The organism is Streptacidiphilus sp. MAP12-20 (assembly GCF_041262525.1).
Taxonomy (GTDB): domain Bacteria; phylum Actinomycetota; class Actinomycetes; order Streptomycetales; family Streptomycetaceae; genus Streptacidiphilus.
Map to the genome: position 1 here is coordinate 1 of NZ_JBGCCK010000018.1, position 55952 is coordinate 55952.

The 55952-nt window shown below is 71.7% G+C and carries 54 protein-coding genes and 1 riboswitch (1 of these 55 running past the window's edge); of the genes, 12 read left to right on the top strand and 42 right to left on the bottom strand.

The window, feature by feature from the left end; translation table 11 throughout:
* Nucleotides 1-117: 117 nt before the first annotated feature.
* Nucleotides 118-414 carry a hypothetical protein gene (locus ABIA32_RS23290; protein WP_370098730.1) on the bottom strand — a complete coding sequence of 99 codons (297 nt, stop codon included), beginning with the start codon at nt 412-414 and terminating at the stop codon, nt 118-120.
* A gap of 98 nt (nt 415-512) precedes the next feature.
* On the bottom strand, nt 513-2060 hold the full coding sequence (locus tag ABIA32_RS23295; protein ID WP_370098733.1) for an HD domain-containing phosphohydrolase: 1548 nt from the start codon (nt 2058-2060) through the stop codon (nt 513-515).
* Nucleotides 2061-2124: 64 nt separating this feature from the next.
* Between ABIA32_RS23295 and ABIA32_RS23300 the strand changes: the two genes are divergently transcribed.
* On the top strand, nt 2125-2553 hold the full coding sequence (locus tag ABIA32_RS23300; protein ID WP_370098736.1) for a CBS domain-containing protein: 429 nt from the start codon (nt 2125-2127) through the stop codon (nt 2551-2553).
* 19 nt (nt 2554-2572) lie between these two features.
* Here the strand turns inward: ABIA32_RS23300 and ABIA32_RS23305 are convergent, their stop codons facing one another.
* The 16 genes from ABIA32_RS23305 to pyrR all read right to left on the bottom strand — a co-directional run bounded on the left by ABIA32_RS23305 (nt 2573) and on the right by pyrR (nt 19681).
* Nucleotides 2573-2971, bottom strand: a complete 399-nt coding sequence (locus ABIA32_RS23305; protein ID WP_370098739.1) for a transglycosylase SLT domain-containing protein — start codon at nt 2969-2971, stop codon at nt 2573-2575.
* A 457-nt stretch (nt 2972-3428) separates the two neighbouring features.
* A complete protein-coding gene (gene metK / locus ABIA32_RS23310) occupies nt 3429-4637 on the bottom strand; it encodes a methionine adenosyltransferase (protein ID WP_370098742.1) in 1209 nt (402 codons plus the stop codon).
* A 202-nt stretch (nt 4638-4839) separates the two neighbouring features.
* On the bottom strand, nt 4840-6048 hold the full coding sequence (coaBC, locus tag ABIA32_RS23315; protein WP_370098745.1) for a bifunctional phosphopantothenoylcysteine decarboxylase/phosphopantothenate--cysteine ligase CoaBC: 1209 nt from the start codon (nt 6046-6048) through the stop codon (nt 4840-4842).
* Between the two features lie 128 nt (nt 6049-6176).
* Nucleotides 6177-6443 (bottom strand): DNA-directed RNA polymerase subunit omega, encoded by a 267-nt coding sequence (gene rpoZ, locus ABIA32_RS23320; RefSeq protein WP_037606426.1) that lies wholly within the window; start codon nt 6441-6443, stop codon nt 6177-6179.
* 45 nt (nt 6444-6488) lie between these two features.
* Entirely contained in the window at nt 6489-7046 is a 558-nt protein-coding gene (gene gmk / locus ABIA32_RS23325) for a guanylate kinase (protein ID WP_370098749.1), read from the bottom strand.
* Nucleotides 7047-7151: 105 nt separating this feature from the next.
* A complete protein-coding gene (mihF, locus tag ABIA32_RS23330; RefSeq protein ID WP_370098752.1) occupies nt 7152-7475 on the bottom strand; it encodes an integration host factor, actinobacterial type in 324 nt (107 codons plus the stop codon).
* Between the two features lie 288 nt (nt 7476-7763).
* Nucleotides 7764-8648, bottom strand: coding sequence for an orotidine-5'-phosphate decarboxylase (pyrF, locus tag ABIA32_RS23335; RefSeq protein ID WP_370098755.1), 885 nt, complete (start codon nt 8646-8648; stop codon nt 7764-7766).
* 14 nt (nt 8649-8662) lie between these two features.
* Nucleotides 8663-9631, bottom strand: coding sequence for a dihydroorotate dehydrogenase (locus ABIA32_RS23340; protein WP_370098758.1), 969 nt, complete (start codon nt 9629-9631; stop codon nt 8663-8665).
* Between the two features lies 1 nt (nt 9632).
* The gene (locus ABIA32_RS23345; RefSeq protein ID WP_370098760.1) at nt 9633-10484 is read right to left on the bottom strand and encodes a dihydroorotate dehydrogenase electron transfer subunit; all 852 of its coding nucleotides are present in this window, start codon (nt 10482-10484) and stop codon (nt 9633-9635) included.
* A 50-nt stretch (nt 10485-10534) separates the two neighbouring features.
* Nucleotides 10535-11629: a quinone-dependent dihydroorotate dehydrogenase gene (locus tag ABIA32_RS23350; protein WP_370098763.1), complete on the bottom strand. Its 1095-nt coding sequence runs from the start codon at nt 11627-11629 to the stop codon at nt 10535-10537.
* A gap of 156 nt (nt 11630-11785) precedes the next feature.
* Complete coding sequence (gene carB, locus ABIA32_RS23355; protein ID WP_370098766.1) at nt 11786-15091, bottom strand: carbamoyl-phosphate synthase large subunit; 3306 nt, start codon at nt 15089-15091, stop codon at nt 11786-11788.
* Complete coding sequence (gene carA / locus ABIA32_RS23360) at nt 15084-16241, bottom strand: glutamine-hydrolyzing carbamoyl-phosphate synthase small subunit (RefSeq protein WP_370099090.1); 1158 nt, start codon at nt 16239-16241, stop codon at nt 15084-15086. Before carA ends, carB begins: the two co-directional genes overlap by 8 nt.
* Complete coding sequence (locus tag ABIA32_RS23365; protein ID WP_370098769.1) at nt 16241-16861, bottom strand: hypothetical protein; 621 nt, start codon at nt 16859-16861, stop codon at nt 16241-16243. The genes carA and ABIA32_RS23365 overlap by 1 nt, the downstream gene beginning before the upstream one ends.
* A complete protein-coding gene (locus tag ABIA32_RS23370) occupies nt 16858-18147 on the bottom strand; it encodes a dihydroorotase (protein WP_370098772.1) in 1290 nt (429 codons plus the stop codon). The genes ABIA32_RS23365 and ABIA32_RS23370 overlap by 4 nt, the downstream gene beginning before the upstream one ends.
* On the bottom strand, nt 18144-19124 hold the full coding sequence (locus tag ABIA32_RS23375; RefSeq protein ID WP_370098775.1) for an aspartate carbamoyltransferase catalytic subunit: 981 nt from the start codon (nt 19122-19124) through the stop codon (nt 18144-18146). Before ABIA32_RS23375 ends, ABIA32_RS23370 begins: the two co-directional genes overlap by 4 nt.
* Nucleotides 19121-19681, bottom strand: coding sequence for a bifunctional pyr operon transcriptional regulator/uracil phosphoribosyltransferase PyrR (gene pyrR / locus ABIA32_RS23380; RefSeq protein ID WP_370098778.1), 561 nt, complete (start codon nt 19679-19681; stop codon nt 19121-19123). The genes ABIA32_RS23375 and pyrR overlap by 4 nt, the downstream gene beginning before the upstream one ends.
* A gap of 395 nt (nt 19682-20076) precedes the next feature.
* On the opposite strand from pyrR, the gene ABIA32_RS23385 reads away from it, so the two are divergent.
* Entirely contained in the window at nt 20077-20580 is a 504-nt protein-coding gene (locus ABIA32_RS23385) for a transcriptional regulator (RefSeq protein ID WP_111503609.1), read from the top strand.
* 81 nt (nt 20581-20661) lie between these two features.
* Here ABIA32_RS23385 and ABIA32_RS23390 read toward each other — a convergent pair whose 3' ends face one another.
* From ABIA32_RS23390 to ABIA32_RS23405, 4 genes are all read right to left on the bottom strand, one after another.
* Nucleotides 20662-21366 carry a hypothetical protein gene (locus ABIA32_RS23390; protein WP_370098781.1) on the bottom strand — a complete coding sequence of 235 codons (705 nt, stop codon included), beginning with the start codon at nt 21364-21366 and terminating at the stop codon, nt 20662-20664.
* Nucleotides 21367-21440: 74 nt separating this feature from the next.
* Nucleotides 21441-22214, bottom strand: coding sequence for an SDR family NAD(P)-dependent oxidoreductase (locus ABIA32_RS23395; protein WP_370098783.1), 774 nt, complete (start codon nt 22212-22214; stop codon nt 21441-21443).
* 10 nt (nt 22215-22224) lie between these two features.
* Nucleotides 22225-22896 (bottom strand): dihydrofolate reductase family protein, encoded by a 672-nt coding sequence (locus ABIA32_RS23400; protein ID WP_370098786.1) that lies wholly within the window; start codon nt 22894-22896, stop codon nt 22225-22227.
* A gap of 62 nt (nt 22897-22958) precedes the next feature.
* Nucleotides 22959-23387, bottom strand: a complete 429-nt coding sequence (locus tag ABIA32_RS23405; RefSeq protein ID WP_370098789.1) for an SRPBCC family protein — start codon at nt 23385-23387, stop codon at nt 22959-22961.
* A 175-nt stretch (nt 23388-23562) separates the two neighbouring features.
* On the opposite strand from ABIA32_RS23405, the gene ABIA32_RS23410 reads away from it, so the two are divergent.
* A complete protein-coding gene (locus ABIA32_RS23410) occupies nt 23563-24846 on the top strand; it encodes an MFS transporter (RefSeq protein ID WP_370098792.1) in 1284 nt (427 codons plus the stop codon).
* A 70-nt stretch (nt 24847-24916) separates the two neighbouring features.
* On the opposite strand, the gene ABIA32_RS23415 is transcribed toward ABIA32_RS23410, so the two are convergent.
* A complete protein-coding gene (locus ABIA32_RS23415; RefSeq protein WP_370098795.1) occupies nt 24917-25477 on the bottom strand; it encodes an ABATE domain-containing protein in 561 nt (186 codons plus the stop codon).
* 85 nt (nt 25478-25562) lie between these two features.
* Here ABIA32_RS23415 and ABIA32_RS23420 point away from each other — a divergent pair, with 85 nt between their 5' ends.
* Nucleotides 25563-27041 (top strand): alpha/beta fold hydrolase, encoded by a 1479-nt coding sequence (locus ABIA32_RS23420; protein ID WP_370098798.1) that lies wholly within the window; start codon nt 25563-25565, stop codon nt 27039-27041.
* On the opposite strand, the gene ABIA32_RS23425 is transcribed toward ABIA32_RS23420, so the two are convergent.
* Together ABIA32_RS23425 and ABIA32_RS23430 are read right to left on the bottom strand one after the other, a co-directional pair.
* On the bottom strand, nt 27035-27409 hold the full coding sequence (locus tag ABIA32_RS23425; protein ID WP_370098801.1) for an ArsR/SmtB family transcription factor: 375 nt from the start codon (nt 27407-27409) through the stop codon (nt 27035-27037). The two genes, ABIA32_RS23420 and ABIA32_RS23425, sit on opposite strands and share 7 nt — an antisense overlap.
* Nucleotides 27410-27845: 436 nt before the next feature.
* Complete coding sequence (locus ABIA32_RS23430) at nt 27846-28559, bottom strand: hypothetical protein (RefSeq protein WP_370098803.1); 714 nt, start codon at nt 28557-28559, stop codon at nt 27846-27848.
* Nucleotides 28560-28746: 187 nt separating this feature from the next.
* Between ABIA32_RS23430 and ABIA32_RS23435 the strand changes: the two genes are divergently transcribed.
* Nucleotides 28747-29967, top strand: coding sequence for an LLM class flavin-dependent oxidoreductase (locus tag ABIA32_RS23435; protein WP_370098806.1), 1221 nt, complete (start codon nt 28747-28749; stop codon nt 29965-29967).
* 68 nt (nt 29968-30035) lie between these two features.
* On the opposite strand, the gene ABIA32_RS23440 is transcribed toward ABIA32_RS23435, so the two are convergent.
* Both ABIA32_RS23440 and ABIA32_RS23445 read right to left on the bottom strand, forming a co-directional pair.
* Nucleotides 30036-32333, bottom strand: coding sequence for a M9 family metallopeptidase (locus ABIA32_RS23440; RefSeq protein ID WP_370098809.1), 2298 nt, complete (start codon nt 32331-32333; stop codon nt 30036-30038).
* 138 nt (nt 32334-32471) lie between these two features.
* A complete protein-coding gene (locus ABIA32_RS23445; RefSeq protein ID WP_370098811.1) occupies nt 32472-33413 on the bottom strand; it encodes a LysR family transcriptional regulator in 942 nt (313 codons plus the stop codon).
* Nucleotides 33414-33516: 103 nt separating this feature from the next.
* On the opposite strand from ABIA32_RS23445, the gene ABIA32_RS23450 reads away from it, so the two are divergent.
* Nucleotides 33517-34260 carry a LysR substrate-binding domain-containing protein gene (locus ABIA32_RS23450; RefSeq protein ID WP_370099092.1) on the top strand — a complete coding sequence of 248 codons (744 nt, stop codon included), beginning with the start codon at nt 33517-33519 and terminating at the stop codon, nt 34258-34260.
* Here the strand turns inward: ABIA32_RS23450 and ABIA32_RS23455 are convergent.
* Nucleotides 34161-34475, bottom strand: a complete 315-nt coding sequence (locus tag ABIA32_RS23455) for a multidrug efflux SMR transporter (protein WP_370098814.1) — start codon at nt 34473-34475, stop codon at nt 34161-34163. The genes ABIA32_RS23450 and ABIA32_RS23455 overlap by 100 nt on opposite strands.
* Nucleotides 34476-34519: 44 nt before the next feature.
* Nucleotides 34520-34578, bottom strand: a riboswitch (guanidine-III (ykkC-III) riboswitch).
* A gap of 65 nt (nt 34579-34643) precedes the next feature.
* Here ABIA32_RS23455 and ABIA32_RS23460 point away from each other — a divergent pair.
* Nucleotides 34644-35816 carry a winged helix DNA-binding domain-containing protein gene (locus tag ABIA32_RS23460; RefSeq protein ID WP_370098816.1) on the top strand — a complete coding sequence of 391 codons (1173 nt, stop codon included), beginning with the start codon at nt 34644-34646 and terminating at the stop codon, nt 35814-35816.
* A 109-nt stretch (nt 35817-35925) separates the two neighbouring features.
* Nucleotides 35926-37377 carry an aminopeptidase P family protein gene (locus ABIA32_RS23465; protein WP_370098819.1) on the top strand — a complete coding sequence of 484 codons (1452 nt, stop codon included), beginning with the start codon at nt 35926-35928 and terminating at the stop codon, nt 37375-37377.
* Nucleotides 37378-37379: 2 nt separating this feature from the next.
* On the opposite strand, the gene ABIA32_RS23470 is transcribed toward ABIA32_RS23465, so the two are convergent.
* Both ABIA32_RS23470 and ABIA32_RS23475 read right to left on the bottom strand, forming a co-directional pair.
* Nucleotides 37380-37901, bottom strand: coding sequence for an SRPBCC domain-containing protein (locus ABIA32_RS23470; protein WP_370098822.1), 522 nt, complete (start codon nt 37899-37901; stop codon nt 37380-37382).
* Between the two features lie 185 nt (nt 37902-38086).
* Nucleotides 38087-40816, bottom strand: a complete 2730-nt coding sequence (locus tag ABIA32_RS23475) for an AAA family ATPase (RefSeq protein WP_370098825.1) — start codon at nt 40814-40816, stop codon at nt 38087-38089.
* Nucleotides 40817-40959: 143 nt separating this feature from the next.
* Here ABIA32_RS23475 and ABIA32_RS23480 point away from each other — a divergent pair, with 143 nt between their 5' ends.
* Nucleotides 40960-41337 carry a nuclear transport factor 2 family protein gene (locus ABIA32_RS23480; protein ID WP_370098828.1) on the top strand — a complete coding sequence of 126 codons (378 nt, stop codon included), beginning with the start codon at nt 40960-40962 and terminating at the stop codon, nt 41335-41337.
* A 114-nt stretch (nt 41338-41451) separates the two neighbouring features.
* Nucleotides 41452-42888, top strand: a complete 1437-nt coding sequence (locus ABIA32_RS23485) for an MFS transporter (protein ID WP_370098831.1) — start codon at nt 41452-41454, stop codon at nt 42886-42888.
* 75 nt (nt 42889-42963) lie between these two features.
* On the opposite strand, the gene ABIA32_RS23490 is transcribed toward ABIA32_RS23485, so the two are convergent.
* Nucleotides 42964-43860 (bottom strand): LysR family transcriptional regulator ArgP, encoded by an 897-nt coding sequence (locus ABIA32_RS23490; RefSeq protein WP_370098834.1) that lies wholly within the window; start codon nt 43858-43860, stop codon nt 42964-42966.
* A 67-nt stretch (nt 43861-43927) separates the two neighbouring features.
* On the opposite strand from ABIA32_RS23490, the gene ABIA32_RS23495 reads away from it, so the two are divergent.
* Nucleotides 43928-44539, top strand: coding sequence for a LysE/ArgO family amino acid transporter (locus ABIA32_RS23495; RefSeq protein WP_370098837.1), 612 nt, complete (start codon nt 43928-43930; stop codon nt 44537-44539).
* A 19-nt stretch (nt 44540-44558) separates the two neighbouring features.
* Here ABIA32_RS23495 and ABIA32_RS23500 read toward each other — a convergent pair whose 3' ends face one another.
* On the bottom strand, nt 44559-45233 hold the full coding sequence (locus tag ABIA32_RS23500; protein ID WP_370099095.1) for a GntR family transcriptional regulator: 675 nt from the start codon (nt 45231-45233) through the stop codon (nt 44559-44561).
* A 243-nt stretch (nt 45234-45476) separates the two neighbouring features.
* Between ABIA32_RS23500 and ABIA32_RS23505 the strand changes: the two genes are divergently transcribed.
* A complete protein-coding gene (locus tag ABIA32_RS23505; protein ID WP_370098840.1) occupies nt 45477-46772 on the top strand; it encodes an alpha/beta fold hydrolase in 1296 nt (431 codons plus the stop codon).
* 46 nt (nt 46773-46818) lie between these two features.
* Here ABIA32_RS23505 and ABIA32_RS23510 read toward each other — a convergent pair whose 3' ends face one another.
* The 10 genes from ABIA32_RS23510 to ABIA32_RS23555 all read right to left on the bottom strand — a co-directional run.
* Complete coding sequence (locus tag ABIA32_RS23510; RefSeq protein WP_370098843.1) at nt 46819-47820, bottom strand: proline racemase family protein; 1002 nt, start codon at nt 47818-47820, stop codon at nt 46819-46821.
* A 145-nt stretch (nt 47821-47965) separates the two neighbouring features.
* Nucleotides 47966-48880, bottom strand: a complete 915-nt coding sequence (locus ABIA32_RS23515; protein WP_370098846.1) for a dihydrodipicolinate synthase family protein — start codon at nt 48878-48880, stop codon at nt 47966-47968.
* Nucleotides 48877-50286, bottom strand: a complete 1410-nt coding sequence (locus ABIA32_RS23520) for an NAD(P)/FAD-dependent oxidoreductase (RefSeq protein ID WP_370098848.1) — start codon at nt 50284-50286, stop codon at nt 48877-48879. The genes ABIA32_RS23515 and ABIA32_RS23520 overlap by 4 nt, the downstream gene beginning before the upstream one ends.
* Complete coding sequence (locus ABIA32_RS23525; protein ID WP_370098851.1) at nt 50270-50581, bottom strand: (2Fe-2S)-binding protein; 312 nt, start codon at nt 50579-50581, stop codon at nt 50270-50272. The genes ABIA32_RS23520 and ABIA32_RS23525 overlap by 17 nt, the downstream gene beginning before the upstream one ends.
* Nucleotides 50578-51696 carry an NAD(P)/FAD-dependent oxidoreductase gene (locus tag ABIA32_RS23530; protein WP_370099098.1) on the bottom strand — a complete coding sequence of 373 codons (1119 nt, stop codon included), beginning with the start codon at nt 51694-51696 and terminating at the stop codon, nt 50578-50580. The genes ABIA32_RS23525 and ABIA32_RS23530 overlap by 4 nt, the downstream gene beginning before the upstream one ends.
* Nucleotides 51697-51918: 222 nt before the next feature.
* Nucleotides 51919-52770: a hypothetical protein gene (locus ABIA32_RS23535; protein ID WP_370098854.1), complete on the bottom strand. Its 852-nt coding sequence runs from the start codon at nt 52768-52770 to the stop codon at nt 51919-51921.
* 173 nt (nt 52771-52943) lie between these two features.
* Nucleotides 52944-53393, bottom strand: coding sequence for a transcription antitermination factor NusB (gene nusB / locus ABIA32_RS23540; protein WP_370098856.1), 450 nt, complete (start codon nt 53391-53393; stop codon nt 52944-52946).
* A 2-nt stretch (nt 53394-53395) separates the two neighbouring features.
* On the bottom strand, nt 53396-53962 hold the full coding sequence (efp, locus tag ABIA32_RS23545) for an elongation factor P (protein ID WP_370098859.1): 567 nt from the start codon (nt 53960-53962) through the stop codon (nt 53396-53398).
* Nucleotides 53963-54030: 68 nt separating this feature from the next.
* The gene (locus ABIA32_RS23550) at nt 54031-55116 is read right to left on the bottom strand and encodes a M24 family metallopeptidase (RefSeq protein WP_370098862.1); all 1086 of its coding nucleotides are present in this window, start codon (nt 55114-55116) and stop codon (nt 54031-54033) included.
* 191 nt (nt 55117-55307) lie between these two features.
* A protein-coding gene (locus ABIA32_RS23555; RefSeq protein WP_370098865.1) for an AAA family ATPase crosses the window boundary here: on the bottom strand, nt 55308-55952 show its 3' portion. The gene runs 60 nt beyond the window's last position; 645 of the gene's 705 nt are visible here — the last part of the coding sequence; its start codon lies beyond the right edge, outside the window; it ends in the stop codon at nt 55308-55310.

Genomic DNA, 55952 nt, shown 5'->3' on the forward strand with positions numbered 1-55952 from the left:
AGCGTGGTCTTGCCACTGCCGCCCTTGCCGACAAAGGCGATCTTCATGGAGTGCTCCGGACGGGAGCTCGGCCTGGCCTGGGCGGAACGGCAGCCGGAGCTGGCCCCTCGACCGTGCTCAGGCCTCGAGCTGGACGAAGCCGATCTCGAAGCGCTCGACCGACACGACCGCGGTGTCCGGCGCGTGGCTCTCCCCGCGGATCTGCGAGGCACGCACCTCGCTCGCCCGCATGGACGCCTCGTCCGCCCAGAGGGTCAGCGTCAGCGACCGCCCGGTCGGCCGGTCCGCCAGCAGGTAGACGCCGCGGAATCCGGGGAGCTCACGAACCTGCTTGAGCGGGGCCTGGCTCTCCTCGGCGAGGTCGGCGGCGGCCGGGATCGGGTCACCCTGGTAGGTGCTCAGCCGTGCGTACATCCTGATCACATCCTTGGTATGCAGCTTCCTGTCCACTGCCTCCAGCGTGGACGGCGGGCGCGGGTCCGGCATCGGTGGTATCCCCCATTACCGGCCGGTCACCTGCCGACCAGCAGCCCCTGCTCCATCGCGAAGAGCGCCGCGGCCGGGCGGGATCGCGCGCCGGTCTTGGCATAGACGTGCTCGACGTGGTGCTCGGCGGTCCGCACCGAGATCACCAGCCGGGTGGCGATGTCCCGGTTGGAGCAGCCGCGTGCGAGCAGTCGGAGCACCTCGACCTCGCGTTCGCTCAGCCCTGCGGGCCAGCTCGGCGGACGGCGTCGCTGCTGCCCGGCGGCGGCCAGTACCGCGTCCACCGCGGAGGCGTCGAGTCGGCCCGCGCGCGCCTCGCTGTGCAGCAGCCCGGCGGCCTCGGCGGGGAGGCACGGCGGCCGGTGCGGGCGCGCCTCGGTCAGGGCGCAGAAGCTGTCGGCGGCCGCGAGCAGTCTCGCCTCGGGCGAGAGATCGGCGGCGGAGAGCTGGCGGTGGTAGCCGGAGCCGTCCAGCCGCTCGTGGTGACGGCCGACCAGCGGGGCGCAGGCGGCGAAGGCCGCGCAGCGGCGCAGCACCCGCTCGCCGTGGTAGGCGTGCAACTCGACGGCCTCGCGCTCGAGTTCGGTCAGCGGGCCGGGTCGGTCCCAGATCCGGGCGGGGACGGCGATTCGCCCGAGGTCGTGCAGCAGCGCGGCCAGGGCCACCGTCTCGTCGCCCGGCAGCGCGTGCTGCACCAGGGCGGCGACGCCGCGTGAGTGGCCGCGCAGCCAGGCCGACTTGAGGTCGGCGAGGTCCCCGAGCGCGCCTGCGACATCGGGCAACGCGGCGGGGTCGATCAGTCGGTGGAGTCCAGGCTCGGCCGCGAGCGCTTCGCCGCAGGGGTCGCCCTCCGACGCGCTGGCCAGCAGTTCCTCGCCCGACTGGCCGAAGCGGTGCACGAGTTCGGGCCCGAGCCAGGCGCCCCTGCGGCGCAGCAGCGTGACGGCTGCCTGCGGTCCGAGCATCGCGGTCAGCTGGACCGCCTGGGCGGCGAGGGAGCAGATCCGTGCGGTGAGCCCGATCTGTTCCCCCGTCAGGCCTCGCGGGTTGCCGCGTCCGTCCCAGCGCTCGTACTGCTGGAGCAGCGCCTCGCGCACGCCGGGACCGAGGCCGAGTCGTCCGGCGAGGGTGGCCGCGACCTCGCAGGTCGCGCCCTGGGCGGCGGTGGCCCAGCCGCCCGAGGTGACCAGGCGCAGCACGAGCGCCGCCCGCCGTCCCGGGGGGACAGAGGCGGCGGCGTGGCGTAGACAGCTGAGGAGTTCGGTGGGCCGGGCGGGGTCGGTGACCGTCAGCAGCGGCCGCAGTTCCGTCTCGGCGACGCCGAAGCGCGCGGCCTCGTCACCGGCGGTGGCCGTGCAGCCGATGTGCCGCAGCAGGGAGGCGTAGTAGACGTCGACGGTCTGCGGCTCGGGAAGACCGAGCTCCTGCGCGAAGCCCAGCGCGACCCGGCAGGCCCGCAGGGCGTCCCCCGGCTCGGCGCCCATCGCGGCGTCGGTCAGCAGCGACACCGCCGCCGGCACCTCCGCCAGCCGCGGGCCCGGCGTGCTCACCGCCCCCGGCCCGGACGCGCCCACGTCTCCGTTCTAGCACGCCTACGATGGAGACGACTGCTGGCCACACGTCTCAGGAGGCCGCATCATGACCACAGCACAGGACATCATGCATCCGGGCGCCCAGTGCGTCACCGAGCACGAGTCGCTCACCGTGGCGGCCAAGCTCATGCGGGACCGCGGTGTGGGCGCACTGCCCATCTGCGGGGACAACGACAAGCTGATGGGCATCATCACGGACCGCGACATCGTCGTGAAGTGCCTCGCGGCCGGACTCGACCCGACCGTGACCACGGCCGGGGAGCTGGCACAGGGTCGTCCGCTGACCATCGAGGGCAGCGACGACATCGAGCAGGTACTGCGGGTGATGGAGCAGCACCGGGTCCGCCGGCTTCCGGTCATCGATCACCCGGACCACAAGCTGATCGGCATGATCAGCGAGGCGGACGTCGCGCGGCATCTGCCGCAGGCGCGCGTCGCGGAGTTCGTCTCCGCGATCTGCGCCGAGGAGGAGTGAGTCAGCTGGGAGGGCCGGCTCAGTACCAGTTGTGGGCCTGCCAGAAGGACCACGCGGCGTTCGGGCTGCCGTAGGTGGAGTTCATGTAGTCCAGCGACCACTTGATCTGGGTGGCCGGGTTGGTCTGCCAGTCGGCGCCGGCAGAGGCCATCTTGGAGCCCGGCAGGGCCTGGCCCAGGCCGTAGGCGCCGGAGGAGGCGTTCGTCGCGTTCACGTTCCAGCCGCTCTCGTGCTCGATGATCGCGTCGAAGGACGCGAGCTGGTCCGCGGGAACGATGGACGCGGCGATCGTCTGCGCCTGCGAGGGCTCAGCGGCCGAAGCGTGGCCGGAGACGCCGAGAACGGCCATCGAGGCGAGCGCGCCGACGCCGGCGAGCGAGACGGACAGGGTGCGCAGCGAGAGGGTACGGATAGCCATGTGTAAGCAGAACCTCTGAGCTAGGGGGCAGGATCCTCGCTCCCCGGCGGCGGGCACGGGAGTGCCACGGTGGCGGGTCGAGCGAGGTGGTCGAGGCCGGGATGTGAACCCTTGACCGGGGGCGATGCCCGTCCGGCGCGGCCTGACTCCACCACTGTGCGCAGGCCGTCCCGGGAGGGGCAACCCCCCTCACTACGATGGTTCATAGTGGACAAATCAGACTTATCGCCAATCTGACGCATAGCCCGGGGCTCCGACTCTCCTACCGCCGCTAGTAGGCCCTTCACCCGGTGTGGCGGGGCTCACCCCACGCCTTGCGCACTGTCACCCTCCCGCTACACTCCGTCGGTCGAATTCGGCCCCGGGCACAGGTCCGACCGCACGCGGAAGGGGGCGCCGGGCGAGTGCCCGGCGCCCCCTTCGGGTGCGCTGTGTGCGTTGCCTGCGTGGCGCAGGGTTACTCCGCGACGGCCTTCTGCAGGGCCTCGACGCGGTCGGTGCGCTCCCAGGTGAAGTCCGGCAGCTCGCGGCCGAAGTGGCCGTACGCGGCGGTCTGGGCGTAGATCGGGCGGAGCAGGTCCAGGTCGCGGATGATCGCGGCGGGGCGCAGGTCGAAGACCTTGGTCACCGCCTCCTGGATCTTCAGGACCGGGACGGTCTCGGTGCCGAAGGTCTCGACGAAGAGACCGACGGGCTCGGCCTTGCCGATCGCGTAGGCGACCTGGACCTCGGCGCGGGTGGCCAGGCCGGCCGCGACGATGTTCTTGGCGACCCAGCGCATCGCGTACGCGGCGGAGCGGTCGACCTTGGACGGGTCCTTGCCGGAGAACGCGCCGCCACCGTGGCGGGCCATGCCGCCGTAGGTGTCGATGATGATCTTGCGGCCGGTCAGGCCGGCGTCGCCCATCGGGCCGCCGATCTCGAAACGACCGGTCGGGTTGACCAGCAGGCGGTAGCCCTCGGTGGTGAGCTCGATGCCCTCCGCCGCGAGCGCCTTCAGCTCCGGCTCCACGACGAACTCGCGGATGTCGGGGGCCAGCAGCGACTCCAGGTCGATGTCGCTCGCGTGCTGCGAGGAGACGACGACGGTGTCGAGGCGGACGGCCTTGTCGCCGTCGTACTCGATGGTGACCTGGGTCTTGCCGTCCGGGCGCAGGTAGGGGATGGTCCCGTTCTTGCGCACCTCGGACAGGCGCTTGGAGAGCCGGTGCGCCAGGTGGATCGGCAGCGGCATCAGCTCGGGCGTGTCGTCGCAGGCGTAGCCGAACATCAGGCCCTGGTCGCCCGCGCCCTGCTTGTCGAGCTCGTCCTCGTCACCCTCGACGCGCGTCTCGTAGGCGTCGTCGACGCCCTGGGCGATGTCCGGGGACTGCGCACCGATCGAGACGGAGACGCCGCATGAGGCGCCGTCGAAGCCCTTCTTCGAGGAGTCGTAGCCGATTTCCAGGATCTTCTCGCGCACCAGCTGCGCGATCGGGGCGTAGGCCTTCGTGGTCACCTCCCCCGCGACGTGGACCAGACCGGTGGTGATCAGCGTCTCGACGGCCACGCGCGAGGACGGGTCGTCCTTGAGCAGGGCGTCGAGGATGGTGTCGCTGATCTGGTCAGCGATCTTGTCCGGGTGACCTTCGGTCACGGACTCGGAGGTGAACAGGCGGCGAGACACAGCGCTCCCTGGGTTGCAGCGGCTGCTGACTGAACCGGGCGGGCGGAATTGCCCGGCGGTCCGGAAAGACTTCTGGAGAACTACTGTCCGGAGTGTAACGAACGGAACGCGACTTGCGTCCATCCGATCTCATGTTCTGGATCACGCCTGGACACCGATATCTTCCCCGGGCAGGCCCGATATGGGGCCGATCAGGGGTCGGTCAGGCAAATCGGGCGGCGACCAGGTCCCACAGCGTGTCGGCGAGCGCCGCCTTCGGACCGTAGGGGACGGGCGTCTCCGAACCGTCCGCGCCGAGGACGAGCGCCTCGTTGTTGGCGCTGCCGAAGGCACGGTCCTCGCCGACCTCGTTGACGACCAGCAGATCGCAGCCCTTCCTGGCCAGCTTGGCGCGACCGTGCGCGAGCGCGTCGTCGGTCTCGGCGGCGAAGCCGACCACGACCTGGCCGGGGCGCAGCCGCTCGGCCGAGAGCTCGGCCAGCACATCGGGGTTGCGCACCAGCGCGACCGGGGCGGGGTCGACGCCGTCGACCTTCTTGATCTTCTTGGCCACGAACTCCGCCGGGCGGAAGTCGGCCACCGCCGCCGCCATGACCACGGCGTCCGCCGTCGCGGCCGCCGTCAGCACGGCCTGGCGCAGCTCCAGCGCGGTGCCGACGCGGACCACGTCCACGCCTGCCGGGTCGGGCAGCTCGGTGTTGGCGGCCACCAGTGTCACCTTCGCGCCGCGCGCCGCGGCGACCGCGGCGATGGCGTAGCCCTGGCGGCCGGAGGAGATGTTGCCGAGGAAGCGCACCGGGTCGAGCGGCTCGCGAGTGCCGCCCGCCGAGACGACGACGTGACGGTCCGCCAGGTCGGCGGCGACCGCGGCGGTGCCGCGCGCAAGCACGCGGCGACAGAGCTCGAAGATCGCCTCGGGGTCGGGGAAGCGGCCCTTGCCGGTGTCCACGCCGGTCAGCCGGCCGACGGCTGGCTCGATGACGACCGCGCCGCGGCGGCGCAGCGTCGCGACGTTCTCCTGCGTCGCGGGGTGCTCCCACATCTCGGTGTGCATCGCGGGCGCGAAGACCACGGGGCAGCGGGCGGTGAGCAGCGTGTTGGTGAGCAGGTCGTCGGCCAGGCCGTGGGCGGCCTTGGCGAGGATGTCGGCGGTGGCGGGGGCGATCACCAGCAGATCGGCGTGCTGCCCGATCCGCACGTGCGGGACCTCGTGGACGCTCTCCCAGACCTCCGTCGAGGCGGGCTTGCCGGACAGCGCCGACCAGGTGGCCTCGCCGACGAAGTGCAGCGCCGAGGCCGTCGGCACGACCCGCACCGAATGGCCCGACTCGGTGAGACGCCGGAGCAGCTCGCACGCCTTGTAGGCGGCGATCCCACCGCTGACCCCGAGCACCACGTTCTTACCGGACACCCCGACCCACTCCGATCACCACAGCTGACAGAAAGCCGAAATACGCGCTGACAGACGAAAACGCCGCGGGGCGTCGGGTTGATCCGACGATCCGCGGCGTTCCAATCCACCGGACAGAACCGAGGCGCTTACTGCGCCTCGACGGCCTCGGCGGTGAGCATACCGGCGTTGATCTCGCGCAGCGCGATCGACAGCGGCTTCTCGTGCACGTGGGTGTCCACGAGCGGACCGACGTACTCCAGCAGGCCCTCGCCGAGCTGCGAGTAGTAGGCGTTGATCTGACGCGCGCGCTTGGCCGCGTAGATCACCAGGCTGTACTTGGAGTCGGTGGCCTCGAGCAGCTCATCGATCGGCGGGTTGATGATGCCTTCGGGCGCTGTCATCGAAGAGGACACGCGGGAACCTTCCGAAAGAAAGAAAAAAGGGAGATCTAAAAAAGATCACACTACACGCATCAAGGTTAGCAGCTCGCCCGCTACATCCTCGACGGAAGTGTTGACAAGAGTCGTGTCGAACTCACTCTCGGCCGCGAGCTCCACTCGCGCCGCCGCCAGCCGCTGCTCGACCACCTCGGGCACCTCGGTGCCGCGCCCGGTCAGGCGGCGGACGAGTTCGTCCCAGGAGGGGGGCGCGAGGAAGACGAGCTGCGCCTCCGGCATGGTCTCGCGCACCTGGCGCGCGCCCTGCAGGTCGATCTCCAGCAGCACCGGCTCGCCGGCCTCCAGATGGGCCAGCACCGCCCGGCGCGGCGTGCCGTAGCGGTTGCCTGCGAAGACGGCCCATTCGAGCAGCTCGCCGTTGGCGATCAGCTTGTCGAACTGGTCGTCGTCGACGAAGTGGTACTGGACGCCGTCCTTCTCCCCCGGCCGCGGCTTGCGGGTGGTGGCGGAGACGGAGAGCCAGACCTCCGGGTGTGCCTTGCGCATATGAGCGACGACCGTGCTCTTGCCGACCCCCGAAGGGCCGGAGAGCACGGTCAGCCGCGGACGTTCACTCATGCACCGATTATCCAGTAACCGCGAGGGTTCTCGAACCACCGGTGCTCCCGAGCTCGGACCGGCCGAAGATCCAGTCGGTCGAGGATCAGGACAGTCGGTCAAGGATCAGGAGGAGACGCCGCCGAACTCGCGCTCCAGTGAAGCGATCTGATTCGTGCCGAGACCGCGGACCCGGCGCGACTCGGAGATGCCGAGACGCTCCATGATCTGCTTCGCCCGGACCTTGCCGACACCCGGAAGCGACTCCAGCAGGGCGGAGACCTTCATCTTGCCGATGACGTCGTTCTCCTGGCCCGCCTTGATGACCTCGTGCAGGGAAGCGCCGCTGTGCTTGAGCCGGTTCTTGATCTCGGCGCGCTCCCGGCGAGCCTCAGCTGCCTTGGCGAGCGCAGCCGTGCGCTGCTCAGGGGTAAGGGGCGGAAGTGCCACGCCGTTCACCTCAGTACTTCGAATGAATGGAACAGGACTTGTGCAGGACCGACGAGGAACCTAGCGGCTCTGACCTGCGAGAGCAACGAGCAACATGCTCCCTCGGAGGACCTATCGCGGGACACTACCCCTGTTCAGCCCTCCCGTCAGGGAAAAGAGCAGAAAAGTCCTGCTCAGGACCGCTTGTGGAACATTCTTGAGGGATATTTCCGGACAAACCGCAACGGACGGTGAAAGCGCAGCTCAGCGCCCTCACCGCCCGTTCACGACATCTTCACGCCCGGAAGGTCACCCCACCGCCGCGCGGACCTCGTCGACGAAGCGTGCGGAGGCGTCCCGCAGCCCCTGCAGGGAGGGGCCGTGCTTGAGCACGTCGCGGGAGACGCTGGGCAGCACGTTGCGGGCGGCGGCCCCGAAGACGGAGGGGATGTCGGCGGGCCGCGCGCCCTGCGCGCCGATGCCGGGGGCGAGCAGGGCGCCGTTGATCGCCAGGTCCGCCTCGTCGATGTCGGTCAGCGTCGCGCCGACCACCGCGCCGAAGGAACCGAGCGGCTCGGCGCCCGCGTTCTCGGCGGCCAGGTGGGCGAGGATCCCCTGCGCCACGGTCCGGCCCTCCGCCCCGACCGCGCGCTGCACGGAGGCGCCCTCGGGGTTGGAGGTCAGGGCGAGGGCGAAGAGGCCGGAGCCGCTCTTGCGGGCCAGGTCCACGGCGGGCTGGAGAGAGCCGTAGCCGAGGTAGGGCGAGACGGTCAGCGCGTCGGAGAAGAGCGGGCTGGACTCGGCGAGGAACGCCTCCGCGTAGGCGGCCATGGTCGAGCCGATGTCGCCGCGCTTAGCGTCCATCAGGACCAGTGCTCCGGCCGCGCGGGCGTCCGCGACGGTCTGCTCCAGCACGGCGACGCCGCGGCTGCCGAAGCGCTCGAAGAAGGCCGCCTGCGGCTTCAGCACCGCGACCCGGTCAGCCAGCGCCTCCACGACCGCGCGGGAGAAGCGCTCCAGCCCGGCCACGTCGTCGCCGAGACCCCAGGCGGTCAGCAGCGACGCGTGCGGGTCGATGCCGACGCAGAGCGGGCCGCGGTCGTCCATGGCCTGGCGCAGCCGGGCGCCGAACGCAAGGCTGCGGCGCGAAGCGCCACCGTCAGGGGTGGTGGCGGGCGACGGGCGGGCGGTCATTGTTCTCCTCTGGATTACTGGTGTGCGTAGCCGATGGCGTCGGTCAGTTTGGCGAAGCCGCGCGCGGCGAGCGCGGCGCGCAGTTCGTCCAGGACGCGCAGCGGCGCGCCGGGGTCGTTGAAGATCGCGGTGCCGACAGCCACGCCGGACGCGCCCGCGAGCACGAACTCCAGGGCGTCCAGCCCGCTGCGGATCCCACCCATGCCGAGGATCGGCACGGCGGCGAACTCGCCGGCCCGCATCGCGGCGTGGACCTGGTAGACGCAGCGGACGGCGACCGGACGGATCGCCGGTCCGGAGAGCCCACCGGTGGTCCCGGCGAGATGCGGGCGCAGGGTGTCGGTGTCGATGACGATCCCGAGCAGAGTGTTGATCATCGACAGGCCGTCCGCGCCGGCCCTGACGCAGGCCTTGGCGATGTCGGTGATCGAGGTGACGTCGGGCGTCAGCTTGGCGTAGACGGGGAGGGCGGGGTCGGTGACCTCGCGGACCGCCTGGACCACGTCATGGGAGGTGGCCGGGTTGCAGGCGAAGACCAGGCCGCGGTTGGCGACGTTCGGGCAGGAGATGTTGGCCTCGAGGCCGACGACGCCCGGCTGCCCGTTCAGCAGCCGCGCGCACTCCGCGAACTCCTCGACCCGCTCCCCCGCGATCGACACCAGCACGCGCGCGCCGCGCTCGGCCAGCCACGGCAGCTCGTGCTCGACGAAGTGCTCGATGCCCGAGCCCTGCAAGCCGATCGAGTTGAGCATCCCGCTGGGCGTCTCGGCCATACGCGGGGTGGCCCGTCCGGAACGCGGGTAGGGCATGATCGTCTTGGTGGTGATCGAGCCCAGCTCGGCGAGCGGCTGGAACTTGGCGATCTCCCGCCCGTAGCCGGCGCAGCCGGACGCGGTGCTCACCGGGTTGGGCAGCGTGCCGCCGCCGAAGGGCGCGGTCAGGTCGACGGCCTCCGGCGTGAGCGGAGTCGGGGTGGTGGCCATCTCAGTGCACTCCCATCGCCGCGGCGCCCTCGATGTCGGCCGGAATCGTGCCCACGTCGTCCCAACGGACGCGCGAGCCGTCGAAGCACGGGCCCTCGACGCAGGCGCGCGCGAAGCGGCTCACGCCGTCGTCGCCGACGACGGGCAGGACACAGGTCATGCAGACGCCGACGCCGCAGGCCATGGCCTCCTCGACGGCGGTGAAGCAGCGGACGCCCTCGGCCGTGGCGGTCTCGGTGACGGACTGCAGCATGCCCATCGGCCCGCAGGCGTAGACGACCCTCGCCTCTATGGCCCGCATGGCCTCGGCGAGCGGGAGTGTCACCTGACCCCGTATCCCGACGCTGCCGTCGTCGGTGGTCACCAGCACGTCGGGGGTGAGCGCGCGGGCCTCCTCGACGCCGAAGAGCCGGTCGCCGCTGGCCGCGCCCAGGATGAAGCCGACCGAGCCGCCCTGAGCCCGGATCAGGTCCGCCACGCCGAACAACGGCGCGCTGCCGTAGCCGCCCGCGACGAGCAGCGCGGAGACGGGCCCGTTCGGGACCGGGAAGGCGTTGCCGAGCGGCGCGACGATGTCGAGCGTGTCGCCGACCCGGCAGCGGGCCAGCTCACGCGTGCCGCGCCCGGACTCGGCGAAGACGATCTCGATGGTCCCGGCGGCAGGGTCGGCACGGTGGATGGAGAAGGCCCGGCGCAGCAGCATCGACGAGTCCGGCCCGCCGACGGCGACGGCGACGAAGTGGCCGGGCAGGACGCGCTCGGCGATCCCTTCCGCCCGCAGCACCAGCCGGTGGTAACCACCGACCGGCGACAGCTCCACGATCTCGGCCTGTCGTTGCAGCGGGTGTGCCATCGCGCCTGCTCGCCTCTCTCCGTCGCTCGGGCCGCTCGGGTCGGTCGCCGTCAGCTGCGGGCAGCAGCGCCGACCGCGTCCCCAAGGGTCGCATGCGGACTGGCAGCCAGCAGGGCCGAAAGTCCCTTGTGGATCCTCCGGCACCAGAACGGGCCCTCGTAGATGAACGCCGAGTAGCCCTGGACCAGGGTCGCACCCGCGAGGATCCGCTGCCAGGCGTCGGCGGCGGTCTCGATGCCGCCGACGGAGACGAGCGTGAGCCGCCCCTCGGTCCGGGCGTGCAGCCGCTGCAGCACCTCGAGCGAGCGCGCCTTGAGCGGCGCGCCCGAGAGCCCGCCCGCGCCGGCCGCCTCGACCTTGGCGGCGTCGGTGCGCAGGCCCTCGCGGCCGATGGTGGTGTTGGTGGCGATGATGCCGTCCAGCCCCAGCTCCAGCGCGAGGTCCGCGACGGCGTCGATGTCGGCGTCGGCGAGGTCCGGCGCGATCTTGACCAGCAGCGGCACGTGGCCGTTCGTCTGCGCGTCGAGGGTTTCGCGTACGGCGCTCAGCAACGGACGCAGTTGGTCGACGGCCTGGAGATTACGCAGACCGGGTGTGTTCGGCGAGCTGACGTTGACGACGAAGTAATCGGCGTGGCGAGCGAGCCGCTCAGTGCTGGTGACGTAGTCACCGACAGCCTCGGCCTCGGGCACGACCTTGGTCTTGCCGATGTTCACCCCGACGACGGCACCGCTCTTGGGCCGCGCGGCCAGCCGGGCAGCGACGGCGGCGGAGCCCTCGTTGTTGAAGCCCATCCGGTTGACCAGCGCGCGGTCCTCGATGAGGCGGAAGAGGCGCGGCGTGGGGTTGCCGGGCTGCGCCTGGGCCGTGACGGTGCCGATCTCGACGTAGTCGAAGCCGAGCATGGTCAGCCCGTCGATCCCGACGGCGTTCTTGTCGAACCCGGCGGCCAGACCGAAGGGGCCGGGCAGGTCGAGCCCAAGAGCCTTGACCCGCAATTTCGGGTCGCGCGGCGCAAGGACGGAGGCAACCAAGGTCCTCAGCCCAGGGATCGAGGAGGCGAGCCGGATCCAGAAGAAGGCCATGTGGTGGGCCTTCTCCGGGTCCAGCCGCTTGAAGACGAGATTGAAGAACAGCTTGTACACGAGGTGCAGCCTTTGATTCAGAGGTGCGGAGGAGACTGCCCAGGGGCGCGGGGAACTGCGCGACAAGCCACCGACGTGGTGAGTCCCCGAACGAGCAGGGCCATCCGCACAGGGTGGTTGCTCGCGCAGTTCCCCGCGCCCCTTTAGGTGTTGCAACTACCTCGAAGCGTTGAGCAGCGCGGCATGCTCCTGCAAGGACCGCACCCCGACCTCGCCCCGCAGCAGAGCGTCGATGCCCTGGACCGCCGCGCCCATCGCCTGGACCGTCGTCAGACACGGCACCGACCGCGACACCGCCGCCGTCCGGATCTCGTACCCGTCGAGGCGCGAGCCCGTCCCGAACGGGGTGTTGATGATCAGGTCGATCTCCCCGTCGTGGATCATCTGGACGATCGTCTTCTCACCCTCGGGCCCCTGGCCCTCGCTGTGCTTGCGCACCACCGTCGCGTCGATCCCGTTCCGGCGGAGAACCTCCGCCGTCCCGCTCGTCGCCAGGATCTCGAAACCGAGACCGACCAGCGCCCGCGCCGGGAAGACCAGGTTCCGCTTGTCCCGGTTGGCCACCGAGACGAAGACCCGCCCGCTCGTCGGCAGCGCGCCGTACGCGCCCGCCTGCGACTTCGCGTATGCCGTGCCGAAGACCGAGTCGATGCCCATGACCTCACCGGTCGAGCGCATCTCCGGGCCGAGCACGGTGTCGACGCCGCGACCGTGGATGTCGCGGAAGCGGCTCCACGGCATCACGGCCTCCTTGACCGCGACCGGCGCGTCCAGCGGCAGCGTGCCGCCGTCACCCTCCTTGGGCAGCAGGCCCTCGCCGCGCAGGTCCGCGATGGACGCGCCCAGCGAGATCCGCGCCGCGGCCTTCGCCAGCGGCACCGCCGTCGCCTTCGACGTGAACGGCACGGTCCGCGAGGCACGCGGGTTGGCCTCCAGGACGTAGAGGATGTCCCCGGCCATGGCGAACTGAATGTTGATCAGCCCGCGCACGCCCACGCCCCGCGCGATGCCTTCCGTGGCCGCCCGCAGGCGCTTGATGTCGAAGCCGCCCAGCGTGATCGGCGGCAGCGCGCATGCACTGTCGCCGCTGTGGATGCCGGCCTCCTCGATGTGCTCCATCACGCCGCCGAGGTAGAGCTCCTCGCCGTCGAAGAGCGCGTCGACGTCGATCTCGATCGCGTCGTCGAGGAAGCGGTCGATCAGCACCGGGTGCTCGGAGATCAGGCCCGCGTGGCGCTTGAGGTAGTCAGCCAGCGAGGGCTCGTCGTAGACGATCTCCATGCCGCGCCCGCCCAGCACGTACGAGGGACGCGCCAGCACCGGGTAGCCGATCTCGTCAGCGATCGCCTTGGCCTCCTCGAAGGAGAACGCCGTGCCGTGCTTCGGCGCGGGCAGCCCGGCCTCGGCCAGCACGCGGCCGAACGCGCCACGCTCCTCGGCGAGGTGGATCGCCTCGGGCGAGGTGCCGACGATCGTCACTCCGTTGTCCTTGAGCGCCTGGGCGAGACCCAGCGGGGTCTGGCCGCCCAGCTGCACCAGCACGCCCGCGACCGGACCCGCCTGCTCCTCGGCGTGGACGATCTCCAGCACGTCCTCCAGGGTGAGCGGCTCGAAGTAGAGCCGGTCGGAGGTGTCGTAGTCGGTGGAGACGGTCTCCGGATTGCAGTTGACCATCACTGTCTCGTAGCCCGCGTCGCTCAGCGCGAAGGAGGCATGGACGCAGGAGTAGTCGAACTCGATGCCCTGGCCGATACGGTTCGGGCCGGAGCCCAGGATGATGACCGCGGGCTTGGTACGCGACGCGACCTCGTTCTCCTCGTCGTAGGACGAGTAGAAGTACGGGGTCTTCGCGGCGAACTCGGCGGCGCAGGTGTCGACGGTCTTGAAGACCGGGCGAATCCCCAGCGCATGCCGAACCTCGCGAACCACATCGGCGCGCAGACCGCGGATCTCGCCGATCTGCTGGTCCGAGAAACCGTGCCGCTTGGCGTGGCGCAACAGCTCCGGGTCCAGCTTCTCGGCCTCGGCGAGCTCCTCGGCGATCTCGTGGATCAGGAAGAGCTGGTCGACGAACCACGGGTCGATCTTCGTCGCGTCGAAGATCTCCTCCGGCGTCGCGCCGGCGCGGATCGCGTCCATGACGGTGTTGATCCGGCCGTCGGTCGGGATCGCAGCCTTGACCAGCAGGTCCGCCTTCTCGCCGACCTCGCTGACGAAGTCGAACTGCGAGCCCTTCTTCTCCAGCGAGCGCAGCGCCTTGTTCAACGCCTCGGGGAAGTTGCGGCCCAGCGCCATGGCCTCGCCGACCGACTTCATGGTCGTGGTGAGGGTGGCATCAGCCGAGGGGAACTTCTCGAAGGCGAAGCGCGGGACCTTGACGACCACGTAGTCGAGCGTCGGCTCGAAGGAGGCCGGGGTCTGCTCGGTGATGTCGTTCGGGATCTCGTCGAGCGTGTAACCCACGGCCAGCTTCGCCGCGATCTTCGCGATCGGGAAGCCGGTCGCCTTCGACGCGAGCGCCGAGGAGCGGGAGACGCGCGGGTTCATCTCGATGACGATGATCCGGCCGTCGTCCGGGTTGACCGCGAACTGGATGTTGCAGCCGCCGGTGTCGACGCCGACCTCGCGGATGACCGCGATGCCGATGTCGCGCAGCGCCTGGTACTCACGGTCCGTCAGCGTCATCGAGGGAGCGACGGTGATCGAGTCGCCGGTGTGCACGCCCATCGGGTCGAAGTTCTCGATGGAGCAGACGACCACGACGTTGTCGTTCTTGTCGCGCATCAGCTCCAGCTCGTACTCCTTCCAGCCGAGGATCGACTCCTCCAGGAGCACCTCGGTGGTCGGCGAGAGCGTCAGGCCCTGTCCGGCGATGCGGCGCAGGTCCTCCTCGTCGTGGGCGAAGCCGGAGCCGGCGCCGCCCATGGTGAAGGAGGGGCGGACGACGACGGGGTAGCCGCCGAGCGTCTCGACGCCCGCGAGGACGTCCTCCATCGAGTGGCAGATGACCGAGCGGGCGGAGTCGCCGTGGCCGATCTTGGCCTTGACGGCCTCGACGACCTGCTTGAACAGCTGGCGGTCCTCGCCCTTGTTGATCGCCTCGACGTTGGCGCCGATCAGCTCGACGCCGTACTTCTCCAGCACGCCGGACTCGTGCAGCGAGATCGCGGTGTTGAGCGCGGTCTGGCCGCCCAGGGTCGGCAGCAGCGTGTCGGGGCGCTCCTTGGCGATGATCTTCTCGACGAACTCGGGAGTGATCGGCTCCACGTAGGTGGCGTCGGCGATCTCCGGGTCGGTCATGATCGTGGCCGGGTTGGAGTTGACCAGGATCACCCGCAGGCCCTCGGCCTTGAGGACGCGACAGGCCTGGGTGCCGGAGTAGTCGAACTCGGCCGCCTGGCCGATGACGATCGGGCCGGAACCGATGACCAGAACGGACTGGATGTCGGTGCGCTTAGGCACGCTGGCCCTCCATCAGAGCGAAGAAGCGGTCGAACAGGTAGGCGGCGTCGTGCGGACCGGCCGCCGCCTCCGGGTGGTACTGGACGCTGAACGCGGGCTGGTCCAGGCACTGCAGGCCCTCGACCACGTCGTCGTTCAGGCAGACGTGCGAGACCTCGACGCGCCCGAAGGGCGTCTCGGAGACGCGGTCGAGCGGCGCGTCCACGGCGAAGCCGTGGTTGTGCGCGGTGACCTCGACCTTGCCGGTGGTGCGGTCCTGCACCGGCTGGTTGATGCCGCGGTGGCCGTACTTCAGCTTGTAGGTGCCGAAGCCGAGCGCGCGGCCGAGCAGCTGGTTGCCGAAGCAGATGCCGAAGAACGGCGTCCTGCGGCCCAGCACCTCGCGCAGCACGGCCACCTGGCCGTCGGCGGTGGCCGGGTCGCCGGGGCCGTTCGAGAAGAACACCCCGTCGGGGTTGACGGCGTAGACGTCCTCGGCGGTGGCGTTGGCGGGCAGCACGTGCACCTCGATGCCCCGCTCGGCCATCCGGTGCGGGGTCATGCCCTTGATGCCGAGGTCGAGTGCGGCGACGGTGAAGCGCTTCTCACCGATGGCCGGGACGACGTAGACCTCGTCGGTGGCGACCTCGCCGCACAGGTCCGCGCCCTCCATCTGCGGGGCCTGGCGGACACGCTCCAGCATGGTCGCGTCGTCGGCGAGGGCGGGGCCGGAGAAGATCCCGGCGCGCATCGCGCCGGCCTCGCGCAGGTGGCGGGTGAGCGCGCGGGTGTCGATGCCGCTTATGCCGACGATGCCCTGCGTCGTCAGCTCCTCGTCCAGCGAGCGCTTGGCACGCCAGTTGGAGGGGATCCGGCTGGGGTCGCGCACGACGTAGCCGGCGACCCAGATCCGGGACGACTCCGGGTCCTCGTCGTTGACGCCGGTGTTGCCGATCTGAGGGGCGGTCATCGCCACGATCTGGCGGTGGTAGGAGGGGTCGGTCAGGGTCTCCTGATAGCCCGTCATGCCCGTGTTGAAGACGGCCTCGCCGAAGGTCTCGCCGACCGCGCCGTAGGCCTGGCCGCGGAAGATCCGGCCGTCCTCAAGGACGTAGGCGGCAGCGACGCGCTGGCGGCGTCGTGCCGTGGGGGTGGATGCCGGTGCGGTCATCATGCGCCTTCCACGTTCTTGTCGTTCACATCAAGCTCAGCGCTCTTGTTCACGTCGTTCGGGTGAGTCACCTTGTCGTGTGCCCTGATCATGACCTCGATCGCGGTGACCCAGTTGTCGTGCTCGGCGGAGTGGTCGCCCCGGAAGCCGGAGTCGAGCTGCTTGCCGCCCAACTCCCAGGTGACGACCAGCAGGCCGCCCTCGGGGAAGACCTTGCCCGCGATGCCCTTGTCCAGGCGGGCGCCGCGCAGGTCGCCGACCGGGATGAAGAAGCTCTGCGACGCGGGGCGGACCACCTTGAGGCCCTCGGCGCTGAGGGTCAGCTCGACGAGGCTGCGCTCGCCGAGGCGGTGGGCGACGACCCGGTCCAGCCAGTTGCCTGCGGTGGTGGTGCCCGCGTAGCGGCCCTCGAGCTCCAGGACGGGCTCGGTGGTCCGGCTCGGCACGGCGCCGGGCACGGGCAGTCCGGACTGGACCGTCCGGCGCCACTGCCAGCCCTGGCGCATCAGCCAGTAGACGAGCGCGATGACCAGCAGGATGCCGATGGTCCAGCCGATCAGATCACCCACGTGGGTGACCGGAGCGGAGTGCGGAGCCTCAGCCATCATCGTCAGTCTCATACGAGCTCACCGTCGAGAACCTTGGCCTCGCCGCGCAGGAAGGTGGCGACGACGCGTCCGGGCAGGTCCAGGCCCCGGTAGGGGGTGTTGCGGCTGCGGGTGGCGAAGGAGTCCGGGTTCACCTGGCCACGGTAGTCCGCGTCGAAGAGCACCAGGTTGGCCGGTTCGCCCACCGAGACGGGACGGCCGTGGCCGGGGATCCCGCTGATCGCGGCCGGCTTGGCGGACATCCGCTCGGCGACCTCGGCCCAGCCCATCAGGCCGGTGTCGACCATCGCGCTCTGCACGACGCTGAGCGCGGTCTCCAGGCCGACCATGCCCATCGCGGCCGCGGACCACTCGCACTGCTTGTCCTCGGCGGGATGCGGCGCGTGGTCGGTGGCGACGATGTCGATCGTGCCGTCGGCCAGTGCCTCACGCAGGGCCAGCACGTCGGCCTCGGTGCGCAGCGGCGGGTTGACCTTGTAGACCGCGTCGTAGGAGCGGACCAGCTCGTCGGTCAGCAGCAGGTGGTGCGGGGTCACCTCGGCGGTGACGTCCCAGCCCTTCGACTTGGCCCAGCGGATGATCTCCACCGAACCGGCCGTCGAGAGGTGGCAGACGTGCAGGCGCGAGCCGACGTGCGCGGCGAGCAGCACGTCGCGGGCGATGATCGACTCCTCGGCGACGGCCGGCCAGCCGGCCAGCCCGAGCTCGCCGGAGACGATGCCCTCGTTCATCTGCGCGCCCTCGGTCAGCCGCGGCTCCTGCGCGTGCTGAGCGACGACGCCGCCGAAGGCCTTCACGTACTCCAGCGCGCGGCGCATGATCACCGCGTCGTCGACGCACTTGCCGTCGTCGGAGAAGACCCGGACCTGCGCGGCGGAGTCGGCCATCGCGCCGAGCTCGGCGAGCTGCTTGCCCTCCAGGCCGACGGTGACCGCGCCGATCGGCTGCACGTCGCAGTAGCCGGACTCGCGGCCGAGCCGCCAGACCTGCTCGACGACGCCGGCGGTGTCTGCGACGGGGAAGGTGTTGGCCATCGCGTGGACCGCGGTGAAGCCGCCCTTGGCCGCGGCGCGGGTGCCGGTGTAGACGGTCTCGGCGTCCTCGCGGCCGGGCTCGCGCAGGTGGGTGTGCAGGTCGACCAGGCCGGGCAGAGCGATCAGGCCGTCGGCCGCGATCTCCTGCTCGCCGTCCTGCGTGGCGAGACCGGTACCGATCTCGGCGATCAGGCCGTCGGCGATGCGGATGTCCTGCGGGTCGCCGCCGAGGATGCGGGCGTTGCGGATCAGGTAGTGCGTCACTTGCTGAGCTCCTCGGGCATCGCGGACGTGGTGGTGATCGCAGGCTCGGAACCGCCGAGCAGCAGGTAGAGGACGGCCATGCGGACGCTGACGCCGTTGGCGACCTGCTCCACGATGACCGCCCGGTCGGAGTCGGCGATGGTGGACTCGATCTCCATGCCGCGGACCATCGGGCCGGGGTGCATCACCAGCGCGTGCTCCGGCATCAGCGCGAGGCGGCGGGCGTCCAAGCCATAGCGGCGGGTGTACTCGCGCTGGGTCGGGAAGAACGCGGCGTTCATCCGCTCGCGCTGGACGCGCAGCATCATCACCGCGTCGGCCTTGGTGAGCGCGGCGTCCAGGTCGTAGGAGGTCTGGCAGGGCCAGGTCTCCACGCCGTAGGGCATCAGCGTCGGCGGGGCCACCAAGGTGACCTCGGCGCCGAGGGTGTGCAGCAGGTGAACGTTCGAGCGGGCCACGCGGCTGTGCAGGACGTCACCGACGATGGTTACCCTGCGGCCCGCGAGGTCGTGGCCGACACCCGGGTTGAGGTGGCGGCGCATGGTGAAGGCGTCGAGCAGGGCTTGGGTGGGGTGCTCGTGGGTGCCGTCACCGGCGTTGACGACGCTTCCGTGCAACCAGTCGGAGTCGGCCAGCAGCTTGGGCGCGCCCGAGGCGCTGTGTCGGATGACGACCGCGTCGGCGCCCATGGCCTGGAGAGTGAGCGCGGTGTCCTTGAGGCTCTCGCCCTTGGAGACCGAGGAGCCCTTGGCGGAGAAGTTGATGACGTCGGCGGAGAGCCGCTTCTCGGCGACCTCGAAGGAGGTGCGGGTGCGGGTCGAGTCCTCGAAGAAGAGATTGACGATCGTCCGGCCACGCAGCGTCGGCAGCTTCTTGACCGAGCGCGCGGACACCTGGGCCATCTGCTCGCCAGTGTCCAGGATCAGCAGCGCGTCCTCGCGGGTCAGGTCCGCGGTGGAGATGAGGTGGCGCTTCACTTGGCTGCACTCGCTTCCGACTCGCCGAGCAGGACGGCGTCGACGCCGTCCGTCTCGTCCAGCTTCACTTTCACGGACTCGCGCAGCGAAGTGGGCAGGTTCTTGCCCACGTAGTCGGCGCGGATGGGCAGCTCGCGGTGGCCTCGGTCGACCAGGACCGCGAGCTGGACGGCGCGCGGGCGGCCGATGTCGCCGAGCGCGTCGAGGGCGGCGCGGATGGTGCGGCCGGAGAAGAGCACGTCGTCGACCAGGACGACGAGCTTGCCGTCGATGCCGCCGGACGGGATCTCGGTGTGCTCCAGGGCGCGAGCGGGCTTGAGCCGCAGGTCGTCCCGGTACATGGTGATGTCGAGCGTCCCGAACGGGATCTCGCGGCCGGTGATCTCGGCGAGCTTGCGGTGCAGGCGGCGGGCGAGGTGGACGCCGCGGGTGTGGATGCCGAGGAGGACGACGTCGTCGGCGCCCTTGGCGCGTTCGACGATCTCGTGGGCGATCCGGGTGAGGGAACGGGCGATGTCGCCCTGGTCCAGTACCTGTCGCTGGGCAGCTGTGGTCATGCCGAAGCCGACCTCCTTCCCCGCCTCACGGGACGGGCCTTAAAGGATGTCTACGGGTGGAGCACCCGGTGCGCATCTCCAAAAGCTGAAGGAAGCCTGGGAGTGTGCACTCCGGGAACCGCCGTCCACCCTACCAGGGCGATCACCGCACGCCGCGCCGGACCCCCGCCGACCTGCGGCGGGGCGAGGGGGAGGCTGCCACCACGCGGGGGGTCGCACGACTGCCTCGTTCGGCTTGACGAACGCATATCACTCTGCGTAACCTCACACTCAGTTACGGCCAGGCGACGAAGCGCCCAATGTTGTGCCGGGTTCGCGCCGTCCCGGGCCGCTACAGGCCAGGCGAAGCACGTGATCACAAGCACTCGCTTTGCACTTACGTCCGGGGAGACACATTGTCCAGCGACTACGCGAAACAGCTTGGCGGCAAGCTGCGCGCGATCCGCACCCAGCAGGGGCTCTCCCTGCACGGCGTCGAGGAGAAGTCCCAGGGCCGCTGGAAGGCCGTGGTCGTCGGCTCCTACGAGCGCGGTGACCGCGCGGTGACGGTCCAGCGCCTCGCCGAGCTGGCCGAGTTCTACGGCGTCCCGGTACAGGAGCTGCTTCCCGGCAGCACCCCCGGCGGTGCGGCGGAGCCCCCGCCGCGCCTGGTGCTCGACCTCGAGCGCCTGGCGCAGGTCCCTTCCGAGAAGGCGGGCCCGCTCCAGCGCTACGCGGCGACGATCCAGAGCCAGCGCGGCGACTACAACGGCAAGGTCCTCTCGATCCGCCAGGACGACCTGCGCACGCTGGCCGTCATCTACGACCAGCCGGCCTCGCTCCTGGTCGACCAGCTGATCAGCTGGGGCGTCCTGGACCCGGACGCGCGCCGCGCGGTCCGCGAGGACGACTCGGTCTGAGCGCGCTGACCGCCTGATCCGCAGAAACGTTGCGGCAGGGTTCCTCCCGCATGGGAAGGGACCCTGCCGCTTCTGCGTCGCTCAGACGACCGGGTACCGGGCGACGAGGTCCCCGTAGCCCCCGGCGTTCCAGACGATCTGCCGGAACTCGCCGAGGCTCAGCGGCCGGGAGGGTTCGCTCGGCGTGGCCCTGAAGTGCGCGGTGCCGCAGCGCGCGCAGTACCAGCCGCGCGACCAGACCGCCTCCGCCTGCGGTCGGCCCGCGAGCCTACGGCGGAAGCCGAGTCGCACCAGCCGCAGCCGCAGCATCAGCCCGACCACGAGCAGCAGCCCGATCAGCACGAGGAGAACGCCCAGCCAGCCCAGCCAGGCGTAGGTTCCGTGCGGGGTCAGGTCTGCGGGGGTGGCGGGGATGTTGCAGTTGTCGGGGCCGGAGAACTGCGGCGTGCAGTCCTGCGGCGGATCGCCGCGCCAGTGCCCCGCCCCCACCGCCACCACGTAGGCCACGACGCCGGCGAGCGGCAGCAGGAAACCCAGGCAGCCCAACGGCAGCGCACCGAGGCAGCCGCGACCCAGCTGCACCGCATCGGGTGCGGGAGCGAGTGACCGAGCGAGGGCGGTGGTGACCGTGCGCTGCTCGGTGTGGGCCATGCGCTCGTCTGTGCTCGGGACGTGGACCGAGACGGTGTCCACGCCTGCCCGGTAGACGGCGGGCACCCCCTGGACCCGGTCCGCCTGCCCGCAGTTGGGGCAGGCAGGTATGCCGGCGTCGTAGAGCTCGCTCATCGTTCCCCCGTCGGACTCGCTTGGTGGCGCGCCAATGTAGCGCCGGGAACGACGCTCCGGCAGGGGTTCTCGGTTCAACGTTCCGTGGGTCGGCGTCCCATCCGATTCGACATGCCGCCGAGCGCGCCGAGTGGCGCTTTCCGTGAGAGCGCGACCAGCGCCTGGTAGCGGCGGGAGGGGACGCAGATCGACTTGCCCCGGGCGAGGTCGCGGAGCGACTGGTCCACGACGTAGTCGGCGTCGAGCCAGAGCCACTCCCCCACCCGGGACATGTCCATCGCCGCGCGCTGGTGGAACTCGGTGCGGGTGAAGCCGGGGCAGAGCGCCTGGAGCCGGACGCCCGTTCCGGCGAGGTCGCGGTTCGCGCCCGCGGTGAACTGGACGACCCAGGACTTGCTCGCGCCGTAGGTGCCGCGCGGCACGAACGCGGCGACGGAGGCGACGTTGACGACGTAGCCCTTGCCGCGCTCGCTCATGCCGGGGATCGCGGCGCGCGTCAGTCGCAGCACGGCCTCGATGTGGACCTTGAGCATCGTCAGCTCGTCCTCGATCGGGACGTCGAGGAAGCCCTTCTTGAAGCCGAAGCCCGCGTTGTTGACCAGCAGGTCCACCGGCCGCTCGGCATCGGTCAGCCGCGCCTCGACGGCGGCGATGCCCGCCTCCGTCGCGAGATCGGCGGTGAGCACCTCGGTCGGAACGCCGTGCTCCTTGGCGAGTGCGTCGGCGAAGGCGTCGAGTCGGGCACGGTCGCGGGCGACCAGGACCAGGCCGTGGCCGTCCTTGGCGAGGCGGCGGGCGAAGGCCGCGCCGATGCCGGCGCTGGCGCCGGTGATGAGTGCAGTCCGCATGGCGCTCACGCTACTGGGAGGGTGCTTGAGCGCGGCGGCCGGTCCGTTCGAAACGCAGGTGCGCCACGCTCGGGGAGCTCACGAATTCGACGCACTCATAGCCCTCAGGACCGCCGTCGAGGTGCTCGAAGAGGCGCTCGCCCCGGCCCAGCAGCACCGGCACCAGAGCGATGTGCAGCTCGTCCAGCTTTCCGGCGAAGAGGCACTGCTGCAGCGCGGCCGCGCCCCCGCCGACCCTCACGTCCGCCCCGCCCGCAGCCTCGAACGCCCGGTCGAGCGCGGCGTCCAGGCCGTCGGTGACGAAGTGGAAGACCGTGCCGCCCTTCATCGCGAGGGGCGGGCGAGCATGGTGGGTCAGCACGAAGACCGGGTGGTGGTACGGGGGTTCCTCGCCCCACCAGCCCGTCCACTCCTCGTCCGGCCACGGCCCGCGGACCGGCCCGAACATGTTGCGGCCCATGACGGTGGCGCCGATGTTCTGGTCCCCGCGCGCGAGGAAGGCGTCATCGACGCCCTCGGTGCCGCCGTCCTGGCCGATCATCCGCCGCCCGTAGCGCGTGGCGAAGACCCACTCGTGCAGCGCCTGGCCGCCGACCCCGAGCGGGGCGTCGAGCGCCTGGTCGGGACCGGCCAGGTAGCCGTCCAGCGAGACCGAGATGTTGTGCGCGCGTAGTTTCGCCATACGGTCCATCAAAGCACCGGGCTCCGACAGCGCGCGTGCGCGACGCGGCCGACCGAGCAGCCTCAGCCGACGAGTCCGGCCAACTTCTCCAGCGACTCGTTGAGCGCCTTGGTCGTCGCGTCCTTGATCCGGGCGGCCATCATGTTGACCGCCGCGCCCTTGAACTCGCTGTCGACGGTGACGCCGGTGCCCTCGCCGTCGGCGGCGAGCGAGTAGTGCTGGTGCAGGGTGATGCCCATCGGGCCCTTGCCGTCCATGGCGAGCGACTTGGCCGCCTCGACCTCGGTGACGGTCCAGCTGATCTCGGAGGGCATGCCCATCAGGGTCATCTTCTCGCTGTAGACGGCGCCCACGACCAGCTCCGCCGGCCCGCCGTTGGGGAACGCGGTGTGGATGGTGTTCCACTCCCCGAAGCGTTCGAAGTCGGTGAGCACCGCCCAGATCTTGTCCGCCGGGGCGGCGATCGTTGCGCTGACGGATACCTCGGGCATGGCCGTTCCTCCTCGAAGCCGGTGTGCTCTCAGCGGAGGCTAGCTCGAATCTGACGGACCATCAATAACTGTGGACAAGCCGCTTGCGGAGGGAGGACGGAGCCCGACGGAGCCCCGCCTGGATATTTATCGCATAGTTATTGCTATTGCGCATCAGGTGCAAGAAGCTGACGCCATGCCCCGACTGCTGCCGGATGCCGGACCTCAGCGCACCCTCGCCGCCTCGAACTTCGTCTACACCATCGGCAGCGGCCTCTACCTGACCGCCGGGGTGCTCTACTTCACCCAGGCCGTCAGGATCCCTGCCGCCCTGGTCGGAATCGGCCTCGGCATCGCCGGGGCCGTCTCGCTCGGCGTCGGCATCGCCGCAGGCCAGCTGGCGGACAGACGCGGAGCTCGCGGCGTGTACGCCGCCACGCTCGTCGTCCGGGCACTCGCGACGGCCGGCTTCACCCTGGTCCACAGCTTCTGGCCGTTCGTCGTGGCCGTGTGCGTGGCGACCGGCGCGCAGGCGGCCGGGCTGGCCGCACGCAGTCCGCTGATCCGGCGCTACGGAGGCGAACGGCCGCAGCAGTTCCGGGCCTACCTCCGTTCGGTGACCAACGTCGGCATCTCCCTCGGCGCGCTGCTGGCGGGCTGGGCCGTCCAGGTCGGCACCGGCACCGCCTACCGGCTGCTCGTCCTCGGTGCCGCGGGCTCCATCGCCGCAGCCGCCGCCGTCCTGGTCCTGCTGCCGTCGGTCGCACCGGAACCGGCGCGCGGCGGCCCGCACTGGGCCGGGCTGCGGGACCGGCCCTATCTCCTGGTCACGGCCGTCGACGGCGTGATGGCGATGCAGTTCAAAGTACTGACGGTGGCTGTTCCGCTCTGGCTGGTCGGTGCCACCACCGCCCCGCGCTGGCTCATCGCGGGCACCATGCTGGTCAACACGGTCATCGTCATCGCCTTCCAGGTGCGCGCCAGCCGGAACGTGGACTCCCCCGCCGCCGGCGGACGCGCCTACCGCCGGTCCGGAGTGGCCTTCCTCGCCTCCTGCGCGCTCATCTCGCTGTCGGCGGGGGTTCCCGGCTGGGTGGCGGCCACCCTGCTCGTCACAGCGGTGGTGATCCACACGGTCGGCGAGCTGTGGCACTCCGCCGCGGGCTTCGAGGTGTCCTTCGCCCTCGCTCCCGAACACGCCACCGGCGAGTACCTGGGCGTCTTCGGCCTGGGCGCCGGGCTGGCCGAGGCACTCGGTCCCGGCCTGCTGGTCTGGCTGTGCATCAGCTGGGGCCGTCCTGGGTGGTACGTGGTCGGGGCGTTGTTCGCGCTGACCGGCCTGCTGGCTCCGATCGCCGTCCGCAGGGCCGAGGCTCAGCCGCCGTACCCGGGCGCGTTCGGGCGATCCGACGAGGTGTCAGCCTCCGCGAACACGCTCGCGCCGCCCACCAGCGCGTCACCGAGCGGCGTGCGGCGGTAGGGCACCGAGCGTCCGGAGCGGGCTCGGCTGAGCAGTCCGGCTGACCGATACTGGAGGGGGCCGCGAGCGGTCAGGAGGCCGAGTCCCGGTGCCGCTGGTAGTAGCGGGCGACGCGGACGCGGTTTCCGCACCGGGCCGGCGAGCACCAGCGGCGGCGCGGGTGGGCGGGCAGGAACAACAGCCGGCAGTCCGGACCCTCGCAGCGATGGACCTTGCCGATCGCCGGGTCGGTGAGCAGTTCGGCCGCCGCTTCGGCCAGTTCGGCCAGCAACCTGGCGGTGGCATCCCCGGGCCTGCGCACGGACGCGATGACCGCTCCGTCCGCCCAGACCAGCTCGCGGTGGGCGGGCGCAGCACGCTGCGCCTCGCCGATGGCCGCCAGCGCGGCCGGCGGTGGCGGCGTGCCGACGCGGGCGTGCTCGACCGCGTCACTGACATGCGCACGCAGGGAGCGCAGCGCGCCCAGCTCGATCGGGGCGTGCGGCGGCGTCAGCCTGCCACGCTCCGCGTCGATCCAGGCCTGGAATCCGGCCTCATCGTCGAGCAGGTCGAGCTCGCCTTCGGGCGTGTGCGCCCGGGTGTTGACCAGATCCAGCGCGAGCGGCTCGCCGACGAGAGGGACCGTGTTCATGTCGCTAATGCTAGCTGAGATGGTTGACACATTAGAAGCCGACGGCATAGAACTAATGCATCTTCTCCTCCAGGAGGCATGTGACATGGCTGGACTCACGATCCCCCGGGTCGCGCACCGCTTCGTCGACGTCGACGGAACCCGGGTCTTCTACCGCGAGGCCGGCCCGGCCGACGCGCCGACGCTGCTCCTGCTGCACGGCTTCCCCTCGGCATCGCACCAGTTCCGGCGGCTGATAGACGCGCTCGGCTCTCGGTATCATCTGGTGGCCCCCGACTACCCGGGCTTTGGACACACCGAGGCACCCGAAGGTTTCCGCTACACCTTCGAGCACCTCACCGACGTCGTCGAAGGCTTCGTCCAGGCCCTCGGTCTGGAGAGGTTCACGCTCTACGCCTTCGACTTCGGCGGCCCGATCGGCTTCCGGCTGGCCACCCGGCACCCGGAGTGGATCGCCGGACTGGTCATCCAGAACGCCAACGCCTACGACGAGGGCCTCTCCGACCTCGCCCGAGGCATGACCGCCAACCGGCCCGGCGTCGAGGGGGCGGCCGAGCGGGTGCGGGAGATCCTGGTCCTGCCGGTCACCCGTGGCCAGTACGAGGGCGGGACGACCGACCCGGAGCTGGTCTCCCCCGACGGCTGGACCCTCGACCAGCACTTCCTGGACCTGCCGGGACGCGCCGACGCCCAGGTCGAGCTGGCCCTGGACTACCACTCCAACCTGGCCCTGTACCCGGCGTGGCAGCAGTGGCTGCGCGAACACCGCCCACCGACGCTCATCCTGTGGGGCCGCGGCGACGCGTTCTTCCCCGAGTCCGGCGCCCGCGCCTACCTGCGCGATCTCCCGGACGCGCAGCTGCACGTCTTCGACACCGGCCATTTCGCGCTCGAAGAGAAGCTCCCCGAGATCGCCCCACTGATCGCCGCATTCGTCGACGCGCTCCCCGAGCGCACCAAGGAGTCCAGCATGAAGATCGCCGTCATCGGCGCGGGCGGCAACCTCGGCGGCGCCGTCGCGCGCGAAGCCGCCGCCCGTGGCCACCAGATCACCGCACTGGGCACGGCCACCGTGGACGTCACCGACGCCGACTCCGTCCGCCGGGCCGTGGCCGGCCACGACGCGGTGGTGGTCGCTGTCAAGGGCGGCGACCGCCTGGTGCCCCGCGCCGCCGAGGCCCTGCTCACGGCGCTGCCCGCGGCCGACGTGCCCCGGCTGGTGTTCCTGGGCGGTGGCGGAAGCCTGGAGTACGCGCCGGGACGACGCTTCGTGGACCACGAGAACTTCCCCGCACAGTACCGGGAGACCGCGCTCGACCAGGGCGAGGCGCTGGAACTGCTGCGCGCAGCCGACACCGCGCTCGCCTGGTCCTACGTCAGCCCGCCGCCGGTGCACCTGGTTCCGGGCGAGAAGACCGGACAGTACCGGGCGGAGGCCCGGAACACCCCGCTCGTCGGCGAGGACGGCGAGAGTCGCGTCTCGGTCGGCGACTACGTGTCTGCGGTCGTCGACGCGCTGGAGCAGGAATCCTTCGTCGGCGAGCGCTTCACCGTCGGCTACTGACTGACTCGCCGACCGCCCCCGCCCGCGCTGTCCGGGCCGACCGCCGGGCCCTCGGGCTCGGCGGACGCGCCCGCTCCGCCCACGACGGCGTCCCCGAGCGGCGTGCGCCGGTAGAGCACCGAGCGGCCGGAGCGGGCTCGGCTGAGCAGTCCGGCGGAGCGCAGGACCGCGAGGTGGTCGCCGACCGCGCCGGTGGCCATCGCGAGACTGCGGGCCAGCTGGCTGGTGCTGGCGGGGGCGGCGAACTCGGCGAGCAGGCGCGCGCGAGAACGGCCGAGGAGTGCCGCGAGAGCGTCGGGGTCGGGGGGATCACCCGACCCAGGAGGGCAGCCGTGCCGCGCGCCGGATAGACCAGCGTCTTCGGCCACGGCTCCGCGAAATGCGCCGCCACACCGGGCCACAGCAGCACGGAGGGGACCAGAAGCAGTCCTTCCCCTGACAATGGCACCGGTGCGCGCCCACCCACAAGCGGCACCTCGATCGCCCCGTCGCGCCAGGAGAGACTCCCGTGCAGCCCCGCGATCGCCTCGGCCCAGCCGTGTTCGCCGATGACGCCGACCCGGTGCACGACGTCGCGCTCACAGATCGCCCGCAGCTGCGGCCAGTCAGGGGCGAGGAGTTCGTGCCAGGCCCGGTCGAGGGCAGCGGCGACCTCGGAGACGACCCCGTCGGAGGCGAGCACGACCCTGCAGGGCGTCAGCCCGGTCTGCTTCGGCGCCCTGGCCGCGCTCGGCGGCGCGCACGGGATCGGCGTCGCGATGGCGCTGGCCGGACTCGCGTCCGCGCTGACCGGCGTCTGGATGCTCAGTTGGTGGCGAGCCAGATCCGCAGTGGCCCCAGCGAGGTGAAGCCCGCGCGTTCGGCCGCCACCAGGTCCTCGCCGCTCTCGTAGCCGACGACCGGCAGTCCCGGGCAGTGGGCGGATGCGGCGGCGAGGCAGTCGTGCCAGGCGCGGGCGGGGTCGACGGCCTCGTCCGCGGTGAACAGGTTGGAGACCCCGACGACGCCCGCGCCCAGGCTCAGGACCGCGCCCGCGCCGAGGTCGGGCGCGGCGAGCACGAGCACCGAGGGGTCCTCCAGCAGCGGTGGCAGGAAGAGCCCGTCCGTGCCGCCGTCCCAGCCGATCTCCCAGGCGGCCAGCTGCCCGGCGGTCCTGATGCGCTGCCAGTGCGGAGCGACGGCGGGCGGGTCGGCCGGGCGGGCGATCCACTGGGCGTCGAAGAGCGGCGTGAAGCCGCGGTCGGTGAGATCGAGGACCGCGAAACTGTCCTTGACGGACGAGCCGCCGGAGCCGGTGTCGATCCTGGCGAGCAGGTCGTCCGGATCGGCGTGTTCGGTGAGGGTGACCGCGTCGGGGTAGTAGGGCGGCGTCCGCGCCGGGCTGGTCCAGGCGTCCGAGCGGAACTCGCCGCGCAGTCCGTGGGCGCGGCACATCGCCTCGCACCAGTCGGCGTTGTTGCGGGCTGCGGCGCGCAGCAGGGCTTCTTGAATGGTCTCGTCCAACACCGAATGGATCATCGTCCACCTCACCCGCTGCGACCAAACGAATTTTACCGTGCGGCCGGGCCGGACCCGGGCGCGCACCCGGCGTGACAGCGGTCCTGACATCTGACGGATAGTCAGATACTGTGGCGGCCGGGCCGGTGCTCCCCTCCCGTGGACGCCCCGTCCGCCGAAGCAGCGTCGCATCAGGAGGAGATCAGCCGTGGAGTTCGGCATCTTCATCAACGGATTCATCCCCGGCCCGGCCGCCCACGACCGCGCCTCGGAGCACCTGGCACTCAAGCGCGAGTTGGACCTCGCCATCAAGGCCGACAAGCACAACTGGAAGTACGTCTGGTTCGGCGAGCACCACTCGCTCACCGAGTACTCCCACATGTCCGCCCCCGAGGTGTGCATGGGCTACGTCGCCGCCCGCACCGAGCGGATCCACCTCGGCACGGGCATCAACTCGCTCTCGCCGCGCAAGGAGCATCCGGTCCGCTACGCCGAGCGCGCGGCCATGCTCGACCACATCACCGAGGGCCGCTTCGAGTGGGGCACCGGCCGCGGGGCCGGCTCGCACGAGCTGGCGTCCTTCGAGATCATGGACAGCAACTCGACGAAGGCCGAGTGGGACGAGGTCTCCCGCGAGATCGTCCGGATGTGGGAGCAGTACGACTACTCCTTCCACGGCGAGCACTTCACCGTGCCGACCCCGCACAACATCCTGCCCAAGCCGTACGGCCACTCGCACCCGCCGATCTGGATGGCCTGCGGCAACCCCGGCTCCTTCGCCAAGGCGGGCTCGCTGGGCATCGGCGCGATCGCCTTCAACTTCGAGCCGATCTACAACCTCAAGGGCCGGATCGAGGCCTACAAGGAGGCGGCCGAGCATCCCGTCGAGATCCTCGGCGACTACCAGAACAACAACGTGATGATGACCAACGCCGTGGTCTGCCTCAACAACCGCAAGCGGGCCCGCGAGATCGCGCTATCGGCGGGCAACGCCTACATCGTCACGCTGGTGAACCTCTACCACGACACCATGCCGAAGTCCGCCGACGGCATCACCTGGCCGGAGCCGCCGATCGACCTCGGCGCGCTGGGCGGCGAGGAGTTGCTGGACCAGCTCATCGAGGGCGGCTACCTGCTCTGCGGCACGCCGGACGAGGTCTGCGAGCAGGTCGCGGCGTACCAGGAGGTCGGCTGCGACCAGTTGGTCTTCGGCATGGCGGCCGGCATGTCCTTCGAGGAGCACCTGGAGATGGTCGAGCTCTTCGGCAACCAGGTGATCCCGGAGTTCGACCGCAGCCCGGAGCACTCCACCGCGGCCTACCGCCGCGGTGCGACCGGCCCCAAGTACCCCTCGCACAACGCGCCGGTCGACCCGGACCTCAAGCACACCGTGCTTCCGCTAAGCGCGATCCTGCCCGTACAGGACTGAGACACCACGCAGCCGGAGGCCGCTTCCCGCCATGTGGCGGGGGCGGCCTCCGGGCTCGTGATCAGTGGTCAGTACTGCGTCGTCACCGTGACGCCGCTGAACGCGGTGTTCGCGTAGAGGCTGAGGTAGCGGTAGCCCGCCGTCGTGTTGGTGACGGTGAGGCTCTGGGCGGTGCCGGCGTTGGTCGACGAGGCCGTGTAGGCGCTCGGCGTGGCCCAGCCGGACGGGTTGTAGTAGAGCGAAGCGCTCCCGGTGCCGCCGGTCGAGGTGACCTTCAGCGTCGTGGTGCCCGCCGGGAGGTAGAGGTAGTAGTAGTCGATGTTCCCCGCCGTCTCGGACTGGTTCGTCCGGGAGCAGTTCTGGCCCATGGCCCGGGTGTCCGCGCCCGGGCACTGCGGCAGGGTGACCGGCTGGCTGCAGGCGCCCGCCGCGCAGGCGGTCAGCCAGTTGCCGAAGTCCGCGTCGTAGCCGGTGCCCACACCGTTGTAGACGGCGTAGCCGCCGGTGTAGTCACCGGTACGGAAGTGGCCGAGCATGGCGTAGACGTCCTGCGGGTGCCTCTCGAGCATGTACCGCACCGCGAGGTAGCCCCACGGGTAGGTGCGGACGACGTCGCTGTTGGCGTAGGTGCTCTGGAACAGCGTGCTGAGCGCGTAGGTGTGCTTGGCCGCCTCGGTGACCGCCTCGGTGTCGGTGATGCCGCGGTAGGTGTAGGAGTCGTACTCCGCCAGGCCCTCGATCCACCAGATGTCCGGGACGGTGATCTCCTGCGAGAAGTCGCCCTTCATGTCGTAGCGGGCGTCGAGGATGTGCGTGTACTCGTGGTTGAGGTTCCATATCCCGGCGACGAAGCCGTCGTCGGGGCTCTTGATGTACATGATGGACATCGGCTGGTTGGCGGGGTTGGTCGGATCCCCGGTCAGCGTGATCCCGCCGTTGTTGGTGTCGATGCCGTAGATCGCGCCCGCGTAGGTCTGGTAGTCGGTGCGGCTGGCGAAGACGACCAGCTTGACCGTCGTTTCGTACTGGCCCGGTATCGGGCCGTTGTCCTTGACCACGTTGTGGAAGAACGCGTCCTCGTTCAGGACGCTGGTGCAGGCCGCGGCGAGGTCGGCGGCGCTGAGGGACTGCGCCTGGATGGTGTGGGTGGCGTCGCAGGCGTGCGTGATCGGCAGCGCGGCGACGGTGAGCTGGGCGGCCAGGTTGCAGGTGCCGTAGTAGGCGCAGTTGGACGCGTCGTAGTAGTTCGCCTGGGAGGCGGCGGCGACCCAGAGCGGCGCGGTCGGACCGGTCATCGCGGTGGCGTTCAGCAGGCCCTTGATCAGCGGCCGGACCTTGGGCTGGAGCGCCGTCTGTCCGACGAAACGGGCCAGGTCGGTGCCGGAGTTGGCCTCCACGTAGGAGTCGCCGGTGCCCAGCAGGCTCACGTGGCCCAGGGCGAAGGAGTCGACGGTGTCGATGACGCTCGGGTCGGCGGTGATCGCGCTCACGAAGTCGGTGCTCCAGTTCCCGCGCCACAGCGGGGTGAAGACGTCGTTGACGGCCGGCGTCATGCTGCCGGTGGCGTCGTAGGTGGAGCTGTCGAAGCCGGACAGGATCTTCTTGTAGACGTTCAGGTAGTGGGCCTGGTCGTTGGCGCTGTCGGTGAGGATGACGACATCGCCCAGCACGTCGCCGTTGGCGGCGGTCACGTCGGCGGAGTGCGGATCGGCGAAGAAGGCGTCCATGCCGCTCTGCGCGGCAGTGGTCAGCGCGGCGTCGTAACTCCCCACGGATGACGAGTTGTTGAACTGGACGTAGTAGCCGGCCCGGAGGAAGAGCACGAGCTGCCAGATGCCGCCCGAGTCGTCACCGGCGTAGTTCGCGGCCGAGGCGGTGAAGGCGTTGGCGACGGTGAGCATCTGCGACTCGTTGAAGGCGTTCGCCGCATCCGTGCCGGTGAGGCCGAAAAGGCTGTTGACGCAGCCGGTGGAGGAGGCTTCGACGAAGGAGACCAGCGCGGCGCCGGTCCGGCTGCCGAAGTCGGCCGGGGTACAGGACGCCGTGGCGGCCGGCGCGATCCCGTGTGCGTGCACCCCGGCGTGGGCGGCGGTGAGCCCCTTCGGCGGGCTCTGCGGGCGCAGTTGGTCCGGAGTGGACCGGTTGCGCTGGGCGGCGGGCTGATCTGACGCGCCGCCGTTCCTGCCGACCGGGGAGGGGGTCCGGGCGAGCTTCGGCGCCGCGGTGGGTCGGGCGCCGGCGGCGAGGTTCGTGGCCGCGTGCGACGCAGGTGCCGCGAGCGCGGGCGTCGCCGCCAGACCGGCCAGCGCGACGACGGCTGCCAGGCCGCCCGCCACGAATCCGGGCAGGGGGGAGCGGTAGCGCATCTCTACTCCATTCATGGACAGATGCGCCTCGGGGAGAAGTGCTGAGGCGTGACAGGGACACTTCCATTCCGGATCGACGGAGACAATACCGTGTGACATAGCACTTTGCCTGGAGTCCCATAACACGCCCACCGGCGTTCACGTCCCCGATGCCCACGCCTGGAAGTGCGGAGCCTGTGCCAGTAGGTCGTGATGGGTAGCCGTCGCGGCGCTGAACAGCGTGTCCGCGACCGGGTCGGCGAGGCTGTCGCGACGCCAGGCCAGCACGTAGCGGCACCAGAGCGGCGTGCCGACCAGCGGCTTGACGACCACGTCGGCGATCGGCCGCAGCGTCGCCTGCACGAGCGAGACGCCGAGACCGTCAGCGATCATGTCCTGCAGCTGGAGCCGGTCGCCGATGAACTCGTGCACCGCGACCGGACTGAATCCGGCTGCCTCACAGGCCTCGTAGAACACTCCAGGCCAGCCGGCGCCGTCGTCCGGGGTCACGAACCAGGCGTCCTCGGCGAGATCGGCGAGGGCCACCTCCGGACGGTGCCGGAGCCGGTGACGCGCGGGCAGGGCGACGAAGCACGGCTCGGTGACGATTCCGCGATGGGCCACGGCCTCCGAGTGACGCAGCGTCAGCCCCGGGTAGTCGGCGGCGATCGCCGCGTCCACCTGCCCGCCCTCCAGCAGCTCGACCATCTCGGAGGAGGAGTAGACGCTGCTCACGGAGAGGGCGAGATCGGGCAACCGACTCCTGGCCCTGACCACCATGCCGGACAGGATCGAGGAGTTGGTCGCCGCCAGTCGCAGCGTGCGCCGCGCTCCCCCGGCGCTCGCCTGCGGACGGCTGCCGATCGCGTCCGCCCGCGCCAGCACGTCCCGCGCCTGGGCCAGCACCTCCATGCCGAACTCCGTCAACGCGACGCCCGACACCCGCCGTTCGAAGAGCGGCTCACCGAGGAAGCGTTCGATCCTGCGCAGTTGCGTGCTCATCGCCGGCTGCGACTGCCCCAGCGCCGTCGCCGCCCGCCCCACGCTGCCCGCGTCGGCGATCGCACACAGCACCCGCAGATGCCGCAGCTCCAGCTCCATTCCCGCTCTCCTCCCGTTCGCCAGGCATGCCGTTCGCCGACTTGAAGGCGTACGAGAGGAGACCGTATGAAGAGCCTCGGGGTCACGGAAACCCGTCCCCTGGCTGGATTCGGACGCTACGGAAGTCACTGGCCGCGGCGCGCCCGCCGCGTTTCACGCGACGGCGGGCGCGAGCCTGGCCCCGCGCGCGCTGGCCGATTTCCGGGCGGCCCACCCACAGGTGGCGCTCTCGCTGGAGGTCGCCCTCTCGGCCGAACTGCTGCGGCAGCTCGCGGACGACGCGCTGGACGTCGCCGTCGTCGCCGTGGATCCGGCGGCGGCGGACGCGGTCGGCGTCCGACTGGAGCACCTGTTGGACGAACCGGTGCTGGTCGCCCTGCCGCCCGGCCATCCGCTGGCCGGGCTACGCGACGTGCGACTGACCCAACTCGCCGAGGAGGACTGGATCGCGGGCAGCTCCCGCCCCGAGGACACGCTGCTCGGCTCGGCGCTGCGAGCCGGCTTCCGGCCGCGGATCGGCTACGTGGTGGCGGACTGGTTCGCGAAGCAGGGCCTGGTCGCGGCGGGCTTCGGCGTCACCCTCGTGCCCGCACTGGCGGCGGGGGCGCTACGGCCCGATCTGGCGCTTGCGACCGTGCACCCGGACGACGTCCCGATACGGGCGATCCATAGCGCGACCCCGCGCGGGCTTACGGCGAGCCCGGAACTGGCGGCCTTCCTGTCCGCTGCTGCGAGCGGCCGGCACGGTCAGTGGGCCATCTTGAGACCGACGACGCCGCCGATGATCATCGCGAGGAAGAGGACGCGCAGCACGGTGACCGGGTCGCCGAGCGCGAGCATGCCGTAGATCGCGGTGCCCAGCGTGCCGACGGCCACCCAGACGGCATAGCCGGTCCCGAGCGGGAGGGTGCGCAGCGCGTAGGAGAGGCCCGCCATGCTCATCAGGACGGTGGCGCCGAAGACGACGCTCGGCAGCGGACGGGAGAAACCCTTCGACGCCTGCAGGGCGATCGCCCAGACGGTCTCCAGCACACCGGAGACGACGAGAACCAGCCAGGCCATGACGCAACCTCTCGCAGTAGGGGACGGTGAAGTGCACCGCTCTTGCTGCGCCGTCTTGTCGGACCGGGTACGACGCGCTCGTCCGGGAGGAAGGAGCCGCATCTGGTCTCCTCCGCCACTTCGAACGTAACACAGCCCAGGTCAGAGCCGGCTGGCTAGGGTGGATCCATGCCGCTGCCGAAGCTCACCGTGACCGAACGACGCAACCGGATCGCCGCGCGGCAGCTCGCGCGGCGCGAGTCGCCGTTGGCCGTCGCCGACGCGCTGCTCGGCCTGCACGCGACGGACGCCGCGACCGTCCATCTCTCGGTCGCCGCACGGCTCGACGGGCCGGGCGCGGGGCTCGTCGAGGTCGTCGAGAAGGCGCTCTACGACGAGGTCTCGCTGGTGCGGCTGCTCTCGATGCGGCGCACGCTCTTCGTCGTCCCGGTCGACCTCGCGCCGGTGGTCGACTCCTCGACCGCGCGCGACATCGCCGCGAAGGAGCGGAAGAAGCTGCTGGAGTTCCTGCGGGAGGGCGGCGGCTGGGACGCCGCCTGGCTGGCCGCCGCCGAGCGGGAGACGCTGGCCGCGCTCGACCGCCTCGGTGCGGCGACCGGGCAGGAACTCGGCGCGGCCGTGCCCGCCCTGCGGGAGCGGGTGACCGTCGCGTCCGGAAAGCCCTACGAGGCGGTGCAGACGGTCGCCTCACGGGTGCTGCGGGTGCTGGCCGCCGAGAACAGGATCCGCCGTGACCGGCCGCGCGGGAGCTGGACCTCCAGCGCCTACCGCTGGGTGCCGAGCACACCGTGGCCGGAGCTTCCTGCGGCGGAGGCGCGGGCCGAGCTGGTCCGGCGCTGGCTCGCGTCCTACGGGCCGGGGACGGACGCGGACCTGAAGTGGTGGACCGGCTGGACGCTGGGCGCGGTGCGCAAGGCGCTCACCGCCGTCGGCGCGGAGCGGGTCTCCCTCGCGGGTGACACCACCGGCGAAGGCTTCGTGCTGCCCGGCGACACCGGGCCGACGGCCGCTCCCGCTCCCTGCGCCGCCCTGCTGCCGGCGCTCGACCCTACCGCGATGGGGTGGCGCGAACGCGAATGGTACACCGACCCCGCGCACGGCGCCCAACTCTTCGACCGCACGGGCAACATCGGCCCGACCGTCTGGTGGGAGGGCCGCGTCGTCGGCGGCTGGGCCCAGGCCCCGGACGGCTCGGTCGTCTGGCGGCTGCTGGAGGACGTGGGGGCCGACGGCGTCGCCGGGGTCACCGGCGAGGCGGAGCGGATGACCGCCGTCCTCGGCGGCACCCGGGTCACCCCGCGCTTCCGGACACCCCTGGAACGCGAGCTCAGCGAGGGCTGATCCGAGGAGGGAGCGAAGGGCCTCGGCCGGTGTACAGCCGGCCTGGGGGAACATCTGCGCCGCCAGTTTCGCTTGACCCATGGGACATGTGACATGGCACCATGTGCCCATGACCACCACCCCGCAGCAGTCCACCCCACCGCAGACAGCCAGCCACGACCTGCCCGTCTCCGCGAAGCTGTCGGAGTACATCACCACCGGCTGGGCGCCGAGCCCGCTGCCCGAGCTGCGCCCGGCCGAGTCCGCGCCCTGGGCCGCCAAGCGCCGGGACGCGCTGTCGGCGCGCTTCCCCGGCGAGCGGCTGGTCGTCCCGGCCGGGCTGCTCAAGCCCAGGGTCAACGACGTCGACCACCGGTTCCGCCCCAACTCCGCCTACGCGCACCTCACCGGCGGCGAGCAGACCCCCGAGGCGGTGCTGGTCCTGGAGCCGCACCCGGGCGGCCACCACGCCACGCTCTTCCTGCGGCCGCGTTCACCGCGCGACACGGACGAGTTCTTCCGCGACCGCCGCTACGGCGAGTTCTGGACCGGCCGCCGCCCGACCCTGGACGAGTCGGCGACGCTGTGGGGCCTGGCCTGCGAGCACATCGACCGCCTCGGCGACGCGCTGGGCGGCTTCGTTCCCACGCGGGTGCTGCGCGGCCAGGACCCAACGGTCGACAGGGGCGTCGGCGCGCACGCATCCCCCGCCGCCGACACGGAGTTCGTCGCGGCGCTGGGCGAACTGCGCCTGGTGAAGGACCCGTGGGAGGTCGAGCAGCTGCAGCTCGCGGTGGACATCACCACGGCCGCCTTCGAGGACACGGTCCGGGCGCTGCCCGCCGCGCTGCGGCACGTGCGCGGCGAGCGCTGGCTGGAGGGCGTCTTCGGCCTGCGCGCCCGCGCCGAGGGCAACGCGGTCGGCTACGAGAGCATCGTCGCCTCCGGCGCGCACGCCTGCGTGCTGCACTGGATCCGCAACGACGGCAGGCTCAACCCTGACGAGCTGCTGCTGCTCGACGCGGGTGTGGAGACCGACACCCTCTACACCGCCGACATCACCCGGACGCTGCCGCTCTCCGGCCGCTTCAGCTCCGTCCAACGAGACGTCTACCAGCTGGAACTGGCGGCCCAGCAGGCGGGGATCGACGCGCTGCGGCCGGGGGCCAGGTTCCGTGACTTCCATCTGGCCGCGATGCGGGTGATCGCGGAAGGGCTGGCCGACTGGGGGGTCCTGCCCTGCTCGGCGGAGCAGGCCCTGGACCCGGAGGACGGCCGCTACCGCCGCTACACGCTCTGCAGCAGCGGCCACATGCTCGGCCTCGACCTGCACGACTGCGCGGGCGCGCGGACGGAGACCTACCTGGACGGCGTCCTGGAGGCCGGCCAGGTGCTGACGGTCGAGCCCGGCATCTACCTCCAGCCCGACGACCTGACGCTCCCGAAGGAGCTGCGCGGCATCGGCGTCAGGATCGAGGACGACCTGGTCATCACGGAGGACGGCGCTCGCCTGATGTCCTCCGCGCTCCCGCGCGACCCGGACGCGATCGAGTCCTGGATGGCCGCGCTGATGGAGGGCTGAGCTCAGCCGTACGCAGCCGCGTAGGCGTCGTGCAGGGGCTGCCAGTCCCGGGCGAGATCCCAGGCGGGCCAGTCGACGGCGCCTCCGGCCAGGGCGTCGGCGAGGTAGTCCAGATGCAGGTGCCAGCCGGCGAGCAGGAGCGCCGGGCGCTCGATCGGAGCCGGCAGCGTCGCGCTGAACGCGAGCGCGGCGCCGCCGCCCTCGTCCGTCAGCTGGAACCGCAGGCGGCCGTGCGGCTCGAGGTCCAGCTGGAGCAGGGTCGGCGGGTCGTAGGCACTGACCGTCCCCGTGGCAATGACGGTGCGTCCCTGGGCGTCGGTATTCAGCCACCTCAGCACGACGGCTCCGCCCTCGGCCGGATCCAGCCGATCGGCGGCTGCGAGCCACCGGCGGAGCAGGGCTCCGCGCGAGAGGTAGGGCCACACGGCAGCGACGGGTTGCTGGTAGTGCCGGTAGAAACAGACGGCCTGATGGGCGGCGTCGACGGTCGTGGCCACCCCGTCGAGCTGCGGTTCGCTGGACACACCTCGATCATCCGACAGACGAGCACGTTGCACTATTTGGGGGCGCGAGGCTCTGCTTGATTCACTGCGTGCGCCACAAGCCACCCTGTGCGGATGGCCCTGCGCGATCGGGGCTCTACCTCGCAGGGTGGCTTGTCGCGCACGCAGTGAATCAAGCAGAGCCCCGCGCCCCTTGGGTAGTGCAACTAAATCAATGCTGCAAGCTCGCCCCGGGAGGCCACTCCGAGCTTCGGGTACGCCTTGTAGAGGTGGTAGCCGACCGTCCGCGCGCTCAAGAAGAGCTGCGCAGCAATGTCGCGGTTCGACATGCCCGAGGCCGCCAACCTGACGATCTGTGTCTCCTGGGGCGTCAGCCCCGTGAGCGGGCCAGCCTCCCGCGGCTCCGACGCGCCCGCGCCCGTCGCGTCCAGCTCCGCGCGGGCGCGGTCCGCCCAGGGGGTCGCGCCGAGCGCGTCGAACGCGCGGGCCGCGGCGCGGAGCGGGGTGCGGGCTTCCGCCTTGCGGCGCGCGCGGCGGAGCCACTCGCCGTAGAGGAGCGCCGTGCGGGCCTCCTCCCAGGGGCGGCCTGCGCCCGCGTGGAGGGCCAGGGCGTCGAGGTAGAGCTGTTCGGCCGCGTCGTCCGAGGCGAGCAGCGCGTGGCAGCGCAGCACCAGCGCGCGGGCCCACTCGCGCTGCGAGCGCGCGGCCCAGCGCTCGAAGCGCTCCAGCGGCTCCGCCAGCGACGCGCCCTGACGGAGCCTGACCGCCGCCTCCACCGCGTCGGGGACCGCGCGCAGCGCGAGGACGTGGGCCCGGTCCGGGCCGCGGACCAGCGCGTCCAGGGTCTTGAGCGCCTCCTCCGCCCGGCCCTGGCCGAGGTCGAGCAGGCCCTCGGCCCACTGTCGCCAGGGCGCTCCCGCCTGCGCGGACGCGCTGCCGCGCGCCTCCGCGTCGGCCGCGCGGAGCGCGGCGTGGCAGGCGTCCTCCTCGCCGCGCTGGGCGGCGAGGTAGCCGAGCAGGCTGTGCAGCGACGTGGCCCACTGGACCTGCTGGATGTCGGCCGCCAGGGCCAGCGCCTCCTCGGCGTGGGCCCGGGCCTGGGCCGGGCGGCCCTGGAAGAGCTCGCTCTCCGCCAGCGCGATCAGCAGCGGCGGCAGCACCGCGAGCACGCCGGAGGCGCGCGCCTCCATGGCGACCTCCTCGGTGACCGCGAGAGCCTCCTCGTCGAATCCGGCCGTCAGCGCCGCGCCACAGGCCTGCACCAGGTCGACGGGCACGACCGCGCCGCCCGCCCGCGCCGCCGCGAGGGTGCCGGCCAGCGTGGGGACCGCACCCTCCGGCGTGCGTCCCAGCGCGAACAGCAGGTAGGCGACGACCGGCGCGAGGCCGTCCCCCGGCGGTATCGCCAACGCCGCCAGGCGCTCCCGCGTCTCGGTCAGCGCTGCCTCGTCGAGGCAGCGAGCAACGTCGACGGCCTGGAGCAGCACGCGCGCGGCCGGGCCGGGGTAGGCGTCGGCGACGAGCGCGGCCGTGTCGAGCATCAGGCGGTGGGCGGGCTCGGGCGCGCCGCGCCAGAACTGGGCCAGGCCCTGAATGAACGTCAGGTGCGCCAGCATCACCGGGTCCTCGGGTTTGCGCACCATCGCCCTTTGGGCCAGCGACTCGGCGTACTCGAGCTCCCCCGCCTCCGTCGCGGCCTCCGCCGCCTGGACCAGGCGGCGCGTGACCTGCCCTGGATCGGGACTGAGCCGGGCGGCGCGCTCGTACGCGGCCGCGGCGCCCGCGTGGCCGCCGCGGCGGGCTGCGAGTTCGGCGGCGCGTTCGAGGGCGGCGGCGGTCTCCTCGTCCGGGCCGGCGGCCGCCTGCGCGAGATGCCAGGCGCGGCGGACCGGCGCGTTCCCCTCGGAGACGTCCCGCCCGGTGAGCGACTCGGCCAGCGCCGCGTGTACGGCGAGGCGCTGCGCGAGCGGCGCGCGGCTCAGCGTGGCCGAGCGGAGCAGCGGATGCCGGAAGGCCAGCCGCCCGCCGGCGTCGACGGCCACCAGGGCCGCTTCCTCGGCCGGCTGCAGATCGGCGGCGGACGCGCCGAGCCGTGCGGCGGCTGTCAGCACGACGGGCAGCTCGCCGGTCTCCTCCGCCGCGGCGACCAGCAGCAGCGTCTGCGTCGCCGCAGGAAGCCGGCTGAGCTGGCCGTGGTAGGCGAGCTGGAGCCGACCGGCCAGCGGCAGTGGATCGCTGCCGCTCTGCTCGGCCGCGTGGAGTTCGAGCAGGGCGAGCGGGTTGCCGTGCGCCAGCTCAAGCAGTTGACGCTTCGTCAAGGTGTCGGCCCCGGCTGCCTGTTGCTCCAGCAGCGCGGCGGCCGAACTGTCGTCCAGACCGCCGAGCCGCAGCTCGGGCAGGCCCGGCACAGGCGGCGTCCCCTCGCCCTCCCGGGCGGCCAGCAGCAGCGCGACGCCCTCGGCACCCAGCCGGCGCGCGGCCAGCAGCAAGGCCTCGACGGAGGCCGCGTCGCACCACTGCACGTCGTCCACCACGCACAGGACCGGACCGGATTCGGCCAGCTCGGCCAGGAGCCCGAGCACGCCGAGCCCGACCAGCAGCCTGCTGCCCGCAGGGCCGGCCGCGTCCGGCTCGGCCAGCCCGAAGGCACGCTCCAGCGCCTGCCGCTGCGGCGCGGGCAGGGCGGACAGCCCGCCGAGCGCGGGCGCGAGCAGCAACTGGAGTGCGGCGAACGGGAGATCCGACTCCGCCTCGACCCCGGCGGCGCGCAGCACCGAGAGCCCACGTTCACCCGCGCGCGCCACGGCGTGGCCGAGCAGCGCCGTCTTGCCGATGCCCGGCTCGCCGCGCAGCACCAGCGCGCCGCTGCGCTGCTCGCCCGCAGCCTGCAGCAACTCGTCGATCGCGGCCTGTTCGGCCCCCCGTCCGTACAGCATGTCAGCACCCTACCTACAGGCACTGACAACTCCGTGCAGAAAGTACCTAAGCGCGACTGATTCCCCGACTTTCCGTGCTCCGTAGCTTATTGACCTGCAGGGAGACAGAAACCGAGCAGAACCGGACGGACACGGAGCCGATCATGAACATCACCGCCACCACCCTCCAGGACCTCGCCGAGCGCTACATCGCCGCCTGGAACGAGACCGACCCGGCCGCCCGCCGCAAGCTGGTCGACGAGACCTGGGCCGAGGACGGCAGCTACACCGACCCGCTGGTCGCGGCCGAGGGCCGGGACGCGATCGACGCCACCCTCGGCGCGGTGCAGACCCAGTTCCCCGGCCTGGTCTTCCGCCTCGGCGGGCCGGTCGACGCCCACCACGACATCGCCCGCTTCACCTGGGAGCTGGGCCCGGCGGGCGGCGAGGCGCTGGTGATCGGCTTCGACGTCCTGGTCGCCGACGCCGACGGCCGGATCGCCCAGGTCCTCGGCTTCCTCGACAAGGTCCCCTCGGTCTGAGCCCGAGGGCCCGACCGAACCCGAGAGCCCCGCGCGGGGCTGCTCCCACAGTCCCGCGCGGCCCCCACGTCCACAGATCCCCGCAGTCCCGGCACCATTCACTGGAGCAGTGACATGACCACGATGAACGTCCCGGTCGATCGGGACGCACACACCACCGCCGCCGCACCGAAGGCCCCGAAGGGCCTGCTTCCCGTGGTCCTGACCGCCACGTTCATGTCCGCGCTCGACTTCTTCATCGTCAACGTCGCGATCCCCTCGATGCAGCGCCACCTGGGCGCCTCCGCCGGGGCGATCCAGTGGATCATGGCGGGCTACTCCCTCGCCCTCGCCGCCGGACTGATCACCGCCGGGCGGATCGGCGACATCGTCGGACGCCGCAAGCTCTTCGCCCTCGGCCTGGCCCTCTTCACACTCGCCTCGGCGGCCTGCGGGCTGGCCCCAGACGTCGGTTTCCTGATCGGCGCCCGGGTCGCCCAGGGGCTGGCCGCCGCGCTGATGGGACCGCAGGTGCTGGCCATCATCCGCACCGCCTTCGACGGCGCGGCGCAGGCCAAGGCGATCGCGCTCTACGCCATGACCATGGGCCTGGGCGCAGTGCTGGGACAGCTGGTCGGCGGGCTCCTGATCAAGGCCGACCTGTTCGGGACCGACTGGCGCGCCTGCTTCCTGATCAACATTCCGGTCGGCCTGGTGACCGTGGCCCTGGTCCGCCGCTGCGTGCCCGAATCCCGCGCCCCGCAGCGTCCGCAGCTGGACAACCTCGGCGTCGCCCTGATCACCGCCGCGCTGGTCACCCTCGCCCTGCCGCTGATCCAGGGCCGTGAGGCCGGCTGGCCGCTGTGGACCTGGCTGTCGCTGGCCGCGTCCGCCGTGCTGTTCACCGGGTTCGCCGCCCACCAGCGCCGGCTCGCGGCGAACGACGGCGCGCCGCTGGTCCACCCGGAGCTGTTCCGCGGCCGGGCCCTCGGCACCGCGATGGCGGCGCAACTGGTCTTCTGGGCCGGTCAGGCCTCGTTCTTCCTGATCCTCGCCCTCTACCTGCAGTTCGGCCGCGGCCTGGACGCGCTCGCCTCCGGCGTGGTCTTCACCGCCCTGGGCCTCGGCTACTTCGCCAGCTCGATGCGGGCCCATCTGGTCGCGGCCCGGCTGGGCCACCAGGCGGTGGCGCTCGGCGCGCTGACGATGGCCCTCGGCCTCGGACTGCTGTGGGGCGGCGCCCAGCTGATCGGTGACGCGACGGGCACGGTCCGGGTGCTCTGGCTGGTGCCGGGGCTGGCCGTCGACGGGGTGGCCATGGGCCTGGTCATCGCACCACTGACCGGTGCGGTCCTGACCCGGGTCACCCCGCAGCTGGTCGGCGCGGCCTCCGGGGTGCTGACCACCTTCCAGCAGGTCGGCAGCGCGATCGGCGTCGCGGTCCTCGGGATCGTCTTCTACGGTGCGCTGAGCGGCGGTTACGCCCACGCCTTCGAGCTCGGCGTGCTGGTGCTCGCGGTACTGGAGCTGGCGCTGGCCGGCCTGATGCAGCTCCTCCCCCGGCGGCGTTGACGCCCTCCCCAACGACCGGACCGATGCGGCCTCCCTGGACACCAGAGGGGCCGCATCGGCATGCGCACCCCCGGGTCAGTCCAGCGCCCGCGCCGCCGCGGCCGCGACCGCCTCGGCGACGGTGGCCAGCGCGGGCGAGTCGAGTCGCCACTGCTGCCAGTAGAGCGGAACCTCCACCGTCCGCCCCGGCGTGAACGCGACCAGCCCGCCGGACCGCAGCCTGGGCTCGGCCTGGCTGCCCGGCACCAGGCCCCAGCCGAGACCGGCCGTCACCGCGTCGACGAAGCCCTCGCTGGAGGGGACGTAGTGGCGCAGCGGGCTCGCGTTCCGCCCGCCGGTCAGCTCGCGCGCGAAGGCGTCCTGCAGGTCGTCCCTGCGGTCGAAGATGACCACGGGCGCCTCGGGCAGCCGCCCGGCCGGATCCCCGACCAGCCAGCGTGCCGCGAACTCCGGTGCAGCGCACGGCAGGTAGCGCATGCTGCCGAGTCTGCGCACGGAGCAGCCCGCGACCGGGTCCGGCGAGGAGGTGACCGCCGCCATCACCTCGCCCTCCCGCAGCAGCGCCGTCGTATGGGCCTCGTCCTCGCGGCGCAGCTCGACGTAGAGGCGGGCGTCCTGTGCCAGGCCGGCGAGCGCGGGGACGAACCAGGTCGCGAGGGAGTCGGCGTTGACCGCGATCGAGAGCCTGGCCGGGCCCCCGCCCGCGTCGTCCATGCCGAGAGCGTCCCTGGCGTCGCCCTCCAGTCGGGCCAGCTGCCGGGCGAAGCGCACTACGACCTGACCGGATTCGGTCGGCCTGACCGGCTTGGTCCGCATCAGCAGCACGCGCCCGGTGCGCTGCTCCAGCGCCTTGACGCGCTGGCTGACCGCGGAGGGCGTGACGTGCAGGGCGGCGGCGGCCGCGTCGAAGGTGCCCTCGTCGACCACGGCGAGCAGGGTGCGGACGAGGTCGTGCGGCAGTTCGGTCATCACAGCAGCTAATGATAGTTAAGAATCCTTAGCTGGCCTCAGGGCGACTCCGTTGCCTACGGTGATCAGCATGGGAAACGCGCTCACCGCCGCTGCCGCCGGATTCGGCACCGGCCTTTCGCTCATCATCGCCATCGGCGCGCAGAACGCCTTCGTGCTGCGCCAGGGCATCCGCCGCGAAGCGGTGCTGCCGGTGGTCGCGATCTGTGCGGCGTCGGACGCCGTGCTGATCGCCTGCGGCGCGGGCGGTCTCGGCGTGCTGGTGACGGCCTGGCCCGGCGCGCTCACCGCGGTCCGGCTGGTGGGCGCGGCCTTCCTGCTCTGCTACGGCCTGCTCGCGGCGCGACGCGCCTTTCGCGCGTCCAGCCTTTCGAGCTCCGGCCCCACGGTCCGCTCCGGCCGTCGCGCGGTGTTGGCCTGTCTGGCGATGACCTGGCTGAACCCGCACGTCTACCTCGACACCGTGCTCCTGCTCGGCGCCGTCGCGGCCACGCACGGCTCGCTGCGCTGGGAGTTCGCGCTCGGGGCGGCGTTCGCCAGCATCTGCTGGTTCGCCTCGCTCGGCTTCGGCGCCAGGCTGCTGGCCGGCTTCTTCCGGCGCGCCTCGTCCTGGCGCCTGCTGGACGGACTGGTGGCGGCCACCATGCTGCTGGTGGGCACGACCCTCGCCCTGGGAACCTGAACCGTCGGGGGTCGAGCCTTCAGCCGCCCTGGGCCCAGAGCCGGCGGACGTGGCCTAGGTGCTCGCCGATGAGCTGCTCGACCGCGTCGAGGTCGCCCGCGATCATCACGTCGAGCAGCCGCTCGTGCTCCTCGGCCGACTCGACCAGGCGGCCGGCCGCGACAAGGGTCTGCAGGCCGTAGAGCCGGGAGCGGCTGCGCAGTTCGCGAACCGTGTCGACCAGGTGGCGATTGCCGTGCAGCGCCAGCAGGCCGAGGTGGAACTGGCGATCGGCCTCGACGTAGGCGATCAGGTCGCCCTTCCGGGCGGCCTTCACGATCGCACGCGCGTGGGCGCGCAGCGGCTCCAACTGCTCGGGCGCGGCGGTCTCGGCGACCCGCACGGTGGCCGGGATCTCGATCAGCTCGCGGATCTCGGTGAAGTCGTCGAGGTCCTGGTCGGTCAGGCCGACTATCCGGAAGCCCTTGTTGCGGACGACCTCGACCAGGCCCTCCTTGGCCAGGTCCAGCATCGCCTCGCGCACGGGCGTGGCCGAGACGCCGAACTCGGCGGCCAGCACCGGCGCGGAGTAGACGATCCCCGGGCGCAGTTCGCCGGCCACCAGGGCCGCGCGGAGCGCATGGGTCACCTGCTCGCGAAGGCTGCGTCGCTCCTGGACCGAGGGCAGGTTGAGAGCGCCCGCCGGGCTCTCGATGGACTCCGAAGTCACCGTCGTACCTCTCACCAGAAGACTTGTGCAACATCATCCTGCACCATCACCCGGCACAGTCGAAGTAGCTGTGCACAGTAGTCCGGCGTAGCCGATCACTGCAATGTCACACTTCATACATGACACTTGACGGACGCCCAGCATTGCCACACAGTTGCCAGCGGCCGCGGCCGGTTGGCGGCCTGCCACTTCCCGGAACTCGAACAGAACTGAGCGATACTCGTGGCCATGACCAGCCAGCGCACCCACTCCTACCGACTCCCCGGCCTCGCCGTCACCGACCACGTCTTCACCGTGCCGCTGGACCACAGCGATCCGGTGCGCGGTGGCACGATCGAGGTCTTCGCCCGCGAGGTCGCCGACCCGGCGCTCGCCGGGCAGGACCTGCCCTGGCTGCTCTACCTCCAGGGCGGTCCCGGGGGAAAGTCCCCGCGTCCCACCGCCGGAAACCCCAGCTGGCTCCGCCGCGCGCTGCGCACCCACCGGGTGCTGCTGCTGGACCAGCGCGGCACCGGCCGCAGCACCCCGGTCACCGCCCGCAGCGCGGCCGAGTTCCGTGACGCCGAGGCGCTCGCCCACCACCTGAGCCTCTTTCGCGCCGACTCGATCGTCGCGGACGCCGAGCTGATCAGGGAGCGCCTGACCGGCGGCCGTCCGTGGGAGACGCTCGGCCAGAGCTACGGCGGGTTCCTGACGCTCACGTACCTCTCCCGCGCGCCCGAGGCGCTGCGCGCCTGCTACGTCACCGGCGGCCTGGCCGGTCTGGACGCGAGCGCGGAGGACGTCTACCGTGCCACCGCGCCCCGCGTCGCGGCGAAGAACGCCGCCTTCTACGCCCGCTACCCCGGCGACCAGGAAACCCTGCGCCGCCTGGCCGAGCGCCTCGCGAAGGAGCCGGCACTCCTGCCCGACGGCGACCTGCTCACCGTCCGTCGGCTCCGCTGGCTCGGCTACGGACTGGGTATGGGCACCGGCTTCGAACAGTTGCACTGGCTGCTCGACGACGCGGTGGACGCCTCGGGCGCGCCGACGGACCTGTTCCTGAGCGAGTTCGGGCAGCTCTCGGGTTTCGTCGGCAATCCGCTCTTCGCCGTGCTGCACGAATCCATCTACGGCCAGGGCGGCGCGCCGACCGCCTGGGCGGCGCAGCGGGTGACGGACGCACTGCCGGAGTTCGCGGAGGACGCGGACCCGCTGCTGCTGACCGGGGAGATGATCTTCCCGTGGATGTTCGAGGACGTCCGCACCCTGCGCCCCTTCGCCGAGGCCGCCCACCTGCTGGCGGCGAAGTCCGACTGGCCCGCCCTCTACGACCCGGCCCGCCTGGCGGCCAATCAGGTTCCGGTCGCGGCGGCGGTCTACTACGACGACATGTACGTGGACGCCCAGATCTCGCTGCGTGCGGCGGCGGAGGTCGGCTCGGTCCAGGCGTGGGTGACCAACGAGTGGGAGCACGACGGGGTCCGCGCGGACGGTGAACGGGTAGTCGGCCGACTGATGGACATGGTCGCAGGTCGGGTGTGAAGCACAACGCTGCGGTAGTTGACGCAGTCGATGCTGTCCGTGGGCTTCACAGCAGGAACCCCTTCGGGAAGGGATCGGTCGGGTCGAGGAAGTACTGCGCTGTCCCGGTGATCCAGGCCCGCCCGGTCACCGTCGGCACGACGGCCGGCCGCCCGGCGACGGTGGTCTCCTCGACCAGCCGCCCGATGAACTGCGTCCCGATGAACGACTCGTTGCGGAAGTCCGCGCCGAGCGCGAGCTCACCGCGTGCGTGCAGCTGCGCCATCCGCGCAGAGGTGCCCGTCCCGCAGGGCGAGCGGTCGAACCAGCCCGGATGGATCGCCATCGCGTGACGCGAGTACGTGGCGTCCGAGCCGGGCGCGGCGAAGTAGACGTGGTGCACGCCGTGGATCCGGTCGTCCTCGGGGTGGACGGGCTCGTGGGCGCCGTTGATGGCCGCCATCGTGGCCAGCCCGGCGCGGATGATCTCCTCCTTGGCGGCGCGGTCGAACGGGAGGCGGTAGTCATCCAGCTCCACGAAGGCGTAGTAGTTGCCGCCGAAGGCGAGGTCGTAACGGATCTCGCCGAAGCCGGGCACCTCGATCTTGGCGTCCAGCCGCTCGGCGAACGCGGGCACGTTCCGCAGCGTCACGGCGGTCGCCGAGCCGTCCTCGACGGCGACGTCGACGCTGACCAGTCCGGCGGGCGTGTCCAGCCGCACGGTCGTGACGGGTTCGACGACCGGCACCATGCCGGTCTCCACGAGCACGGTCGCCACCCCGATGGTCCCGTGCCCGCACATCGGGAGGAGTCCCGAGACCTCGATGAAGAGCACGCCGTAGTCGGCGTCGGGCCGCGTGGGCGGCTGCAGGATCGCTCCGCTCATCGCGGCGTGGCCGCGGGGTTCGTACATCAGCAGCGTGCGCAGGTCGTCCAGGTGCTCGATGAAGTGGACCCGGCGCTCGGCCATGGTGGCACCGGGGATGACGCCGACACCTCCGGTGATGACCCGCGTGGGCATGCCTTCGGTGTGCGAGTCGACGGCGTGGTAGATGTGACGGGTTTTCATACGTCCCCCTGACAACGATGAATGAGTTGCACTACCAGGGGCGCGGGGAACTGCGCGACAAGCCACCCGCCCACGTAGCAGGCCGAACGCGCAGGGCCATCCGCACAGGGTGGTTTCTCGCGCAGTTCCCCGCGCCCCTGAATACTTACCGAAGTCCCTCGGCAAGGACCTTTTCCGTCGCGGAGGTCACCGCAGCCAGCGTGGTACCCGTCAGCGCGCCGCGAGGCGCTCGGCAGGGGCCGCCGTTCAAGCCCGCGAGGTCCATGGAGAGCTTGATGGCCTGGACGAACTCCGTCTTCGAGTCCCAGCGCAGCAGCGGGTGCAACGCGCGGTAGCGCGGGACCGCTGTCGCGACGTCGCCCGCCACCGCCGCGCGGTACAGCTCCGCGCACGCGCGCGGGAGCGCGTTGGGGTAGCCGGCGATCCAGCCGACCGCGCCGGCCAGCGCCAGCTCCAGCAGGACGTCGTCCGCGCCGATCAGCAGGTCCAGGCCGGGGGCCAGCTCCGCGATCTCGTACGCGCGCCGGACGTCGCCGCTGAACTCCTTCACCGCGACGATGCTGCCTGCGGCATGCAGCTCCGCGAGCAGCGGCGGCAGCAGGTCCACCCGCGTGTCGTGCGGGTTGTTGTAGGCCACCACCGGCAGGCCCGCCTTCGCGACCTCCGCGTAGTGCGCCAGTACCGCGTCACGGTCCGCGCGGTACGCGTTCGGGGGGAGCTGGAGGACCGAGCCGGCCCCGGCCTCCGCCGCCTGCTCGGCCCAGCGGCGCGACTCCGCGCTGCCGTACGCGGCCGTACCGGCCATGACCCGGCTGCCGTCGCCCGCGGCCTCGACCGCGACCCGCACGACCTGGGCGCGCTCCTCCTCCGTCAGCGTCTGGTACTCGCCCAGCGAACCGTTGGGGACGACACCGTCGCAGCCGTTGTCGATCAGGAAGCGGACGTGCCGCGCGTAACTGTCGTAGTCGACCGAACCGTTCTCGTGGAACGGCAGTGCGGTGGCGACCATGATGCCGTGCCAGGGAGCCTGGCGGTCAGGGGTGGGGACGGCGGCGGTCATCGGGGAGCTCCTTGTGAGAACGGTTCGACGTCGGACCCGGCCAGCAAGCCGAGCGGAACGGGGGAGGCGAGGGGTCTGGTCGGGGCGCCGTCGTCGGCGGCCCCGCAGAGGCGGGAGACGGCCGGGCCGCACATGCGGGCCTGGCACCAGCCCATGCCGGCGCGGGTCAGCAGCTTGACGGTCCGCTGGTCGCCCGCACCGAGCTCGGTGACGGCCTCGCGGATCTCCGCGGCGGTCACCTCCTCGCAGCGGCAGACCTCGGTCGCGTCGTCCAGCCACGCGTCCCAGCCGGGGCCCGGGGCGTGCTGGGCGGACATCAGCTCCGCGAAGGCACGCAGCCGTGCGCGGGTGCGCAGCAGCGCGCGCGGCGACGCGGTCTCACCCGCGATCGCCCGGCCCGCCAGCTCGCCCTCGGCCAGGGCGAGCTGCACACCGCCGACGCCGGTGCTCTCCCCCGCTGCCCAGAGGCCGGGGACGCTGGTCCGCTGCCGGTCGTCGACGTCGAGCGCCGGGCTGCCGTCGGGCATCCGCACGGTCCTGCAGCCGAGTTCGAGCGGCAGCTCCAGCTGCGGCACCAGCCCGTGGCCGATCGCGACCGAGTCGCAGGCGACGCGCCGTTCGGTACCGGGCAGCGGCCGCCAGTCGGCGTCGAGCCGGGCGAGGGTGACGGCCTCGACCCGCTCGTCGCCGTGTGCGGCGACGACGGCCGTGCGCGGGCGCAGCAGCACGCAGTGGCGCAGCAGCAGCGCGCCGTGCTGGGCGCCTTCGAGCAGCTTGCCCGGGTTGGCTGCCAGAACCCGCGCGCCTCCGGCGTAGCCGAGATAGCCGGCGGCCTCGACCACCAGCGGCACCCGACCACCGGCCTTGACCAGCGAGGCGGCAACCGCGAGCAGCAGCGGGCCGCTGCCCGCGACGACGGTCCGGCGGCCGGGCAGCACCAGGCCCGCCTTGAGCATCGCCTGCGCGCCACCGGCCGCGACGACGCCGGGCAGCGTCCAGCCGGGGAACGGCAGCTGTCGCTCGTGCGCGCCGGTCGCGAAGAGCACCTGATGTGCGGTCAGCGCGCGCGCCTGCCGCTGGTCGGGCCCGGTCAGCGCGTGCACCCGCCAGCCACGCTCGGGCTCGGCTGTTACGGACCAGACGTGGTGCTCGGCCAGATGCTCGACCGGCCCGAGTCGCCGTACCAGTCGCGCGAACGCGGCCCAGCCGTGGTGCAGCGCCTGCGGGCGCTCAGCCGCCAGCTCGGCGGCGGGCTGGCGGTAGAACTGGCCGCCGGGTCGCGGCGCGCTGTCCAGCAGTGCGACGCGCAGTCCGCGCTCGGCCGCTGCCACCGCGCCCGCCAAGCCGGCCGGCCCGGCGCCGATGACGGCGAGATCGAAAGCGACGGGCTCAGTCGAGGTCGGCATGGCCGTCCCCTCGCTGGCCGCGGACCTGCGCGTCCGGGCGGGCCGGGGCCAGGCAGGCGCGGACGTTGGGGACGCCGTCGAGCTCGATCAGGCAGTCGAAGCAGGCGCCCATGCCGCAGAAGGCCCCTCGCGGCCGGCCGCCCTTGCGGGTGGTCCGCCAGGCGAGCCGGTCGGCCTGCCAGAGAGCGGCGGCGAGGGTCTGACCGGGGAGGGCGGGGACGGGCTCGCCGTCGAAGCTGAACTCGAAGCCCGGCTCGGGCCGGGCCCGGACCAGGTCGAGCGGATTGCGCCTCACGACTGCTCCTCGGGGTGGACGTCGCGGAATCGGGCGGGATCGAAGGGGGTCGGGTCCATGAAAGTGCGTTCCCCCTGGACGAGTTGGGCGATCAGCAGGCCCGTCGCCGGGGCCAGGCCGATGCCCGCGCCCTCGTGGCCGCAGGCCTGCAGCAGCCAGGGCTGTTCCGGGTCTCTGCCGATGGCCGGGAGATGATCCGGCAGGTAGGGGCGGAAGCCCCGATACGCGCGGATCACCCGGACCCCGGCCAGGGCCGGGATCAGTTCGGTCGCCTGCGCGGCGAGGCGCGCCAGCACCGGCACGGACAGGCTGCGGTCGAAGCCGACCCGCTCGCGGCTCGCCCCGATCAGCACCGGCCCGGCGGCCGTTCCCTCGACCACACCCGAACTCTGCAGGTCGGCCGAGCCGCTGGCAACGTCCGCGACGTAGTCGGCGGCGTAGAGCTTGTGCCGCACCAGCGGCGGCAGCGGCTCGGTCACCAGGACGAAGCCCCGGCGCGGCAGGATCGGCAGCGCCGCCCCCGCCAGCGCGGCCACCTCCCCACCCCAGGTTCCTGCGGCGTTGACCACGGCGGCGCAGTGCAGCGTCCCCTGCGTGTCGGTCTCGACCCTGCCCTTGGCGAGCCCGGTGACGGCGGTGCGGGTGAACAGCTCGACGCGGCCGGTGGCCCGCGCCGCTCGCAGCAGGGTCGCTGCCGCGAGGGCGGGTTGGACCTGGGCGTCCTGCGGATAGTGGACGCCGCCGGCGAAGTCCGGCGCGAGGTGGGGTTCCAGCTCGTGCAGGGCGTCGGCGGGGACGGCCACGGCCTCGACCCCGGCCTCCCTCTGACGCGCGGCCAGGCGCTGGAGTGCGTCCAGTGCCTGGAGATCCTTGGCGACGACCAGGCCGCCCTTCGGCTCGAACTCCAGCGCCTGCGCGCCGAGCTCGTCGGCGAGTCGCCGCCAGAGCCGTCCGCTCGCGAGGGCCAGTTCCAGCTCGGGGCCCGGCTGCTTGTCCGAGACGAGCAGGTTCCCCTCTCCGGCTCCGGTCGTCCCCCCGACGACCGGCCCCCGATCGACGACGGCGACCCGCGCGCCGCTGCCCGCGAGGGCGTGCGCGCATGCTGCGCCGATCATGCCGGCACCGATGACGACAACGTCGAAGTGAGGGGTCCTTGCCACGGCAGTACTATGTCACACAGCATTATTGGGAGGCAATGGCCTGGTGACCGGGTGTTCCCGCGACCACCTCGGCACTCGCGTCCGATCGATCGGGGCGGCCGGGCGGCCGAGCCGTAGCCCTTCCGGGCGAGCATGGTCCGGCAGGACGGGCGCGGCGCGGCACCACCCCGCGCGGATCTACTCGGCCACCTGCTGATCCACCCGCTGGTGCACATGACGGTAGCCCTCACCGTCGAAGGCCCACTCCCAGCCCACCTCGCCGCGCCGTTCGCACACACCCGACAGGGTGACCACCCCCGGCAGGTTCAGCGCGTGCCCGACGCAGAGCACCTCGCAGAGCAGGTCCAGATCCTCCTCTTCGATCCGCAGCACTCCCCCGGCCTCCAGCCGCAGATCGGCCCAGGCCGTCACCGGCTCCTCCGGATCGAAGAGCCCGCACACCGCCGTGAACGCCCCCTCGTCGGCCGTGAGCAGGAAGTCGCGCAGGGCCTCCGCGCCCCTGGCGTAGGCGACCCGCAGCAGCGGCTCGGGGAAGACACCGGTCAGCGCCGCCTCGGCGGTCTCGCACAGCATCCGGTCCAGCTGCCGCCGGACCCGCCCGCGCTCATGGGCGCGCTCGACGCGGAGCAGGAACTCGGGCACCGGCTCGCCGTCCCAGCGGACCCACTCCTCCTCGGCCGCCGGGTCCGCCGTGTAGGCGAGGTGGCTGTCGCCGTCGTCAGGAGAGATCCCCTCCCGCTCGCAGTACGCGTCGAAGTCCTCGGGCGAGAACGCCCGCCCGCACACCTCCACCCCGTCCCGGCCCAGGCCGGCCAGCAGCGACTCGACGTCGGCCAGGTAGTCCCCGTAGGCCGCGTAGCTCGTGGCGCCGTCGCGGCGCAAGCGCTCGAAGTCGGAGCGATTCGTGACCACGCCCAGCATGGTGGGGACCTTCGGACGCTGCGTGCAGCGCCCGGTCCGCGGGGTGACGACCCGCGCGGGCAGGCAGCTGACCGGACGGGGGCTGCGGGGACGAGCGTGCTTGGCCATGGGAGCCTCCGGGGCTGAGCAGTGGATCACTGCTCCTCGTCCTCCCCGCCCGCACGGCCCTCAAGCGCACGCTGTGTAACAGGACTGTCACTGCACGTGACTCAGCGTGAGCAACGAAAGCGCCCCACCGCTTCCGGAAGGAAGCAAAGAGGCGCCTGCGTCTGTACCGTGCCTCAGTCCCGCTCGGCCTCGCGAGCGCGCAGTGAGGGCTTCAGCTCCATCAGCCGGGCCAGCAGCCCGTTGACGAAGTTGGGCGACTCCTCGGTGGAGAAGTCCTTCGCGATCTCGACGAACTCGTCCAGGACCACCGGGTCCGGGACGCTGTCCTCCCAGATCAGCTCGTACGCGCCGAGCCGCAGGACGTTGCGGTCCACGATCGGCATCCGGTCGAGCGTCCAGCCCACCGCGTAGGTGGAGATCAGGTCGTCGATCCGGGCCGCGTAGCGGCCGTAGCCCTCGACGAGCTGCATCGTGTACTCGTTGACCTGCGGCACGCCCTCTTCGCGGGTGTGCGCGCGCGCCACCCACTCGGCAAGGACCAGCTTGGGCATGACACCCCGGTGGTCGGCCTCGAAGAGGATCTGGAAGGCCCGGGTGCGGGCCTTGTTACGCGCGGTGGCCACGGTTAGGAGTTCACCCGGCCGAGGTAGTCGCCCGTGCGGGTGTCGACCTTGATCTTCTCGCCCTGGTTGATGAAGAGCGGGACGCCGACCTCGGCGCCGGTCTCCAGGCGCGCGGGCTTGGTGCCACCGGTGGAGCGGTCGCCCTGCAGGCCGGGCTCGGTGTACTCGACGACGAGCTCGACGGCGGCCGGGAGCTCGACGTAGAGCGGGGCTCCGTCGTGGACCGCGACGAGGGCGTCGAAGCCCTCCAGCAGGAACTTGGCGGCGTCGCCGACAACCGCCGGGTCGACGTGCGTCTGCTCGTAGGTGTCCATGTCCATGAACACGAACTGCTCGCCGTCCTTGTAGGAGAACTGCATCGTGCGCTTGTCGACGTTGGCCGTCTCGACCTTCACGCCGGCGTTGAAGGTCTTGTCGACGACCTTGCCGGACAGCACGTGCTTGAGCTTGGTGCGCACGAAGGCCGGGCCCTTGCCGGGCTTCACGTGCTGGAACTCGACGACGGACCACAGCTGGTCGTTGTCGAGCTTGAGCACCATGCCGTTCTTGAGGTCGTTGGTGGAAGCCACAGTCGCCCTAACTTCTGGATTTCGCTTTGTCAGCTTGTCAAGGAACCAAGTCACGTGTCCTGCGGGAATCACAGGGCGAGGAGCTCCTTGGTCGTAATGGTGAGCAGCTCGGGCCCTCCATCCTCGGGAGGGCGGACCACGAGCGTGTCCTCGATCCGGACCCCGCCGCGACCCGGGAGCGCTACTCCCAGTCCGACAGTGACCGGCACACGGTTCTCAAGCTTACCGAACTCCCCGGGCCACAATTCCAACGACCCTGCCCGGGGCTCCTCCTCGACGTCCAATCCGACGCCGTGGCCCACCCCTTCGGGCAGCAGTTCGTGCTGCCCGCCCGCCTCCAGCACGCGGCGCGCGGCCCGCGCGCAGTCGTCCAGCGACCCGCCCAGCACCAGCGCCTCGCGCGCGGCGCGCTGCGCGGCGAAGACGAGGGCGTGCAGCTCGATCTGCCACTCCTGCGGCGCGAGGCCGACAACGAAGGTCCGGGCGGCGGAGGCGCGGTAGCCGCGGTAGCAGGCGCCGAGGGAGACGGTGAGGAAATCGCCCTCCTCGACCCGCCGGTCGCCGGGCAGGTGCCGGGCCCGGCCGGAGTGGTCCCCGGTGCCGACGCGGACGGGGAAGGCGGGGCCGTCGGCGCCGTGGTCGATCATGCGGCGCTCGAGCTCCATGGCGAGGTGGCGCTCGCTTCGGCCGACCAGGATCGACTCCAGCAGTTCGCCGAGGGCCTGGTCCGCGATCTCGCCCGCGATCCGCAGGCAGGCGAGCTCCTGCTCGTCCTTGACCACCCGCAGCTGTTCCACTGCGTGGTGCAGGTCGTGCAGCTCGCAGCGCGCCGCGTCGGCGACGGCGCGGTGGCGGGCGACGGTGAGGTCGTGCTCCTCCACCCCCAGCACGCCGACCGCGGCGGCGGCCACGACGGCCACGGCGGGGTCCGTCCCCGGCGGCACCAGCAGCTCGTCCAGCGCGTCGTCGCGGTCCCGCGCGGGATGCGCGACGGCGACGAGGGCGCGGTCGCGCCCGAGCAGGAGCGCGTCCGCGCCGGCCGCCCCGGTCAGCCACCGCACGTTCGCCGCCGCGGTCACCAACGCGGCGTCGACCCCAGCGGCGCTGCAACGTTCGCGCAGGCGCTCACGCCTCTCCTGAAACACGTCACCCATGATCCGAGGCTAGGCTCGCCCCGCTCCCCCCGCGCGCTGGGACACTCTGGGCAGACGATCATGTTGGGCAAGTGATCCAGTTGCACCACCAGGGGCGCGAGGAACTGCGCGACAAGCCAGCCACTCCGGTAGTGCACCGAACGCGCAGGGCCATCCGCTCAGGGTGGTTTCTCGCCCGGTTCCCCGCGCCCCTAGCGAAGTGCAACTATCTGCCGGAGCACTCCATCCAGCGCGGCCGCCGTCGACGGGACGTCCAAGCGGGAGTTGTCGATGATCGGGAGACCCGCGCCGTACCAGCCGGACATGCGGCTGTGGATCTCCGCCACCTGGTCGTCCGGGAGACGGCGATGCCCGCTGCGGCGGGCGTTGCGGGAGAGGACGACGTCGAGGCCGGGAAGCAGGATCACCGGGATGACCTCAGGGCCGATGTGGCGTTTCCAGCCGCCCAGCCCCACCGCAGGGCGGTCGGGGAAGACCGCGTCGTCGATCACGCAGGAGATCCCGTTCGCCAGATAGTTCCGCGCCGCGAAGCCGCAGGTCCGCCGCGCGAGGCGATACTGCGCTTCGGCCTGGTCGTTCCAGCCCGCCTGCGGGTTGGCGAAACCGGCGCGGACCCATTCCCGCACGTCGTCCAGACTGATGTGCGCCGTCGTCGTGGGCCGCCGTTCGGCCCAGTAGCGGGCCACCGACGTCTTGCCCGCGCCCGCCGGACCGATCAGCAGCACCGCCAGCGGTCCACCCGACGGCACCGGCGAGTGCGGCACGACGAAGTGTCCCGTCGGCTCGCCGGGGACTGCCGATTCCGGCACCGCGCGGAGCCCCAGCGTCGCCCTGGG

What these genes read in the sequence shown, in the direction of transcription:
- ABIA32_RS23290 (WP_370098730.1), bottom strand. Translation starts at nt 414, where the DNA reads ATGTACGCACGGCTGAGCACCTACCAGGGTGACCCGATCCCGGCCGCC.
- ABIA32_RS23300 (WP_370098736.1), top strand. Translation starts at nt 2,125, where the DNA reads ATGACCACAGCACAGGACATCATGCATCCGGGCGCCCAGTGCGTCACC.
- ABIA32_RS23305 (WP_370098739.1), bottom strand. Translation starts at nt 2,971, where the DNA reads ATGGCTATCCGTACCCTCTCGCTGCGCACCCTGTCCGTCTCGCTCGCC.
- gmk (WP_370098749.1), bottom strand. Translation starts at nt 7,046, where the DNA reads ATGAGTGAACGTCCGCGGCTGACCGTGCTCTCCGGCCCTTCGGGGGTC.
- pyrF (WP_370098755.1), bottom strand. Translation starts at nt 8,648, where the DNA reads ATGACCGCCCGCCCGTCGCCCGCCACCACCCCTGACGGTGGCGCTTCG.
- ABIA32_RS23340 (WP_370098758.1), bottom strand. Translation starts at nt 9,631, where the DNA reads ATGGCCACCACCCCGACTCCGCTCACGCCGGAGGCCGTCGACCTGACC.
- ABIA32_RS23345 (WP_370098760.1), bottom strand. Translation starts at nt 10,484, where the DNA reads ATGGCACACCCGCTGCAACGACAGGCCGAGATCGTGGAGCTGTCGCCG.
- carA (WP_370099090.1), bottom strand. Translation starts at nt 16,241, where the DNA reads ATGACCGCACCGGCATCCACCCCCACGGCACGACGCCGCCAGCGCGTC.
- ABIA32_RS23365 (WP_370098769.1), bottom strand. Translation starts at nt 16,861, where the DNA reads ATGAGACTGACGATGATGGCTGAGGCTCCGCACTCCGCTCCGGTCACC.
- pyrR (WP_370098778.1), bottom strand. Translation starts at nt 19,681, where the DNA reads ATGACCACAGCTGCCCAGCGACAGGTACTGGACCAGGGCGACATCGCC.
- ABIA32_RS23390 (WP_370098781.1), bottom strand. Translation starts at nt 21,366, where the DNA reads ATGAGCGAGCTCTACGACGCCGGCATACCTGCCTGCCCCAACTGCGGG.
- ABIA32_RS23395 (WP_370098783.1), bottom strand. Translation starts at nt 22,214, where the DNA reads ATGCGGACTGCACTCATCACCGGCGCCAGCGCCGGCATCGGCGCGGCC.
- ABIA32_RS23400 (WP_370098786.1), bottom strand. Translation starts at nt 22,896, where the DNA reads ATGGCGAAACTACGCGCGCACAACATCTCGGTCTCGCTGGACGGCTAC.
- ABIA32_RS23405 (WP_370098789.1), bottom strand. Translation starts at nt 23,387, where the DNA reads ATGCCCGAGGTATCCGTCAGCGCAACGATCGCCGCCCCGGCGGACAAG.
- ABIA32_RS23410 (WP_370098792.1), top strand. Translation starts at nt 23,563, where the DNA reads ATGCCCCGACTGCTGCCGGATGCCGGACCTCAGCGCACCCTCGCCGCC.
- ABIA32_RS23415 (WP_370098795.1), bottom strand. Translation starts at nt 25,477, where the DNA reads ATGAACACGGTCCCTCTCGTCGGCGAGCCGCTCGCGCTGGATCTGGTC.
- ABIA32_RS23420 (WP_370098798.1), top strand. Translation starts at nt 25,563, where the DNA reads ATGGCTGGACTCACGATCCCCCGGGTCGCGCACCGCTTCGTCGACGTC.
- ABIA32_RS23430 (WP_370098803.1), bottom strand. Translation starts at nt 28,559, where the DNA reads ATGATCCATTCGGTGTTGGACGAGACCATTCAAGAAGCCCTGCTGCGC.
- ABIA32_RS23440 (WP_370098809.1), bottom strand. Translation starts at nt 32,333, where the DNA reads ATGCGCTACCGCTCCCCCCTGCCCGGATTCGTGGCGGGCGGCCTGGCA.
- ABIA32_RS23445 (WP_370098811.1), bottom strand. Translation starts at nt 33,413, where the DNA reads ATGGAGCTGGAGCTGCGGCATCTGCGGGTGCTGTGTGCGATCGCCGAC.
- ABIA32_RS23455 (WP_370098814.1), bottom strand. Translation starts at nt 34,475, where the DNA reads ATGGCCTGGCTGGTTCTCGTCGTCTCCGGTGTGCTGGAGACCGTCTGG.
- ABIA32_RS23460 (WP_370098816.1), top strand. Translation starts at nt 34,644, where the DNA reads ATGCCGCTGCCGAAGCTCACCGTGACCGAACGACGCAACCGGATCGCC.
- ABIA32_RS23465 (WP_370098819.1), top strand. Translation starts at nt 35,926, where the DNA reads ATGACCACCACCCCGCAGCAGTCCACCCCACCGCAGACAGCCAGCCAC.
- ABIA32_RS23475 (WP_370098825.1), bottom strand. Translation starts at nt 40,816, where the DNA reads ATGCTGTACGGACGGGGGGCCGAACAGGCCGCGATCGACGAGTTGCTG.
- ABIA32_RS23480 (WP_370098828.1), top strand. Translation starts at nt 40,960, where the DNA reads ATGAACATCACCGCCACCACCCTCCAGGACCTCGCCGAGCGCTACATC.
- ABIA32_RS23485 (WP_370098831.1), top strand. Translation starts at nt 41,452, where the DNA reads ATGACCACGATGAACGTCCCGGTCGATCGGGACGCACACACCACCGCC.
- ABIA32_RS23495 (WP_370098837.1), top strand. Translation starts at nt 43,928, where the DNA reads ATGGGAAACGCGCTCACCGCCGCTGCCGCCGGATTCGGCACCGGCCTT.
- ABIA32_RS23505 (WP_370098840.1), top strand. Translation starts at nt 45,477, where the DNA reads ATGACCAGCCAGCGCACCCACTCCTACCGACTCCCCGGCCTCGCCGTC.
- ABIA32_RS23510 (WP_370098843.1), bottom strand. Translation starts at nt 47,820, where the DNA reads ATGAAAACCCGTCACATCTACCACGCCGTCGACTCGCACACCGAAGGC.
- ABIA32_RS23515 (WP_370098846.1), bottom strand. Translation starts at nt 48,880, where the DNA reads ATGACCGCCGCCGTCCCCACCCCTGACCGCCAGGCTCCCTGGCACGGC.
- ABIA32_RS23520 (WP_370098848.1), bottom strand. Translation starts at nt 50,286, where the DNA reads ATGCCGACCTCGACTGAGCCCGTCGCTTTCGATCTCGCCGTCATCGGC.
- ABIA32_RS23530 (WP_370099098.1), bottom strand. Translation starts at nt 51,696, where the DNA reads ATGATCGGCGCAGCATGCGCGCACGCCCTCGCGGGCAGCGGCGCGCGG.
- ABIA32_RS23535 (WP_370098854.1), bottom strand. Translation starts at nt 52,770, where the DNA reads ATGGCCAAGCACGCTCGTCCCCGCAGCCCCCGTCCGGTCAGCTGCCTG.
- ABIA32_RS23550 (WP_370098862.1), bottom strand. Translation starts at nt 55,116, where the DNA reads ATGGGTGACGTGTTTCAGGAGAGGCGTGAGCGCCTGCGCGAACGTTGC.